The organism is Longimicrobium sp., assembly GCA_036389135.1.
In the GTDB taxonomy this organism is placed as follows: Bacteria; Gemmatimonadota; Gemmatimonadetes; order Longimicrobiales; family Longimicrobiaceae; genus Longimicrobium.
The window spans coordinates 1-44,392 of record DASVQP010000119.1 but is presented as its reverse complement, the minus strand read 5'-3'; the positions used below and the strand labels follow the sequence as shown (position 1 = coordinate 44,392).

The 44,392-nt window shown below is 67.0% G+C and carries 32 protein-coding genes, 1 pseudogene and 1 riboswitch; of the genes and pseudogenes, 20 read left to right on the top strand and 13 right to left on the bottom strand.

Features of this window, described 5'->3' with window-relative positions; translation table 11 throughout:
• Positions 1 to 408 precede the first annotated feature (408 nt).
• The 4 genes from VF584_24295 to VF584_24280 all read right to left on the bottom strand — a co-directional run bounded on the left by VF584_24295 (position 409) and on the right by VF584_24280 (position 4,628).
• Positions 409 to 1,539: an SH3 domain-containing protein gene (locus VF584_24295; GenBank protein ID HEX8213318.1), complete on the bottom strand. Its 1,131-nt coding sequence runs from the start codon at positions 1,537 to 1,539 to the stop codon at positions 409 to 411.
• A 584-nt stretch (positions 1,540 to 2,123) separates the two neighbouring features.
• Positions 2,124 to 2,837, bottom strand: a complete 714-nt coding sequence (locus tag VF584_24290; GenBank protein HEX8213317.1) for a hypothetical protein — start codon at positions 2,835 to 2,837, stop codon at positions 2,124 to 2,126.
• A gap of 405 nt (positions 2,838 to 3,242) precedes the next feature.
• Complete coding sequence (locus VF584_24285; GenBank protein ID HEX8213316.1) at positions 3,243 to 4,049, bottom strand: RES family NAD+ phosphorylase; 807 nt, start codon at positions 4,047 to 4,049, stop codon at positions 3,243 to 3,245.
• Positions 4,050 to 4,082: 33 nt separating this feature from the next.
• Complete coding sequence (locus VF584_24280; protein HEX8213315.1) at positions 4,083 to 4,628, bottom strand: hypothetical protein; 546 nt, start codon at positions 4,626 to 4,628, stop codon at positions 4,083 to 4,085.
• 444 nt (positions 4,629 to 5,072) lie between these two features.
• Here VF584_24280 and VF584_24275 point away from each other — a divergent pair, with 444 nt between their 5' ends.
• A complete protein-coding gene (locus VF584_24275) occupies positions 5,073 to 5,921 on the top strand; it encodes a hypothetical protein (GenBank protein HEX8213314.1) in 849 nt (282 codons plus the stop codon).
• Positions 5,922 to 6,158: 237 nt separating this feature from the next.
• Here the strand turns inward: VF584_24275 and VF584_24270 are convergent, their stop codons facing one another.
• Positions 6,159 to 6,665 (bottom strand): hypothetical protein, encoded by a 507-nt coding sequence (locus VF584_24270; protein ID HEX8213313.1) that lies wholly within the window; start codon positions 6,663 to 6,665, stop codon positions 6,159 to 6,161.
• 307 nt (positions 6,666 to 6,972) lie between these two features.
• Here VF584_24270 and VF584_24265 point away from each other — a divergent pair, with 307 nt between their 5' ends.
• Positions 6,973 to 9,741 (top strand): competence protein CoiA family protein, encoded by a 2,769-nt coding sequence (locus VF584_24265; protein ID HEX8213312.1) that lies wholly within the window; start codon positions 6,973 to 6,975, stop codon positions 9,739 to 9,741.
• Between the two features lie 696 nt (positions 9,742 to 10,437).
• Positions 10,438 to 10,691: pseudogene (locus tag VF584_24260) on the top strand (IS4 family transposase).
• Positions 10,692 to 10,714: 23 nt separating this feature from the next.
• On the opposite strand, the gene VF584_24255 reads toward VF584_24260, so the two are convergent.
• The 4 genes from VF584_24255 to VF584_24240 form a co-directional block, all read right to left on the bottom strand.
• A complete protein-coding gene (locus VF584_24255; GenBank protein ID HEX8213311.1) occupies positions 10,715 to 11,878 on the bottom strand; it encodes a type II secretion system F family protein in 1,164 nt (387 codons plus the stop codon).
• A gap of 7 nt (positions 11,879 to 11,885) precedes the next feature.
• On the bottom strand, positions 11,886 to 13,652 hold the full coding sequence (locus VF584_24250) for an ATPase, T2SS/T4P/T4SS family (protein HEX8213310.1): 1,767 nt from the start codon (positions 13,650 to 13,652) through the stop codon (positions 11,886 to 11,888).
• On the bottom strand, positions 13,649 to 13,813 hold the full coding sequence (locus tag VF584_24245) for a hypothetical protein (protein ID HEX8213309.1): 165 nt from the start codon (positions 13,811 to 13,813) through the stop codon (positions 13,649 to 13,651). The genes VF584_24250 and VF584_24245 overlap by 4 nt, the downstream gene beginning before the upstream one ends.
• Before the next feature lie 124 nt (positions 13,814 to 13,937).
• Positions 13,938 to 14,417, bottom strand: a complete 480-nt coding sequence (locus VF584_24240; protein HEX8213308.1) for a lytic transglycosylase domain-containing protein — start codon at positions 14,415 to 14,417, stop codon at positions 13,938 to 13,940.
• 205 nt (positions 14,418 to 14,622) lie between these two features.
• On the opposite strand from VF584_24240, the gene VF584_24235 reads away from it, so the two are divergent.
• The 9 genes from VF584_24235 to VF584_24195 all read left to right on the top strand — a co-directional run bounded on the left by VF584_24235 (position 14,623) and on the right by VF584_24195 (position 24,152).
• The gene (locus VF584_24235) at positions 14,623 to 14,976 is read left to right on the top strand and encodes a hypothetical protein (GenBank protein ID HEX8213307.1); all 354 of its coding nucleotides are present in this window, start codon (positions 14,623 to 14,625) and stop codon (positions 14,974 to 14,976) included.
• A gap of 256 nt (positions 14,977 to 15,232) precedes the next feature.
• Positions 15,233 to 16,960, top strand: a complete 1,728-nt coding sequence (locus VF584_24230; GenBank protein ID HEX8213306.1) for a hypothetical protein — start codon at positions 15,233 to 15,235, stop codon at positions 16,958 to 16,960.
• Positions 16,957 to 18,108, top strand: coding sequence for a hypothetical protein (locus tag VF584_24225; GenBank protein HEX8213305.1), 1,152 nt, complete (start codon positions 16,957 to 16,959; stop codon positions 18,106 to 18,108). The genes VF584_24230 and VF584_24225 overlap by 4 nt, the downstream gene beginning before the upstream one ends.
• Before the next feature lie 156 nt (positions 18,109 to 18,264).
• Positions 18,265 to 18,717 carry a hypothetical protein gene (locus VF584_24220; GenBank protein HEX8213304.1) on the top strand — a complete coding sequence of 151 codons (453 nt, stop codon included), beginning with the start codon at positions 18,265 to 18,267 and terminating at the stop codon, positions 18,715 to 18,717.
• Positions 18,714 to 19,577 (top strand): hypothetical protein, encoded by an 864-nt coding sequence (locus VF584_24215; protein HEX8213303.1) that lies wholly within the window; start codon positions 18,714 to 18,716, stop codon positions 19,575 to 19,577. Before VF584_24220 ends, VF584_24215 begins: the two co-directional genes overlap by 4 nt.
• Positions 19,574 to 20,827 (top strand): hypothetical protein, encoded by a 1,254-nt coding sequence (locus VF584_24210; protein ID HEX8213302.1) that lies wholly within the window; start codon positions 19,574 to 19,576, stop codon positions 20,825 to 20,827. Before VF584_24215 ends, VF584_24210 begins: the two co-directional genes overlap by 4 nt.
• 20 nt (positions 20,828 to 20,847) lie before the next feature.
• Positions 20,848 to 22,140: a hypothetical protein gene (locus tag VF584_24205; GenBank protein HEX8213301.1), complete on the top strand. Its 1,293-nt coding sequence runs from the start codon at positions 20,848 to 20,850 to the stop codon at positions 22,138 to 22,140.
• Between the two features lie 311 nt (positions 22,141 to 22,451).
• Positions 22,452 to 23,039, top strand: a complete 588-nt coding sequence (locus VF584_24200; GenBank protein ID HEX8213300.1) for a hypothetical protein — start codon at positions 22,452 to 22,454, stop codon at positions 23,037 to 23,039.
• 738 nt (positions 23,040 to 23,777) lie between these two features.
• On the top strand, positions 23,778 to 24,152 hold the full coding sequence (locus VF584_24195) for a hypothetical protein (protein ID HEX8213299.1): 375 nt from the start codon (positions 23,778 to 23,780) through the stop codon (positions 24,150 to 24,152).
• A gap of 38 nt (positions 24,153 to 24,190) precedes the next feature.
• Here VF584_24195 and VF584_24190 read toward each other — a convergent pair whose 3' ends face one another.
• Positions 24,191 to 24,325 carry a hypothetical protein gene (locus VF584_24190; GenBank protein ID HEX8213298.1) on the bottom strand — a complete coding sequence of 45 codons (135 nt, stop codon included), beginning with the start codon at positions 24,323 to 24,325 and terminating at the stop codon, positions 24,191 to 24,193.
• An 829-nt stretch (positions 24,326 to 25,154) separates the two neighbouring features.
• Here VF584_24190 and VF584_24185 point away from each other — a divergent pair.
• Together VF584_24185 and VF584_24180 are read left to right on the top strand one after the other, a co-directional pair.
• A complete protein-coding gene (locus VF584_24185) occupies positions 25,155 to 25,361 on the top strand; it encodes a hypothetical protein (GenBank protein HEX8213297.1) in 207 nt (68 codons plus the stop codon).
• Positions 25,362 to 25,618: 257 nt separating this feature from the next.
• Positions 25,619 to 29,155: a CHAT domain-containing protein gene (locus VF584_24180; protein HEX8213296.1), complete on the top strand. Its 3,537-nt coding sequence runs from the start codon at positions 25,619 to 25,621 to the stop codon at positions 29,153 to 29,155.
• A gap of 704 nt (positions 29,156 to 29,859) precedes the next feature.
• Here VF584_24180 and VF584_24175 read toward each other — a convergent pair.
• A complete protein-coding gene (locus tag VF584_24175) occupies positions 29,860 to 30,966 on the bottom strand; it encodes an ATPase, T2SS/T4P/T4SS family (protein ID HEX8213295.1) in 1,107 nt (368 codons plus the stop codon).
• A gap of 552 nt (positions 30,967 to 31,518) precedes the next feature.
• Between VF584_24175 and VF584_24170 the strand changes: the two genes are divergently transcribed.
• The 6 genes from VF584_24170 (at position 31,519) to VF584_24145 (ending at position 40,745) form a co-directional block, all read left to right on the top strand.
• On the top strand, positions 31,519 to 32,358 hold the full coding sequence (locus tag VF584_24170) for a hypothetical protein (GenBank protein HEX8213294.1): 840 nt from the start codon (positions 31,519 to 31,521) through the stop codon (positions 32,356 to 32,358).
• Complete coding sequence (locus VF584_24165; GenBank protein HEX8213293.1) at positions 32,358 to 33,086, top strand: M23 family metallopeptidase; 729 nt, start codon at positions 32,358 to 32,360, stop codon at positions 33,084 to 33,086. The genes VF584_24170 and VF584_24165 overlap by 1 nt, the downstream gene beginning before the upstream one ends.
• Positions 33,087 to 33,214: 128 nt before the next feature.
• Complete coding sequence (locus tag VF584_24160; GenBank protein HEX8213292.1) at positions 33,215 to 37,297, top strand: hypothetical protein; 4,083 nt, start codon at positions 33,215 to 33,217, stop codon at positions 37,295 to 37,297.
• On the top strand, positions 37,294 to 37,623 hold the full coding sequence (locus VF584_24155; protein HEX8213291.1) for a hypothetical protein: 330 nt from the start codon (positions 37,294 to 37,296) through the stop codon (positions 37,621 to 37,623). The genes VF584_24160 and VF584_24155 overlap by 4 nt, the downstream gene beginning before the upstream one ends.
• Before the next feature lie 319 nt (positions 37,624 to 37,942).
• On the top strand, positions 37,943 to 40,183 hold the full coding sequence (locus VF584_24150; protein HEX8213290.1) for a hypothetical protein: 2,241 nt from the start codon (positions 37,943 to 37,945) through the stop codon (positions 40,181 to 40,183).
• Between the two features lie 70 nt (positions 40,184 to 40,253).
• A complete protein-coding gene (locus VF584_24145) occupies positions 40,254 to 40,745 on the top strand; it encodes a hypothetical protein (GenBank protein HEX8213289.1) in 492 nt (163 codons plus the stop codon).
• A 132-nt stretch (positions 40,746 to 40,877) separates the two neighbouring features.
• Here VF584_24145 and VF584_24140 read toward each other — a convergent pair whose 3' ends face one another.
• Positions 40,878 to 42,698 (bottom strand): hypothetical protein, encoded by a 1,821-nt coding sequence (locus VF584_24140; protein HEX8213288.1) that lies wholly within the window; start codon positions 42,696 to 42,698, stop codon positions 40,878 to 40,880.
• A 147-nt stretch (positions 42,699 to 42,845) separates the two neighbouring features.
• Positions 42,846 to 43,532 carry a sigma-70 family RNA polymerase sigma factor gene (locus VF584_24135; GenBank protein HEX8213287.1) on the bottom strand — a complete coding sequence of 229 codons (687 nt, stop codon included), beginning with the start codon at positions 43,530 to 43,532 and terminating at the stop codon, positions 42,846 to 42,848.
• Positions 43,533 to 43,638: 106 nt separating this feature from the next.
• Positions 43,639 to 43,713: riboswitch (cyclic di-GMP riboswitch) on the bottom strand.
• Positions 43,714 to 44,392: the final 679 nt, after the last annotated feature.

Genomic DNA, 44,392 nt, shown 5'->3' with positions numbered 1-44,392 from the left:
CAACTTCTCATCCGCCGTGTGCTGCCGCCCCTTGGGCATCGTACTTTCCCCTTGCTCGTGGTCCCGGCCACTCGCCGGTCGAGGGGAAAGTGTAACTCTCAAGCGTTTGCGGAAAGTTCGATTTCCGCTGAACCAATACACGCGAGACACCATCCGTCACGCGATTCCTCGAAGGCCTGCGCGTGCGCTGAACTACAGTACCGACCTGTTCGAGCCGGGCTCAGTCTCTACACCATGTTACAGATCCTGAGCGTCAGCCTCTTTCAAAGAATCGACCTTTCACAGGTCGCATTCGCGACATGCAAATTGTCGCTCTCGGAAGCGCGTCCGCCACGAAGGCGAGGACAGGACGAGGTCTACCGCCGCCGCCGCCCACCCGCTCACCAGGAAGAGCGCGAAAAACACCGCCTATCGGTAGCGTGCGAGCTTCCCGTACACCCAACCGCTCCTGACCTCGCCAGGTACCGGCTCCGCCTGGACGCGGAGCCAGCCGCCTCTTCGCTCGTAGACGATCAGCTCGGTACCGGGCGCGAGCACCGCGCCGACCTTGGCGGCCGTGGTGCTGGGCGAATCGCGGAGCCAGGCGGACTTCATGATCCTCGCCGGCCGCGGCGGGTTCTGGGCGATCTGCAGCAGGCTGTCCAGGGTCGCTCCCTGGTCCTTCACATGCTGCCCCAGCGCAATCTCGCGCTGGCGCGCCTCCTCCTGCGCGTCCCCGTCACGCCGGCGACCCCACTCGTATCCGGAGATCTCCGCGGCGGCCGGAAGCATGAACATCAGGAGGAGGAGCGTCAGGGGCCGCCGAGCCGCCTCCGGAACGCCCAGCGAGCCGAGCAGGTCTAGGAAATACTGCTCGATGCTGCGGTTGTCGGCGCCAGCGTTGAAGCCGTCCTCTGCCTGCTCGGCCAGGTCCTCCGCGATCGCGTCTGCCCAGTCCGGAATCCGGACTCGCAGGTCATCGAAGACGGTTGGCAAAGCGAACGCCACGGCATCGAGCGCGTCGCGGATCCGGAAGCCGAAATCGGGCGTCGGCACCGCTAGGCGTTCCGTCAGGGCGCGGATGGACGTCTGGCCCATCGCAGTGGTGAGCGACGAAAACCACCGCTCCTGCGCGGCGAGGATGCCCTTGATCGGGGGATTGGGCGTTCGGGAGGCGGCTTCGCGCGCTATTTCGCTCATCGCGAGCACCGACGCGAAGCCCGAGCTGCTCACCGCCCGATCGGCGTACTCCCGGATCAGCTCTGCCCGATCCACCGTCGAGCTCAGCGCGCCACCGGCGTCGGTGTGTAGCCGCATCGCCTCCTGCCGCGTCTCGGCTTCACGGATGAGCTGGGCCACCGGGCCCTCGAAGCGCAGTTGGTCCTCCAGGATCGCCCTCGCCGTGGGCGAGGTGAGCTCGAGGCTTCGGAGCTCCTGCTGGACCCGTAGCGAGCCCTCCACCTCCCGGATGCTGATCCCGCCCGGTAGCTTTGCCATCTGCTGCCCTGCCATCTGCTGCCCCGCTGTGGTTGACACTTTCGGCGCGGTCTCCTGACCCACCGCGCCTCCTTGTGCATACGCCGCGAGCGCGGATCGGGTTCCGTCGCGCGAGCGACATCCAATTCTGTCGCGGCCGGACGTCTCTCCATCTGAACCGCAAATACCAGGACAGCAGAGGGCGCCAAGAGTCTCCCCTGGCGCCCTCTGCGCAACTGCATTTGTATCATTAGGTTACGCCCATGCGACAAATTTGGGTGTCGCGCCTGCGCAGAGGCATGGCGGCGCCTTGTAGGGACCCATTGTAGTTGTCACCTCCACCCACGCGTTCGCTGCCGATCTGGCGAGGCGAACCATCGATCGTGTACCGATTTCACCCACTGAATCTGTCACTTTGCTCAAAACCGGAGTTTAGGATTCATCTCATATCACCTTAGTCCGTCTGATTCACGCCAGGTAGCGTTCCATGGCGGGGTCACGCGAGGACCGCGGGAGCGAGTATCAATCTGTACAGGCAGCAACAAAGAGAGCGAGCCGATCGGCTACGTACCGCCGGTTGAGTTTGAGGAGGCATACGACCGCATCCGGGGCACAGACTCTCCCACCAGCACTCACGTAACGGAGTTCTCTGGGAAGCCTGACGCGGTTCATTCCTGGATAAGCTTCCAGTCAACGTTGGTCTGGGCCTGCGGTAGCCACGCGAACCCCTCTGGTGCGGCTGGTCGTGCGTAGAGCGGATCTTCGTTTTTCAGATCCTCATCACGATTTGTCTGTTTGACTACGACCCCACCCCCTATATCCAAACCACCAACGAAGTAATTGTATCGGCCAGCGGGATTCTCCACACGAACTACGTCCAGCACGAATTCCGTACCTTTCATCCGCCCACACTGGATGGGACCTCCCACATCCTCGCAATTATCGTCGTGACACACTGCCAGGACGATATGGGGTGGATTCCACCGTTCCTTCGGTGATTTGAGGTTCTGCTTCTCGACGATCTTCTCTGCAGCCCGCTGGCCCGAGCCGAAGAATTTTGGAGTCTCAAGATCAATTACCGTTTCCCGGAAACTGCCATTCAGTGCGGCGATCCGGAATGCTCGCGACCCGTTCTCGGCTTCACAGTGTCCAACAAGAATTATTTCGGCGGTGGGAAGACCGGGTGCATTCGGCCACATATTTGAGGCTTCCCAAGTCGCACGCTCCAACATGTGGGCGGCTACCTGTGCCAGTGCCTCCATCCGAAGGAGGTTTCCCTGACCCATATCCGCGACGCAGCTCATCAAGGCGATGAGGGAATCTTTTGCTACCCTGCTGACTCGTACGTCACCGACGGCACAGACTCCGTACGTTCGATACACAGGTTTGGACTCCAGATTGTACGGGTCACGAACTCTCAGGGGTGCGCATACGATTTTGACAGACGCGTCAAAAAGGTTTGGCGTAGGGTGATCCCCTGAAAGTGATCCGGGGACCGTGATGCGTGAGTCACTGGCCACTCGAATGGCTGTGTCATCTCTCCAGACCGCACAAAGTGTCATGGTGATTTTGCTGGTGGGTAGTGGGTCAGTTCGATATTCGGAGCGCCGGCGATCGCTTCACGGGAGCCAGATCGGTGAGCCACGGCATGGCTGGCACAGTCGGTTCCAAGAGAGAACGGCTCCCCAGTAGACGTTGCCCTCTCAAGCCTTTCCCACCTCGGTGTGCGTCCGATTGTAGTATTTCCTGGCGCCCCTACGCGTCGATCAGAATGAGCCGCGTCCAACCTACCCACTATCGGTGATGGAATGAGGCTCGGCTGCGACAGACAATTGTGGGTAGTGCTTTCTGACGTAACGCCGATTTCCGACCTCGGGCACATCAAACTGGATGCCGCGGACCTCGTGCACTGTATAGTTGATCACATCCGCGGCACCTAGATCGAAGAACGCGATGTTGTGCCCCTCTCCGAGCGAGCTTCGGTACGCGATCCCGTCCAGACCGTGCTCCCGGAACATCTCCGCGATGACCTGGGTGGGCGCGTACTCGGCCGAATACTCGTCGCGCTCGACTGGCCGTGCGAATGCGCGGTCGATGTCGCGCCACACCTCGATCTCACGCTCGGCCTCCGGTGGCTCCGAGAAGTAGATCATGTCCCTCCGGTCATCAGAGGTACAGTTCACAAGGGTGAGATCGCGAGCGGTCTTCAATTGGGCGATCGTGATATACGCGCCGATCCACGGCCGCACTTCCGCACCCGCCGTTACCGCATGCGTCGCTGTGTAGAGATAGGGTATCCCTCGCGGATTCACCCGGCCTTCGGATGCCCGATCTCTGAGGGGCATCATCCGGCTGGGCGGAAACGGACGCGGGCCCGGATCTTCCGCTTCCTCTTCGTCGGTCTCAGGCCAGTTGCAGCCGAGTTGCGCACGGAAAAGAAGGCTTCCCGCTTGCAGCACTTCCAGACGCGACTGACTCGTGGCCAGAACTGCTGTCAGAAAGTCCGCCTGTTCGGCATCGCGGCTAAACCTCCAGCGGCGTTTCACAGCGTGCGCGAAGTTTGAGTAGCTGCGGTACGAGGAGAAGGTGGCCATATCCTCCTAAGTGAGCAGAGGGTGTCTGAGGAGTTACTCACGTACGGCGCTATCCTCCTCTTCATCTACCCAGCGCTGCGCTTCCTCCTGATCCCGCCGGTGCTCATCGACAGCTCCGATCACCCCGTCGAGCACCAGGATCGAGCGAAGCGCGTGGGCCTTCGTACCATAGGAGAGGTCGCGCCCGCGAAGAATCGCGTTCCGCGACATCTCCGGAACCGGGTCGGTGGGACCGCAGCTGAAGCCGGTCTTCCAGACCTTCACAAAGTATTCCTTCGCAACCGCAGAGAGAGGTGTGTCGCGGAAGAACTTCTTCGCATCGTTCTGCGCGTTCGGTGATTTCCCAAGCGCATCGCCTAACACCCCCTCGACATGGGGCAAGACCGTGCAGACCGCTGCGAAGTAGCGGCCGTCCTTGTAAGAGTCGATTCCCTCTCGGATCGCAGGCATCCGAGGAGCGAGCCAGCCGAATCGGGACCACTCAGCCACGAGCTCATCCAGTGTGCCGCGGTCATAGAGCTCTAGAACGATCTCGACCGCCTCGTCTGCCGTAATTGCTCCCCCATGATACGAGCGCACGACCTCGTCCAGTGTCCGCGCCGGCAGGTGCCAAGGGCGGTGGCCAGCCCATCGCCAGCAACATCTCGCGTGTGCGCTCGCCTTTGCGGCGCCCGGCTTCTACGAGCGCGCTGATCGTGGCCAGGCGGTTCACGGTTGGCTCCAGCCCCGTTAGCTGGCCCGCCACGCGATCGGTAAGCCCGATCCCTGGGACGATGAAGTTGCCGTACTCCTTCAGGCGAGTATCTATTGCGTGCCGTAGGTGACTGAAATGGCTGGTGCTCATATGTCTGTAAACCGGAAGCTTATGGTGGCCATATCCGTACTTTCGCGTCGGGAGAGAAGAGACTGTGCCATTCGCCTGGGAGGAATCATGCCTGGACTACCGATAGTGAATTGGTTTACGCTCGTTCCGCAGCGAACCCGTCGCCGACCTCCTCACACAAAGCAACAGGCGAAGCGCACATGATGGATGAAGAGGAACTGATAGAAGCGTACATGCGCGATGCCGGCGCAGGTGTGCCCGCGGTGGGTGGTGCGGACTGGCTCGACTACCTGCTCCCGTCTCTGGACTACCAGAGCCAGCTAGTCGCTATTCAGACTCTGCTGCGGCGGCAGCAGGACGCCGACCGAACTACCAACCAAGAGATTCAGGCGATCGCGTCGGATGTACCCCAGTCACAGGGAGCGATACAGCAGCAGGCAATCGACGACTGGGTGGACCATGTGCACGCGTCTGTTTACCAGGACGCCGCACACAGCATGGCAGCGGTCGGGATGCTCGCACCGCTCATTGAGTCGGTCTTCTATCAGGCGATGACCCAGCTGGGCGAGCTATATCACGATAAACAGTTGCCGTTGCCCACGCACCAACGTTTTCACGACCCCGACCACGGGTGGAACTGCCACTACGCATGGATCGGGGGAAAGTTGAGGAAGGACCTGGTTCGAGGGATCCGAGAGATGAGTGACGCACTCGGAATCGGTAAACACCTGCCCCCAAGCTTATCTATGCGCCTAGAGGCACTTTTCGCCTATCGCAACAAGATCTTCCATCTCGGATTCGAGTGGCCCATGAAGGAGCGGCGAGCCTTCGAGAAGCGCACCAAGGCGGAATGGCCGATCGAATGGTTCGTGTGGTCGAGGACGGGAGATGATCCCTGGATCGCGTATCTCTCCGCGCAGTTCATTGATGAGACCCTTGAGGCCGTTTCGGACGTACTGACTGGGCTGGGCCGATTCGTGGGCGACCTCTTGAAGCGGGATTACGCGCCGCCCCAACGAGGAACCACATCCCCAGCATCCCTTTTGTGAACTCATGACGTTTGAGCAGGCATCTTACGAATGTCTTCGTTGAAGCTTGAGGTAGATCCGTCAGATCTTAACCCACTACCGAAGGTTCATACTCTTACACTTCGACCCGCGGACGGAAACAGAAGATTTGAGAAACACGAAGGGGCACAGCGGATTATACGCTGTGCCCCTTCAGCCCGTTTCACTACTCCACCAGGAACTCCAGAGCCCAGATCGAAGCTCGTCACAGGTCTTGGATTACCGCATGGATCGGATGACGAGCGGAACGACCTGGTTGATGACCTCTACGGAGTGGTGCACCAGTTCCCGGTCACGGAGCACGTCTGGATCCTTGTCGCCGTGGGCAAGATTGCACCTGATCTGGTAGATCACGCCCATCAAACGTGCAAGCCGCTCGGCTGGAGCGGATGCCGGGTCGTTGACGATTTGGAGGTCCTCAGTTGCAGTCTGCCGGAAGCTCGGGTCATTCGCGGACCGCCGAGTGTCCCCCGGGGGAAGATGTGAGAAGTACCGGATGCTCGCGTCGAGTTGGGGCAGAAGTGCCGCGGCATCAGCGTCGTTCACATAGCGCCTGATGCCACGCAAGACGCGGTCACGCTCAGAACCACCGCTGCCGGCGGTGTTGTAGCAGGTGTTGAAGCTGGTCCACGCTTGCTGGAACTCGCGAGCGCGGGGAACGCCGCGTTGGAAGAGACGTTCCGCGAGGGCTGCTCGGTCGCGCGTGTTGAAGGCGGGACGGGCCATAGTCGGGCTGACGCTGGAGGCTAGAGCATGTGTGGGTTAGAGGCCTAACACCTAAACTGCCACGATAGTGGCCGCGTCGAAAGCGTGCAAACACGGGGTTGCACGTGGATCTATTACCAGTACCGCTTTCTGGCCGGACCCATTACCCCAGTTCGGAACCAGGGGGCGAGCCGTTGGGTGTCGGTCCCGCAGGGTTTCGATGACGTGATCCAACGGCTGCCCACCGCCGCCGCGAGCCGAACCGGAACAGGGAACTGCGGGTACCAGATGCATCTCCTCCACCCCCGCCCGGGAGATTCACGTCCGCATGCACCGTTTCCACGCGAAGGATCCGTCTCCGGCGGTGCAGAACGCCGTGCATCCCGAGTGGGTCTTCACCCTACGTCCGGACTCCGGAGAGCTGATCCCGTCGGCCGCGGACCTTCGCCACCGCTTCCGGCGAGACGGCAAGCACCTCCTTCCCGACCTGGACGGGCCGGAGGGCCGGATTTACGAACTTGAGCCCGTGAGCCGGTGGGTCGGCGTCCCACCCGCCGCACGCCCCGAGGCGTTCTGCCCCGTCTGCTGCGCGCGCGTGGTGACGAAATGCGGCGAGGTCCTCCGCCCCCACTACGCGCACTCCAGCGATACCTCCTCATGTCCCGCCGGGGCGCCCGAGAGCGCGCTCCACCTTAACACCAAGCTGCTGATCGCCGAGGCGCTCCGCAACGCCGGGCGGCTGCGGATCCGGAAGGTATGCGCGGGCGCCCCGCGGCGGGGGCGTACGAGCCACTGCGACATCCCGGAGACCATGGACTGGCTCCACGGCTGGGACGACGTCCTCGTCGAGTACGACCTGCCCTCTGTCCGAGCGGACGTGATCCTGCTGAGGCAGGGCTGTCCGATTGGTGCGATCGAGGTGTACGTCACGCACGAGGTAGATCACGCGAAGATTGAGACGTTGCGCACGCTCGGCGTACCGTGGGTTGAGGTCCGCGCTCGTGACGTGATTCCGGAACCGGGTACTGGTTTGCCGTGGGTAGCCGGAGCTCCGCTTCTCGTTCGGAGGACTGACCGTGAGGCGCCGTTGCCGTGGCGATGCCCGTTCCACCGCGCAGAGTGGGAGCGGATGCGCCGCCAGGATGAGGCAAAGGGGACACCGTGGCGCGGACGCGCGGTGCGGCTCTCGGGCTGGACCCAAGGCGATCCGTACTACGGAGGCGGGACCCGGTGGGACAGCCGACTTGTGCCGGTGCTCGCGATGCGGAGCACTGGAACTTGGCCGGCCGACGTCTGGCTTGCGGATGCGACCTCGCAGGAGGTGCTCTCACCTCGCGTATGGTGCGACGACGAGGAGGCTGCGAAGGCGGCCGTCGATTACGCTCTGCGTCCCGAGAATCTGCTGGATGCGGGGAGCGGGGTCACGATGGAGAGCCCGATGGACTGGGCGGCACCGGGCGGATTCCTCCGCCCTCTGGAGGAGGTCCGGTACCCAGGACGTCTGCGTCCGGAACGGCCGGGGGAGTTGCCCCGCACGGCGCCCAACACGTCCGATCTGCGCTGGCCGTACGACGCCGCTGCGCACGAGGACGCGGTGTTCCACCCGATCCACGGCTGTGATGCTGACTGGTGCGACCTGCCCACCGAAGACTGGCCGGTTCGCTTCCACAGCATCCGTGGTCAGTTGTGGCTCACGACCTCGCGCAGTGGGGACGAGATCGTAGTGGACGCCTTTACCGAGTCGCTCCTGGGCTGGGTCAAGGTCGCGAGGCACGAGGCGCCGGCAGTGGACGCGCCGGGAGAGACAGATTGGTCTGCCGTGCTCACTGGGATGCACGACGTGCTCCAGGACAGGGGCGGAGACGATCTCCTCATCTATCTCCAGGGGCCGCATTCGCTCCGTGAGGCGTTCGACTATGCGGCTGAGCCCTACATGCCTGCCTCGCGCCTGTTCGGCAGGCCGACTCTGCGGCAGGAGATCACGAGTTCGCCGTCACGGGGGGAAATCCTCGCCGAACTGGATCGGGGGATCGCACGGCTCACCGCGTGGGACATGCTGGACGGCGCGTGGAAGGTGACCCGCCGCGACGGCTATTCGGAGCGGGCGGGCGACTGGATCGACCGTGTGATCGATCACAACCCTGGCTACTCCGAGTACGGGATCGCTTTCGCCGTCCCGCCCTCCGCCGACGATGTGACGGGACGCCTGCTTGAGCTGGAGCGCGACCAGCGGATGCCGAGGCATCCCTACTGGCTGTGCAGCATCGACGAAGCGGAGCGCATGCGGGAGAGAGTAGGGGTGGGCTACACGTGCCCTGTGGCGCGTGTAGCGGACGGCACCCTGCAGGTCATGGTGCAGAACGGTATGCAGGTGCCGCTTGCCGAGTTCGTCCGCTCCGTGTGCGAGTATCCAAAGGATCTGGTGGACCAGAAACCATTGCGACCCGATGCATACCGCTTCCCGCCGGGGCGGCAGCGAGTGGATGTCTTCCCCTCATGGTTCCTCGAGAATGTGGGCAAAGACGTCTCTGTCCTGCTCGTCGGCCGGAGCGCAAACACACCCATGTCCCTGCCGGTGAAACGGATCGAGGCGCTTCATCGCCTACCCGATGCCACGGTGTGGGCGGAATGCCAAATCGCACGGGCAGGGGAGATGCCGCCTGCGGAGCAGGGCCCTACGCTGTTCGCCCCGTCGGGGTACAGCCGCGCGCTGGTCTGCCTGAGCGCAGGCCGGCGCGATGAGCGCTGGGACGTGCCGCTGGTGGGGCACTTGGCTGAGGGTCGTGCGGAGTGGGAACTCACCTCCGTCCCAGAGCTCCGCGGTGGCCTGATCGACACGTGTCCGGTGCTAGAGCGCATGAGGTCCGCAGGGCGACATACCTACTTGGCTTTGAACGAGTACGGAACATTGGAGGCGGTCCGCGGTGCCCGCACCATCAAGATAAGCGACGCCGGGTGGTGCGCGGCGGACGTCATCCGGAACCCGCCGGCCGCCACGCCGGAGGTGCCTGGTTGGGACGTGCGTACGGGCTTCAGAATCTACTCACGCCTCAAGGAACTCGCGCACTGGCAAGTGATCTTCGAGAGCGACGATTGAGCCGGGAGGACGGGAGCGCAACACGGGAAAGTTGTGCCGCCGCTGGCTCTCAGGTGCAAGGCATCATAGATGTCGGATTGCAGAGCCAACAGGGCGTTAACGGTTGAAGCGATATCGGCTGCGGCAGAACCGTACGATCACCGATCTCGCGGCGAGTGCAGGTCTGAGCGCCCGGACGTGGAGCGCTCGGAGGCGGGTGATCGTCCGACTTTCCTTACGGTCACCCGAACCTTCGGGCGCTCGGCAGGCTTGATGCGCTCGAATCTTTCCTCCCTGAGCCCCTCGTGGCGCCGCTATCTGGTGGGTCTGGGCCACCCCAGGCGGCGCGCCAGTGCGGCGGGCGGGCGGCGCCATGGCTAATCGTGCCGGCCAAAATTCACGTAACGCACGTGCGGTACGCGGCGCAGCGCCTCATAGAGCGGCCCAGGTGATGCTCTGGGGACGCGAGGCGGGCGCCGTGGCAGAAGCCGCCGACCGGAAGCATCGTCTAGCGGCATGAGGCAGTCAGCACTCCTGAATGACTGCCGCCATAAGCACCCGATAGGGGGCGTCGTCAACCGCGAACTCCGCGTAACCGTAGCTGGCCCCGCCGCACTACTGTCCGGTTAACGTAAGTAGACGATTCCATAACGCAGTGCGGCGCAAGCACTTACGGCTGAATCTCGCACACGCCGATTTGAACTCGGGCTCCTTCTTCACCTGCGCATCAAGGTCTTCTACGGCCGCAGCCCAACGCCGTGCGCACGCAGATCTGGATCGTCCTGTCGACATACGTCCTCGTCGCGATTGTGCGGAAAAGGCTCGGCACCCGCCTCGATCTCTACACTTTATTACAGATTCTCAGCGTCTCTCTCTTCGAAAGAAACGCGCTAGAACAAGCCCTCGAGTCCGCGAATTACACAGGAGACCACCCCCCCTTTCATAGCCAGTTGCAGCTCTTCGACTTCTAACCGACAGCAGTGCCCTTTAGCGCCTAGTGTAGCAGGACCTTGTACAAACCCGCCATCGGCCCGTACAGCCCGATCATCATCAAAGCCACCATACCGATCACGATGAACATGACTAGCGGGATGAGCGCTTCCTGCGCCTTCTCGACCTGCGACATCACCTTCTCCTCCAGCCGCTCGGCCGCGTACGCAGCCAGCTCCGGAACCTCACCGGTCTTCTCGCCCGTCCGCAGGATCTGGATGTAGATCCGCGGGATCACGCCGGTCCTCTCCAGTGCGCCGGACACCTTCTTGGTTCCCGCCGCCACATCCTGGGCGGCCGCCGAGAGCCGTGCGGCGACGGCGCTGTTGGGAGCGGTCTGCGCGGCAAGCTGGATCGCCTCAGCTTCGTGGATCGACTTGGTGGAGAGGAGCATCGCGAAAAAGCGCATGAAGCGCGAAACCGAGCTGAGCTTCTGCAGGGGGCCGATGATGGGAATACGGAGGAGGAGGCGGTCCTTCACGTCACGGACCGCCGGCAGGGAGAGTATCTTCGGCAGAAGGAGGAGGCCGATCCCCGCTGCGAAGAACGCTCCGTCCCCCGCCGCCGATGCCACGTTGCCCAGCGCAATCAGCACCCGGGTCACGATCGGCAGCTCAACCCCCTCCCGCTCGTAGATGCCGGCGAACGTGGGCACCACCGTCTGGATCATGTACCAGCCACCCATGAACGTCGCCCCGAGCGTGAACATCGGCTGGATCATCGCGCGGGCTACCTTGCTGCGGATCTTCTCGGCCGTGACGAGACCCGTGGCGAGCGGGTCGAGCATGCGCTCCAGGGTGCCCGCGTGCTCCCCCGCGGCGATGATCTCGGTGTAGACGCGATCGAAGATGCGCGGGTGTGCGCGCATCGCCTTGTTGAGCGGCAGTCCGCGCTTGGTCGCGAGTTCAAGCGCCTCCACCGCGTCGCGGAGGGCGGGGGACTCGATGTCGGGGACGAGCGTTTCGAGTGCCTCGGGCGCATTGCTGCCTGCCTTCAGCAGCGTCGCCAGCTGGCGCGTGAAATCGGGCAGCTCCTTGCCGGGGGCCGGGCCGCGAAGGTGGGCGACCCAACGCCGGACACGGAAAACGTTCCGTCCCTCGCCATCCGGCGGAGCCGTGCTTCTCCCGGCCGCCGACCCGGGAATCGTGGTATCGTACGAAAAGCTCATGGATGCCTTAGTTGGACGTTTCCTCGATGACTTCGGCGAGTGATGTCGCGCCGTCGAGTGCGTGGAGCTGCGCCGCGTCCTGGAGCGTACGCATCCCGTCCGCGCGGGCGATCGCGAGGATGTCGGCCTGCGTCCGCCCGTCCGCGATCGCGCGCCGGATGGGCTCGGTGATCTCCAGGACCTCGAAGACGCCGATGCGCCCGCGATACCCGCGGCCCTGGCAGCCCTCGCAGGGAGCACCGGAATTGGTGACTCCTGTCCCCCGGCGGAACTCGCGGCGTGCCACTGCAGGCGGGTCGAACCCGGCCGCGACCAGCTCGCCGGCCTCGGGCACGTACGACTCCGCGCAGCGCGCGCAGACGCGCCGCAGCAGGCGCTGAGCGACGATGGCTCGCGTCGCCGCCGCGATCACGTACCTGTCCATCCCCATGTCGAGGAGACGCGTGACGGTGGATGGGGCGTCGTTCGTGTGGATGGTCGAGAGGACGAGCTTGCCGGTGAGTGCGGCCGAAAGCGCCATCCGCGCGGTCTCTTGATCGCGGACCTCGCCGACCATGATGACGTCGGGATCCTGGCGCAGAAACGCGCGGAGCATCACCGCGTAGCTGCGATCCAGCTTCGGGTCGTCGTGGGGGAGGACCTGCACCTGCTGAATCCCGGGAAGCTTGCGCTCGACGGGGTCTTCCACCGTGTAGATGTTCGTGTCCGGGCGGTTCAGCGCGGTCAGGACGGCTGCCAGGGTGGTGGACTTTCCGCTGTTCGTCGGCCCCGTCACCAGCACCAGCCCCTTCTTCGCGCGCATCGCGCGCTCCAGAAGCGCCCGCTCCCTGCCTTCGATCCCGAGCTGGCCGAGATCCGTCGGAACGTCACTGAAGTCCAGCACGCGGAGCACGAGCTTCTCCCCGTGGACGGTCGGCAGGCTGCCCACCCGGAAGGGCACCTCACGCCCGTCGACCTGCAGCGTGAGCGCGCCGTCCTGGGGCATGCGGTCGCTCGCGGAGCGCATCTCGGCCAGGTACTTGATATGGCCAGCGATATGTCCGGCAACGCGCGGATCGGTTTCCCGGCGTGCTTCAACGAGCTTCCCGTCGATGCGGTAGCGGACGCGGGTGTGGTCCTCGTAGACCTCGAAGTGCACGTCTGAAGCGCGGCGCCGGACACCGTCCCGGAGCACTTCACGGACGTACGCCGGAACCGCGGCCTCGCGGACGCGCTGCTCGACCGCATCGCTCCGACGCGCCGACAAGCTCTCCTCGTCCTCCATCACCGCCTCGATCGCCCGCCCTGCAGTCCGCGCCAGTGCCTCCCCGCCCGGATAGCATCGCTGGATGAAGTCCCACAGCGAGCGCTCGTCCGCGAGGACCGGCTGGACGTCGAGGCCGGTGTGGCCGCGGAGCCGCGCCAGGGCGTCCGTGTCGAAGGGATCCCGCATGGCGAGCTGGAGCGTATGCCCGACCTGAGTGACCGGCGCGACGCCGAGCTCACGAGCCAGGGCGGGCGGCACCAGCCCAACGATCCGCCGATCGGGGAGTTCGCGGGCGAGATCCATGGGGGGCATGCCGAATTCGCTCTCCAGCGCGGCGCGGGCCTGCGCCGGGGACACCGCGGCCGCGTCGAGGAGGTGGAAGAGGATCCCGCCGCGGGCGCCGGCGTCGGCGTCCCTCGCCGACCCTGCGGCCTGGATCTGTTCCGGCGTCACGATGCCCAGAGCGTGCAGTGCTTCGGCGACTCGATCCTGCGCGTGCGGGAAGGTCGCGGGGTCAGCCGTCGTCATCGTCCTGAGTTTTCAAGGGTGGCCGAGGCGTTCAGGCTCGGCGGAATGCGCACCGGCCAGCGGCGGCCGGGTGGGGTCATGCCGCGCACGAGGTGGGGGTTCAGGTGCTGGACGGAGGCGGTCGCCACCCCGATGGAGCGCGCAACCGAATCCAGTCTCACGCCACCGGGAATCCACACCTCGTCAAATGCGAGCACGGGATGTGGACGCGGGTTGAGCCCGAACGCACGGGGTCTCCGCGCGATCTCCGCGGCGGCGAGGTAGAGCGGGACGTATCGCTGGGTTTCACGCGGGAGGATGCGCTCGGATCTGCCAGTACAGCCGCTCGTCGCCGCGGCGCCCCCCGGCGCGCCGTCCGACCGCCCGCGCCACGCGGCCGGAGCCGGCGTTGTAGGCGGCCAGCGCGAGATGCCAGCTCCCGAACTCGGCGTGGAGATCGCGAAGGTGCTCGGCTGCCGCGACGGTGGAGCGGATCGGGTCGCGGCGCTCATCCACGTACTCGGATACCTCCAGGTCGTAGAGGCGGCCCGTCGGTGCCATGAACTGCCACATGCCGGTCGCGCCGGCGTGGCTGACCGCGCTCTCGCGGAACTCGCTCTCCACCATCACCAGATATAGCAGCTCCTCCGGGAGCCCATGCCGTCTCAGGGTCTGGCGGATCAGCTGCTCGTACCGGGTCATCCGCCCGAGCGCCTCCTCGAACCCGTCGCGATACGCGGGGTCCGAGGCGAATCGCAGGATCCCCCGCGAAATGGACGGAAGCAAAAGCGTCGAAGAGGACGGGATCGAACTGCGTCCCGCGTCCCCGCTCCATGATCTGAAATGCGGCGTTCTCCGACAGTGGGCCCCGGTACGGCCGTGCGGAGGTGAGCGCGTCGAAGACGTCGGCGATGGCGATCACGCGGGCGAACGGGTGAATCGAGTCTCCCGCCAGCCCACCCGGATAGCCGCTCCCATCCCAGCACTCGTGATGCTCACCAGCGACCCGCGCGGCCACCTGCAGCAGGGGAGTGGATGTGCCGGCAAGGAGCCGCCGCCCGATGGCCGGGTGGCGCTCGACGGTCTGCCTCTCCCTGAAGGTGAGCGGACCCGGCTTCGTGAGGATGGCGGCGCTGATTCCGAGCTTCCCGACGTCGTGGAGCGCGGCATGGATCCGCAGCTCGCCCGCGTCTTCCTGCGTCCATCCGGCAGCCAGTGCGATGGCCTCGGCGATCATGCCGACGCCGTGCATGTGGGCAATTGCTCCCGGCTCGGCCACGCGGCCGGCGCAGGTGACCAGGGGCTCGAGGAGGCGGTCGCGGGCGTCACCGGGCGACAGGTCTGACGGGGCCGTGCGCCAGCGCGAGTCGATCGCGCGGATGGCCTCTCGGATGGAGCGCCGCGCGGAGGTGATGCTCGGCGCTCCAGGGGAGTGCGGGGTATCCGTGTGCATTCGCTTCGTCGTTGCGGAGGAGGGAGCAGCTCTGCGAATGCTGATACCTCCCTGCCGGTTGGACGGTTGTCGGCCCGCCGCTGCCCTCCGCCCGAAATCGTGAACCCTTCCCGGAACGCGACGCTTCCCTCGAATGCTCGGACCCCCATTGAGCCTGCTCGATGAGCAGGTCAGGCTCGCGCTCGTTGCCGCCGCGGAGGCGCTCGCGGCTGCACCCGGTGCTCTGTATCCGCTGGTCTACGTGGGCCCCCTGGCGCGCGCCGACGCGCTGAACCGAGCGGCCGCCGAGGCGGCGGCTGCTTTCGGTATCGGCTGCGGGACGTGGACCCCCCATGCCGCCCCGCGCGGCCCAGCCCTCCTTGTTTGTGACAGCGAAGAGATCCCTGCCGCGCTGCGGGAGCTGCCCGACCAGGTGCAGCTCATCGCGTGGGGTCCGTCTGCGGCTGGGGACCTGCCGCCGGGCGTGCGGGACGCCGTCCGGGCGCCGGGCAACCTCGTGATCGAGGTGGATGCCGGCGGCCTGGCACGCGAGTCAGCGTGGCTGGGCGGCAGCGTGGACCGCGCCGCGAAAGAGGGGCGGGGGGCGCTGGTCGTCATCGCCCCGCGCGAGTCGCTTCACCTGCACGCGGACCACGCGCTCCTCCTGCTCGAGTCATCGGGCGTGAGCGCCCGCGCGGCGAGCGGTTCCGAAGACGCGGGCACGGGCGAGCAGGCACTCGTCGCGGTCTGGACGGCCAGTGCGGCGGTGGGCCCTGAGCCGTTGTCACGCATGGCTGGCGACCTTCACCAGGCGGGGCGGACCCTCGTGCTCGTTACGGACACGGGGTCGTGGGAAAGCCTGCGTGAGACCGACGTGTGGGCCGACGCTGCCGGGCCGTGCACCGTGGTCCGCGTGGGTCCGCTCGGGCCGGACGCGGCTCATGCGGGGCTTCCCTGGCCGCAGGTTACGGCGATCTGGATCGGTGCGCCCGACGCGGCCGATGCGGAGGCGATCCTCCTTCCGGATGGAACGACACTCCTGGAGGGGCTTGGCTACCTGGAGGTGCGCGGAAGGGCGGGGCGCCTCGTTGCATGGCGCCCTGACGCTCTGGCGACCGTCTCCGTGGATGCGCGTGCGGCCGGCGCAGCCGTGGTGTCCGCCGAGGTCTGCGGAGCCGGTGATGCGACGGACCGGGAGAGCGTCCTTAACGTGCTGGATCAGGTTCGGCGCTGGCCCGGCCTGCGTTTGGCCGTGGTCTGGGGTGGAACCGACGAAGCGGATACAGTGGTCGAGGAACCGGTTCAGCGTGTCGGGTTCCACCTCTCGCGGCTGGATGACGAACGCGCAGGCGCCGCGGCGCCGCCGGTCGCGCGCGCGCATCCGCGCCTCGGGCTGCACGCCGTCGCGCACAGGCTCGTCGGGCTGGGGTTGCGCGACGCCGCGCTGATCCTGCTCCGGGACGCCGAGCGCGAGTCGCGGTGGGGGGTTGATGAGGAGATGCTGCTCGGCTTCCTCGTCTCCGGTGCGGACCCGCAGGAGGCGATCACGCGACTGAGACACGCGGCTCTCCGCCTCGCGACGGGGACGGCCGCGGAGGACAGCTGGGTACGGCAGACGAATGCGACGCTGAACGCGCTCCTGTTGATGGTGCGCACCCGACAGGTGGCCGCGGACGACGCGTGGGCAACGGTCGCGTCGTGGCTCCAGGATGCCGGCACGGTGTGGGTTGCGAGCGGCCGGCATGCCGCCGTGCTCTTCGAGCTGGCCGCGCGTGCGGGCAGGGTGGCGGAGGCGCACCGATTCGCCTCCATGTTCCGAGCGATGACGGGTGGCGACGATCCGCTCAGCGCCGCCCTCACGCCCGTCCTCCACGCCGTCGTGGGAGTTCCCGCGTGAAAGTGAATCTCCGCACCCAGTGGATCCACGCGTCTGCCCTGGCCACGGTTCTCCTCTCGGCCGGCGTCCTCATCGGGTCCTACCTGTCCCCGGAACCGTCGCCGCCGCCTTCCGCCGCAGCGGCGCCCCAGCGATCCGTGAAGCCCGCGGCCGCGCCTGGTCCCCTCGCGGGTGCACCGCCGGCGGCCGCGACCTCCGCCGAGCCGCACGTTCCCGCCGCGCCGGGCTTCGAGCCATTCGACGCCGGCGTTCCGCGCCCTGAATTCGGTGGCCAGTACGCGGTGCTGCGCGGCGCGAACACGGTGGAGCGACCTGGTTCCGTGGTGCCGGACGCGGCCGTCCCGACCGCGTCGAGTGGCCCCGCTCCCGCCGCGCCCGTTCCGCCGGCGCCGCCGGAGCCTGTCGTCGCCGAGCCTCCGCGTCCGGAGTCGGGAGCCGCCGAACCGAGCGCCGTTCCTGCACGGAACCGTCCCTCGCCGGCGCAGGGAATCCCGCGCGGGATCGCGCTGCGTCAGCCGCTGCTGGCCATCGTCCGCACCGGCGGGCGAGCGGTCTTCCACGACCTCGGGAACGGCGGTGGTCCTACGCCGGCGGGCCTCGAAGGTGAGTGGGCGGTGATTGGCCGGTGTGAGCTGCGCGCGCGGGTCGATCTCGCGATGCCTTCGCGGCAGATCGGGGACCTTCGAGGGATCGGCCGCGCGGAAGGCGGCAGCCAGTGGAGCGGGGAACCGGTCGTTCCGCGCCAGGCGTGCGAAGTGGCGAGCGAGCGCTTTACACGTCCCCGCGCCGCCTCGGACGCTGACCGGGGCGCGTATGCGGCCGCGGGGGCCTCGCTGGGTTACGCGGCGAGCGACCTGCGGCAGGTTCTCGACGTTCGCGGTGGTGTTCTGCTGGCTTACGGCGGGGCGCGGGGCTCTGCGCTTGTCGCCTGCGTGGGTTCCGGGTCCCGCGTGACGGTGCAGTGGACGTACAGCGGGGAGCCGGGCGACGGCGATCTCTCCCTGGTCGGGGTATATCGGAATGGCGCCGACGTCCAGGCATGGGTGCTCCTCGGGCCGCGGGGCTCGCCGGGGGCGCTCATGATCCTCTCCAGTTCCGACCTGCGAACGTGGTCCCGAAGCGGGCCTTTCGAGCTCAACCAACCCTGATCGCGCGTGAACATGAGTAGATGGGGCATTATCGGGATCTCACTCTCCTTCGCGATCCCGGCGGGCTGTGCGCCCGTGACGGGACGTCCGACGGATCTGCCGTCTACGCCCGGCGCGTACCCGCGTGCGGATCGGGTGGGCGGGCGGCCGCAAGCGGTGCTTTCAGCCCGGCGTGAGCCTGGTTGGCGGCCGGCCCGCGACGCGGCCGGCACCCTGGGGGTCGACGCACCGATCGGCAACGTGCTGGCCGCCCTCCCGGCGATCGGGCACCCGGTCCCGATGCGGTCCCTTTCCTGGCCGCGTCCCGTGCAGCTGTCCGACGTCGGCGACGCCGGGTTCACCGTCAGCGGTGAATGGATCGAGGTGGCGGTGCTCGTGTCGGAGCTGCGGTGCGGGGTGAGGGCCGAAGCCGTGCGCGCGCGGGTCGTGGCCGAGGTGTCAGAGACGGGCGAGCACGTCCGGGTGGAATCGCGCTTCGAGTGGGAGGGCACTACGGAGTGCGAAGTCTCCGATCTCGGGATGCACCGTCTGCAGCGCGCGGCGATGGACGTGTACCTCTGGGTGCGCCGGCTTGCCCGCGAAGGCACGGTGGTCCCGGGGGCGGCATGACGTTCCTCGGTGCGGTGGCCCTTCTGGCGGCGGTCACCCTCGGTACGCTGACGGGTGGCTCACTCGAACTCCTGGCGCGCCGGCTGCCCGACCCCGGCGCGCCGCGCCTGGCCGGTGTCACGATCCGGCTCCGCAGACACGGCGCAACTGCCGGCGCGATGGTCGGAGGGTTGATCCCATTCGCGGCCTGGATCTTCACCCCGACACCCGCCGCCGCAGGCGCGGCGTGCGTGGTCGGGTGGCTCCTCCTTGGCATCGCGATCTATGACGAGCGGACGCTCCAGATCCCGCACGTTCTCTGGATCGGCGGAATCGCCGCGGGACTGGCGCTCGGGTGGTGCCAGGCGGGATGGGGCGGCATGGCGGGTCGCGCGCTGACCGCGCTCGGCCTCGCCGGAGGGCTCCGTGCGGCGGCGGCGCTTGCCGGTGCAGTCAAGCGGAGGGCGCCGGTCGGCGCGGCGGACTACGGTGTGATCGGATTCGTCGGTGCGCTGCCCGGCGGGACGCTAGGCATCGACGTGGTCCTCGTCGCGGGCGTGATCGCGCTCGCATACCTCTCGCCGCAACCGCGTGCTTTCGGGGCGCGCCTCCTCCATGGATGCGTGACCGCGGCTGGGGCGGCCCTGGCGGCGTTCGGTGGGCCGGCCGGCGCCGGCGTCGCCGCGCTCGGGCTTGTGCTCCTTCGCCCGCCCGCGCGAGCTCGCGGCGAGTCTTTGCCGGATGCGGCGGCGCCGTTCGGTGCGTGCCTGGCGCTGGCCGCCATCATCGTCATCCTCGGGGGTGCGACCCCCACCCTCCAGGGCACATCAGCCCTTCGGAACGACCTCGTTCTCACCCACCTCCTCTCGGACAACCGATGATCTCTCGTGCTCACTTCGCCGCGGCGGCGGTCGCACTCCTCGGGACCGCGCCGCTCTCGGCGCAACAGCCGCTTTCGCTCGGGACGGCCGCTGCCGTGGGCGACGCGGCCGTGACGGAATCACGCCGCGCCGACGCCGTGCAGTGGAACCCCGCACTCGTGGGGATCTACGACGGGCCGCTCTCGTCGTACTCGCTCGTTTCGGTGGACGTGGGTGCGCTGCCAGCGGCATCCTGGCTCACCTCCGCCTCGGCCCTCGGGTTCGACGGCTGGGGGATGGCCCGCCTGCCGCGCCGGGCGGCGCCCCGCGGCGGCGCCGGGTTCGGCGACGCGCGCATCCGCTGGTTCGCGACGCAGCACCGCGACCTGGCGGTGACCCTTTCGTCGGGAGAGATCGTGGGCGCCGACGTTCCCGCCGGCATCGGCGAGCCGCTGGGCGGGTCCCCGGTTCGCGCGCCGGGTACCGCGGACTCGGCCATGCGGTCTACCTACTCGGTGCTGGCGGTGACCCGCGGATCTCATGTCGGTCGGATGCCCGTGCTGGGGAGCGTATGGCTGGGAGCCACCGCCAAGGGGTGGCTGGCCCACTCCTACGCCCGCGGCGGTTTTCGCGGCGACGCGCCGGGCGAGGACGTCTTCCGGGAGACGCGCATCGAGAACGTCCCCGGGTACGGGGTGGACGTGGGTGTTCTCGCGCAGCCGGTCGCGAGGGTACGCGTCGGCGTGTCGGCCTCGAATGTGGTGTCCGGGGCGTTCCGGCCGAAGAATGGTCCGCGGGTCCGCGATGTCGCTGTTCTTCAAGGCGCCACCGGTGGCTATGAGGTGGTCGAGTCGAACGGTGCGTACCTCGGACAGGGAGATGAGGACACCGAGGAAGGCCGGCTCGCGGCTGCCCTCTGGGAGTCGGTCGGTTTCCCGGCCGTCGTGCGTGCGGGCGGGAGCGTCGAGACCGACGCCGGATCGTTTTCGGCGGCGTGGCGAGCAACGGTGCGGGACGGCGGGCTCGATCCGGAGTGGCAGGCGGCGCCCTTCACGCTCGCGTTCACCGGCAGCGCGTCCATGCCGGTCCGTGCGTCGTACGCCTGGGGCAGCGATGCGAAAGCGATCGGGCTGGGAGTCCGGCTGGGCACCTGTGAGCGCCAGTGGGTCGCCAGCGTAGTCCGGCGGACCGGCCCGTGGGGAGCGAGCTTCGGGTTCTCGGCCTCGTTGTCGGTCGGTTCCACGGCCGGCTGCGATCTCTTTCGCTCCTGACCCACCACGCCGAGGACGAGATGACCATGACGGGCGGCGACGGCGGACGGTCCCCCGATGAGCAGATCCGGACGCTTCGGGAGGACTCGCCGCGATGGCACCTGGAGGCGGCGGAGGAGGAGATCGACGCGGGACGCCTGGACGTTGCCCGTGCGGCCCTGGCGCGCGCGCGGGAGACGCTGAGCCCTGGGCCGGACACCGATGAGGCCGCCTTCGTAGCGGTGAGGCTCGCCGCCGCGTCCGTCGACCTCAAAACGGCGACGGCAGAGGTCGTCGGCCTGGTGGAGCGACGGGACCCGGCGGACCCGGTCTGGAACCGGCGTCTGAGGCGTATCATCGAGGGGGCGCCGCGTGTCTTCTCGCGTTCCATGCGCGCGGGGCTGCTGGACCTTCTGCCCCCCGTCCCCGGAGACGCGCCGTCCACAGCCGGGAGCGCGGGGATCGTCGCCAGCCCGACACTGCCCGACCTGCCAGGCGAGGACGAGTGGGGTGACGCCGCGCCTGTGGCCCCCGCTGCGGCGGCAGACTCCGGCGGCGATGTCATTGCGCGCCCGATCCTCCCCGAACTACCCGGCGAAGACGATTGGGGCGAAGCCGACGCTGGCGTCGAGGCGGACATCGGCGACGGCGGCGTGGGCGAACCCGCCGGCTCTCACCGCGCTTCCGGCGAAGCGCTGCCGCCGGTCCCGACGGTCAGCCCGTTCGAGCGCGCGAGGGGGACGCGGGTGGCGCACGCTGCCGAAGAGCCGCTGCAGGTGGCAGACCGCGGCGTGGAGCGGGGCGGGGACGACGTCGTCGTGCTGTTGGACCTGACGCTCGACGGCCCCGCGGCGCCCGCGGGGTTTTCAGGCCGGGTGACGATCGCGGCCGAGGACGCGGATCTCACGGACCCCGACGCGCTTCGCGACCGGCTGGTGGAGGAGATGCTGGCGAGCGTGTCCGATGAGGAGGGACAGTTGCTCTTCGAGACCGCGACGACGTTCCTGATCAACCGTGATTTCGAGACTGCGGAGGTCATGTTCTCCGCCGCGATGCAGCTCCCCGAGCTGCGGGTTCCCGCGTGTGAGGGCGTGATGCAGAGCCTGGTCGGAGCCGGGCGCTTCGTGGAGGCGGTGGCCACAGGCGCACGCGCGACACGGATTTTCGCCCGGGAAGGAGATTCGCTGTTGGGGATCGTGTACCTTCAGGGCATTGCGGCTCAGGCGGTGGACGACGATGCGCTGGCGCGCTCGTGTTTCGCCCGGGTCGCGGCCAGTGGCCATGCCGCGCACTTCCCCGATCTGCAGGACCGCCAGGCAGCCGTAGGATGCTGAAGGATCGTGAGGCGACGGCGCAGCCGCTCGTTGAGCGACTGGTATCCGATGCCGAGACACAGGCTGCGGCGGGACGTGTCCGTGAGGCGCTGGTCCTCCTTCGCTGGGCGTCCAGGATCAGTCCGGACGGCGTGCTCCCGGTGGTGCTGCTCGCGTTCCACCGCCTACGTGCGGCTCGTCCGCGCGCTGCTGCCGTGCCGAACATCCCGGCGCCGCCGCGCGGCGCGCCGGTGGACGTGAATCCCAGCGCCGATGGTCTGCCCTCGGACGCACTTGGATTTCCGGTGCCTCGGTTTCCGACTGCCCGGCCTGTGATCGACGCCGAGGGGTTCGTGCCTGCCCCGCGGGCACTTGCCGTCCGCCGCGTTGCCCCAGCCGAACCGACGTTCCGTCCCACGCCGACGCCGAGGCGGGCGGCACTGGCGCCCGTCCTGGTGGTCGCCGCCGCCGCCGCGCTGGTGCTCGCGCCGCAGGGGGAGATGCTGATGGCCCGGTTCCGCTCGTTCAAGCGACCGGCGGAGCCTGGCGCTGTCGCTCTTCGAAGCGGCGACCCCGGGCGGGCGCTGTCGGAAACGGCCGCCGTCGGGCGTACTGCCCCGGTGCTTCTCCTGCGCGGCGGGGCGTACCTCGCCCTCGGCGACACCGCCGCCGCGCTCGCTTCCCTGGACTCGGCCGCGGCGAACCCGGCGGCAAGCGCCGACGAATCCCGCCAGGCCGCGGAGCTCCTTGGGCGATTGCCGGGTGGTGAGCACTCGGCCGCGGATGCGTACCTGCGCGCATTCGAGGCGGGGCTGGCGAGGGAGCACTGGGGCGCCGCCGCGGAAGCCCTGGAGCGGGCCGGACGCTCGCAGCAGGCACGGCGACTCCGGGACCTATCGGAGCACCGCGGGGCGCCATAGCTCCGACGGTCACCTTCGCTCTTCCGACGGATTACCGGAGAATGCGGGTTACGTTCGCGGAAATCGAGGCACTGTGCGGAATCTCCGCATAGGGGACCATAGCTGGGTCAACCTCCGTCGCCTTTAAAGCTGCCGGCGTGTGCCCCTGGCTCCCTTCCAGGGGCTCAAAGACGGTCTTAACGGCGGTCTTCGACGGCGCACGCGCACCCTCTCTGCCAAGTTCAGGTGAGACAGTTATCGTTCTCGAATTACTGAGCAAGAGGGCAGAGAGAGAAACGAGCTGGATAACAGACTGAACGGAACCGGGGGCACCGGGTTGCAGCGAGCAGTAGGCGAGCGGAGCGAAGTGGCCCCCGTTACGGCCGCGGCCCGGATACCCCCGATCCCGAACTGTCGAGCGGCCGAAGCGGCGGCGGCTTCGCGGCCGAGTACAAGCTGCGAATTGTGCAGGCGGCCGACGCCTGCTCCAGGCCGGGCGAGATCGGCGCGCTGCTGCGCCGCGAGGGGGCGGCTCCTGGACCTTCGCGACCATGCTTCGTGCGCGCTGGAGCAGCTCGATGAGCGCTCGCTAGCCGAAACTGTCGGCGCGGCGAACCCGACACCATTCCTCTTAGATGGGATTGTCGGCGTCCGCCCGCCGTGGCCGCGCACCGTTGCCGGGGCGCGTGCCCGCGCCCTAGAATTACGCCGCCAGGACCGGTCTGTGCACCACTCGTCTCCCCACCATGTAGAGGAACGATGAAAGAAGTTTTGATTTACTGCGAAGGCTCTTCCAGTCGCGAGATGATGATGGCGCTGGGTCCGTTCCTGGCGGGAAGCGCCACGCTGGAACTCCGTCCCCGGTCTATGCGGGTACGCTCGCCTGTGATCGACCCTAACGTCCTCGCCGGGATCATCCAGGCCAGCGCCGAGGTCCTGGCCGTGTTCATCGCGGGTTTGATCGCGTACTGCAGCCGCCCGCGCGACGAAGCACCTAGGCCCGGTCGGTCGATCCGGATCTCCGGAGAAGACGGGGTCACCATTGATGTCCCGCTCGACGCCGACCCCGAGCGAGTCGCGGCGGCGGTCGAACTGGTGCGGCGAAGCGAACGTCCCCGCATCCTCCTGCCCTGAGCCGCCGGGCGTCACACGCCCGTGTAGCAGAAGCCCGCTCAGTAGTACGCGTCCTGAAAGTCCTCCTCGCCCTCAATCACGTCCTCGAACCTGGGAAGGGAGGAACCGGTTGGCTCGCCGCCCCATCGGGCCGCATAGTACGCCCGCGGTTCCTCGCGGTCGGCGCGGCGCATCCACCGCTGGGTGCGGGCTGCCTAGTTCAGCATGCGGAGCGCACGCTCGCGCTGCAAGGCCGCCCCCAGTCCCGGGTCGCGGTCGCGCGGATGCAGTTAGAGCGCACGCTCGCGGAGGGCGAGCCGCTCTCGTTCTGCGGCCGGCCGCGGTTCGCCGGCCATCTGGCGGAGGTTGCGGTGGAGCTCACGCTCGGGTGTGGATGCGCGAGCGCCGAAACCGTCCGCCGCAGTCGGTTCCGGACTCCGCTCAACCAAGTCGGAGGGCGTGCGACATCGTCCAGGCGCATGAACCGGTTGATCCGCCCCGAGTTCCACGCGGTTCCTGGCCAAGTCTCCATAGGGGATGAGCAGGAACGCAGGGGCGGAACCATGACGAATGATGACGAATACGAAAATCCAAGCGCGAGAACGCAAGATCTATCGGGAAACCCTCAGTCTGTCCGGGAATGCACGATAATCGCCCGGGGCTCCCGGTGCAAGCAGGATCTGACGCTAACCAATCGGCGCGACGACTTCCTTGATTCCTTCCAAGCCAGATCGCTCGATGGTAGAACCGGCACGATATGCTGGCGTTCATAAACTCGCTGCGGCGATCCAATGACGGACCCGAGGGAAAGGCTCTCCCTAGTCCTAGTTTGCGCACGTGCGTTGAGGAGGGGCTCATTCTCGCGGCGATGGGCGAGCGACCTGGAACTGCATCGCGCATTTCGGGAGCATGCACTACGCGAGATAGCCCGTCCCCGCGAGGTTCAACAAACCTTGCGCTTGCGACGGCCCCTCCTCATAAATAGACTGGAGTCTGACTGCACCTTGTTACCGGAGAACGTCCATGGCCGACATCTTTAGCCTGCTCGCACGCACTCTGAATAATCTCTTTGGCGGCGGCGGCGAGAACGAGCGCCTGTGCAGCTACTGCCGTCGCCCGCTTACCGGGCTCGTCTACAATGGCATGCACCAGCGTTGCGCGGAAGACCTCGGGATCACGACCACCGTGGAATCGCGCAGCGCTGCAGGATCCCAGTTCAGCCGCCGCTGACTCGAGCCCGCTCTCCCGGCCCGCAGTGGAACGGGAGTCAGCCCTCGCTCGCGGTTGGGGTGTCCAACGATAGCTTCCGTTGAGCCACCGTGCAGCGGCGGTCGTCGGGCGCGATGTACGGGCGGCGACATCTCGGCAGATGCCACGCGCCAGAGCGTCGCCATACGCCTCTTTTCTGGTCCACCGACTGCGCGACCAACGTCATACCTGGACCCAGCCTGCCCCCTTTCTCGATCATTACTCCGGAACACGTGACGATGCACGCTGAAACCGCCCGGATCATCCAGGAGATCGCGGACTTGGCGGACTTCAGCTTGGAAGAGCAGAAGACGGGCTTGGCGGAGATCCTCGGACGCTATCCACAATTGGATGTGTCGGCTCTTCTCTCCGGTTTACAAGCGACAGGTATCGAACTCTTGGGCAACAAAGCTCTCTCATTAAAGGGAGCGTTCCTCCTCGTCGTCCGGGCGCAGATTGAGCGAGCGGTAGAGAGGGCCCCGACCGAAGCACACTTCGAACTCCTCGCCCGGGTGTTCCCTCCTTTCTTTCGAGTTCGTGGTACCAAATCTTTCGTGTCAGCAGCACAGGTGCTTTGCGACGCGTTAAATGAGCGGAAGGATTTGTTAAATGAGGCATTTCCACACGCAATTGACATTCACATAAAAACGTTGTACGGGATCGAGCCGTGCCCAACGCCGCCGAGCCGGAAAACGGTACTCAGTTCCTTCGGCGTTGCCGTGATAAGATGGTGGCTCAAAGACTCAGAATATGCCGGCAAATGCAGGGTGCTTATGCTGTTTGCACAAACACTGCTAGGTTTTCGTCATGGGAACTACCGCTTCGTGGTGGAAGCAGCGCTCGTTGCAATCCAAGCAGCCATTCAGGTACTCCCGCGCTGGCCTGAATCCCTGGTCTTCAAACTGAGAGGGAGCGCGTACGGGGTTTTAGGGCGGGTATACATGGAGAGATTTCAGGATGGGCAGAATGAGTACGCGCGCGACGCCAACATTGAGCTTGCCGTGTCCGCGTTTCAGGAGTCCATCGCGTCGTTCGCCAGAGTCGCACTCCGGCTCGTTGAGGAGGCCCATGCCCATACAAGTCTCGCTGCCGCCCTCATGGAGCGAACGCTCGGAGATCTGGGTCAGCATATCGAAGATGCCATAGTAGAGGTGAACCTGGCCCTCGGTTTCCTGGATAACGGAGGATGGCGAAAGGAGCATCCGCAGGAATGGGCATACGCGAAGATGATCCGTGGGCTCCTTCTCCTGCGACGCCTGCGCGGAGACCGCCAAGAAGATCATGCCCACGCTCTTGCGGATCTTTCCGCAGCGTTCGAAGAATGGAGTCGGCTCGATCTTTCGGCTTGGGCGGCCGTGACCATGGGTGCAATCGCCGACGTTTTCTCGTCAAGGTCATTTATTGATCAGGATAAAAATGATCTGAAGGATGCGATAAATGCCTACTGGGACGCGACTGAATATGCGATAGCCGCCTCAGATCCTATCCTCGTCGGCATTCACTATCATAAGCTGGCCGAGGCCTGTTTCGAACACGCGCGCCGCCTCGGCGGAGACTCCGAGATGGAAGCCGTCGGCTTCATGTCGTTGAGGCGTGCAGCGGATATCCTGAAAGACAGCGGACTTCGTTATTACCAGGAGTTGATTCGGCTGGACCGTGCCCAGGCACTTCTGGAGTTCGTGGACACCGAATCGATGCCGACATTCTCCCCGATCTACGAAATTGCGAATCTGCTAGATCTGAATCTGAGGCTGGAGGGCAGTGGGCCGGGTTCGTTTTTCGTTCGATCGGCATATCCGCGGGAATGGGCACTCCTGAGAGTAGCCCAGGGCCAGACGTTGATCCGTAGAAACGGGGCCGGTCCCTTTGCTTCGAGTACCGATCTAGATGCTGGCTTTCGAGCGCTGCGCGAGGCGCTTACCGAGTTGACCCCTTTTGTGGACCCATATCAGGCAGGCAGAATCGGGCGCGTGCTTGGGCACGAAGCCAGTAAACACGCCCGTTGGGAGGACGCGTCGTACGGGTTCAGCCAGGTCGTCGATGCCGTCGAGCAGCAGCGACGGCAGGCGACCGACAATGCTCGGCGTGATGAGATCGTCACGTCCGCTCGCGACGCCTACACGAACCTCGTTCAAGCGTATCTTCAGGGCGGACTTCCAGCCGAGGCGCTCGCCACCGCCGAACGCGCTAAGGCGAGGGGGCTGGCCGACCTCCTTGCCAGCCGGGATACCCATCCAGATGACCGCGTCCCGTCGGAACTCGCGGAGAAACTAAACCAGCTTCGCCGCAAAGCTGAAGTGGAACGTCGCAGGGCTGAAAGAGCGAAGGAGACTACCCCCGCAACCCTGCCGTTCCGCTTTTCGCTGTCGCCCGACGAAAGAAGTCCTGATCCGCCTGGAGGGGATGGGGCCTTTGGCGTTAGGTCGTTTATAGCTGCGGTCGAGTCATCCAGACGAGAGCGCATAGCTTCCGAGGAACAATTGCGGACCGGCCAGCCGGCAGTGCCCGATGTGTTGGAGACGATCAGTGCAGAGATCCGCGATGTGATCGATCAGATCGCAGCAATCGACCCCGCGTTCGCCTTGACGCAAGCGGAATCCACACCCCTCACGTCTGACGAGATCCGAGCCCTCCTCCCTGACGAGCATACCGTCCTGTTAAGCCTCTACTTCGCCCCAGACGTACATTATGCCTTTATTCAAACGACCGATGCACCCTCCCCGGTCGTCATTGAATTCGGGAAGGGGTTGGAAAGCCACGTACAGCATTATCTGGAACACTATGACCAAGACAAGCAACTGAGCGATGCCGAGTTCTGGAGACAACAGCTCTCCGGCCGGCTTCGCACGTTTGCCGAGGACATTGATCTGCCTCGCATCCTCGAAGCGATGCCCGAGCATGCTGATCGCTTGATCATTCTGCCTCATCGCTTTACGCACCTCCTCCCGCTCCACGCTTTGCCTCTTCCGAGCCGCGACGGTCGCTGCCTGCTGGATCGATTTCCGAGAGGGGTCGTGACTGCTCCATCGGCTGCGCTGCTCCATCTGACGGGACAATTATCTCGAACGGCTGTCGATTCGCTCGTGGCCCTACAGAACCCGACTGGCGACTTGCCGTTTACGGCTGCGGAGGTGACGGTTGTCGCAACGTTTTTCCCCAAGGCCACGATTCTCACTCACGAAAGGGCTACCCTCGGCACCTTCACCGGATCTGACGGACTTCTCGGCGCCCATGTCCTCCATTTCGCGTGCCACGGGACGTTCGACCGGGGCGCCCCTCTGAACTCCGCACTCTTACTCGCTGATCACGAGCGGCTTACGCTCGCCGATATATTCTGGCTTAACCTTTCGACCTGCCGGCTCGTCGTGCTATCTGCCTGCGAGACAGGGTTGACGGATTCAGCGCGTGACACCGAGGAGTTCATCGGACTCCCCAGTGGATTTCTCTTCGCGGGCAGTTCCGCAGTGGTAAGTAGCCTCTGGGTCGTCGACGACCTTTCCGCCGCTTTGCTCTCCATTCGTTTCTACTCACTCCTGAAAAGCTTCAGCACGCCTGCGGCGCCATTCGCCGTCGCCGAGGCTCTGGGGCAGGCGCAGCGGTGGCTGCGCGACGCGACGCGGGCCGAGGTCCGCTCACTCATCGAGCACTTGCTGGACGATGAGAGCTTATTGTGCGCCGCGATGAGCGACATTTTGCGGGAGTTGTCTGGCCCGGACGACGAGCGGCCCTTCGCCACACCTGATCACTGGGCTCCTTTCGTCGCCTTGGGCAAATGACATCTGACCGCAACCGCCTACGCCGCGCATGGCACGAGCCAGGGTGCCTGCTGCTTTCATCACCTCCGGCGCGAGCGCCTCGGACGCACGGGCCGGGTACTGTGGCGAGCGATCTCTAGCACACCGAAGAGGAGGTCGCGGCCATCTTCGCGGCCCGGCACTACGAAGACGTCGATCCCCGGATCGCGCTGGCGGTCGAACTCGGAGCGAGGCGCGGCTGGGTCAGGTTCGTCACCTGAGACGCACCTACAATTGTCCAGTGACACCAAGTTTTAACCAGTCGGGGGACACGAAGATTTACGCAGCTGCCTCCTCGGGAATTCGGGTTTCTTCAGGGGAGCCCTCTACCAGAACCGGGCGGTGCTGGCGCCTCTGGTGGCCCTCTGGGGAATGCCCGGTTCCACCTGGCTGCTCCGCGAGGACGAAGAGTTCTTTGCGCCTGCCCCCCCCCCCGCTCACAGGCGAGCGGGACGCGGCCCCGTCCGCGGTGGGAGCTATCCGGGCGCGGCTCGCGGCAGCCGCCGTGGACAGCGACACGGAGGTGGTGGACGCGACCAGAGCGGGTGGAAGACCCCACCAGATCTGTGACTGCACCTTAAGCCTGTCCGCCACCCGGTCGCGACCCGCGGACGGGTGGCGGGCGGCGATCCGCGCGATCTTGAAGCAGCTTGCGGTGATCGCCGGTGAAACCGGTTGGGCTGGGGTCAGTAGGATCCTGCCATTGCGGCGCGCAGCTCGCTCCGCAACTGGTCGGGGTCATTCGAGTGCATGAACGCATCTTCCTCCCGCACCTCCCCCCGCACGACCAGCTCCGCGAGCGACCGCTCCAGCGTGACCATCCCGGATGCGCGGTCGTTCATGTCGCTCCGGAGCGAGACGAGGTTCCCGTCACGGATCTTGTTCACCGTGGACGTGGTGCGGTGAAGCACCTCGAAGGCAGGAAGGCGGCCCTCGCCGTCGGCCCGTGGGACCAATGCCTGCGCGATCACCGCGCGGAACACGCCCGCGAGCTGGCGGCGAGTCGCGTCTTCTCGCGCGGCCTCGGGGAGCCCCAGCAGGCGCCCGAGCCCGCTCGCCACGGAGGACCCGTGCCCGGTCGAGAACACCAGGTGCCCCGTTTCGGCGAGACCGAGCACCTGGGCGAGCGTCGCCGGATCTCGTATCTCGCCAACGCCGATGACGTCGGGATCCTGGCGGAGCCCGGATCTGGTCGCCGCGGCGAACGACAGCGTATGCGTGCCGACCTCCCGCTGCGAGACCACGCATCCGCGGTCGCGGGGATAGGCGAACTCGATGGGCTCCTCGATCGTGAGGATCACGCCGGCCCGGCGACTGTTCACCTCGTTGACGAGCGCCGCCATCGTGGTCGACTTCCCGGCGCCGGTCGGCCCGATCAGCAGGATCAATCCGTTGGGCTGATCCACCAGCGCCTGTACAGACGGCGGCAGCCCGACGTCGTCCATCGACGTCGGCGGAGCGGGTACGCGGCGGAACACCGCGGCCGGGCCGTCAAGGTCGAAATAGGCGTTGACGCGGAACCTTCCGATTCCCGCACCGGCGTCGTAGGAGTAGTCGACCTCGCGCTCGGATTCCCAGCGTGCGTGCAGGTGAGCCGGCATGGTGGCCAGGATCACGACTCGCAGCTGATCCGGCGAGATCTCGCACACGTGGTTCGCCTCGTCCCGTTTCACGCGGACGATGCGTCCGTGCGTCCGGATGGTGGGTAGCGCACCCGAGTTCAGGTGCAGGTCGGAGCCGTCGGCGCCAACGAGCGCTTCGAGGTATGCGTTTACTGGGTTGTTCGCGGACATCGTTCCGATCTTGGAGGCAAGGGAGGCGGCAGGCGGGCGTCGTCCGGGGGAAGACACCCGGGGTACCAGCCCATGTACCGCTTACCCGCGCGGACGGTTCGCGCACAAGCCTCCCATCGCGCCCCAGAGATGCCCCTCCACACGTTCACCAGGAAGATCCGGCCCGCCGCGGCCGTGTGCGTGCTCGTCCTCACCGGCTGCGCCGGTCGGGGCGGACCGTTCCGTCCCGCAGAGGCCCCGTACCTCGCACCAGGGCCGCTCCCCAACCCGGATGCCGGGTCGGTCCGCGCCTCGCCGGCGCTGCCGTCCGGTCCCACCGGGCGTGCCGCGTCGCCGGCATCATCCGCTGTTCCGGGAGTGCCTGCGGGCCTGACCGCGGGCCAGGGAACCTCGCGCCTGCCTGGCGCGGGGATGCCGGGCATCGGTCCCGTCCACGGTCTGGTTGTGCCGGTGTCTCTCGGGCCGCGGATTCCGTTGCGCGACGATGTCGCGCTCACGCGAGAGTTCTTCGGCTCGGAACCGGGTGGATCGGTTCCCACCCTGGTCGAGCAGATGCAAACGATCTCGGGTGGGCTCTTCCGCCCGAGCTTCGAGGTGCTTCCCTCCCTGGTCGACTCCCGCCAGAGCGTTTTGCCGGGCAACCCGTCCCCGCGCGACCTCATGGAGTTCGCGCAGGCAGTGCTGCGGACGGCCGCCGAGCGAAACGACCTTTCGCGGTGGGACAACGATGGCCCCGACGGGATCCCGAGCTCGCGCGACGATGACGGACGCCTCGACTTCGTGGTGCTGGTGGTGGAATCGGAGGACGCCTTCCCGAGCGTCACGCTCCGCCAGGATTTTCCGCTCGCCACCCCGGCGGGGCAGGTGAACAGCGGACCCGTGCACATCCTCTCCCTCCCGCGGAGCGAAGTAGCCGATTCCCGGCCGGCGATCGGCCTGTGGCTGGACGGCCTCGGCCTGGATCCCGGGGAGCGGTTCTTCCCGTCCACGTTCTCCCGGGGAATCTCGTCGGTTGCGCGCGTGCGCCTCGGCTGGCTCCCGGTGCAGCCGGTGCTCGCGCCGGGACTGGCGGCGGTGGAGGACGGGAAGGCGCTGCTTTTCCCGCTGCAGGACGTCGGGCAGGGAGCAGGCTTCTGGCTCGTTGAGCGCGCTGGCGACGTGCTGTACGTCTCGCGGGTGGCGCGGAAGTCCGACGGTCACTTCTTTGCGACCGAAGCGCACGCCCTCCGCAGCGGGCAGGGGCAGGTGCTCCCGCTCACGCGCCAGTTCGGCGACCGCGGCCCCCGCGCGGTGGTCCAGTGGGCGGAGGGCGCCGATGCGCCGCGCGCGGAGCTGGTCAGCGTGCCCGTACGCGCACCTGATCCCGTTCCGCTGCGCCGGCCCGGCGCCTGATGATGACGTCGCGCGCAGTGGCGGCCGCGACGGCCGCCGCGGTGGCCCTGGTGACCACGGCGGGCGTGTCGTTCGCGCGGTCCGAGCCCACCGGCGGGTCCGGAGCGGGGGCGGCGGAGATCGCCGCCGCCCGCTCGCATGCGGACAGCCTTTCTCTCCGGCTGCGCCGGATCGAGGTGGCGCTCGGACTGGCCGCGCGTGCCGACTCTGGAACGGCGGGTTTCCACGCGCGGTACGCGAACCTGCGCTCGCGCGAGGCGGAGGTCGCGCGCAGGGCCGCTGCGTGGCTCCGGTTCGTTCCCGCCACCGAGCCGGTGACCGGAGGCGTCGTCACCAGCTCCTTCAGCCCGGGCCGGTACCATCCCATCAAGCTGAGGATCATCCCCCACGTTGGGCTCGACATCGCCGCCCTCCATGGTTCGCCGGTCAGAGCCACGGCCGACGGGACCGTCCATGCGACGGTGAACCACCCGACCTACGGGCTGACGGTGGACGTGGAGCACGGCGGATCGGGCTTCCTGACCCGGTACGCGCATCTCTCCGCCATCCGCGTGAAGCCTGGAGCCAGGGTGCACCGGGGAGACATCATCGGAGATGTCGGCAGCACGGGGCTGAGCACCGGGCCGCACACGCACTACGAGGTGTTCTTAAGGGGCTGGCGACGGGACCCGATCGACTTCCTGCCACCGGGCCGGGTGGCCGCGGACGCCCTCCTGGGGGTGGACTGATGCGCCGGGCACGCTGCGACTCCAGGACCTCTCCCGCGGTCCGCACCCATACGGGTTGCGGACCGCGGCGCATTTCGGGGTGCCCCGTGCGCCCCGTGCATCCCACCCACGTATCGGAAAGGACGGCCATGCGCATTGTTCCCAGCGGGCGCGCCGGATACTCGCTCATCCAGATGATCGGCGCGGTCGTGATCGGCGGGATCCTTCTCGGCATCGTCACGCCGGCGGTCGCGCACGCGCTCCGCGTGCGCCAGGCGGAAGCCGTGTTGGAGCACGACCTTCACAACGCGGCGAATCTGTACGAGATGGCGTACCTCGATCAGCGCCGGTACCCGGACCACTCCGCACTGCAGCCCCACCTCTCGCCCGGCATCGCGGTTGACTCGCAATCGGTGAGCGGCGAGCGCGTCTACCTCCGCCTGCGTCACGTTCCGACGGGCCAGCTCTGCGTGCTCGACTACTCCCGTTCGTCCCCGGTCGCGAGGAACCGGGCTGATTGCTACGGTGGGGGCCAGGCTCGCGACACCGCTCTCGCGCTGACGCCGGAGCCGCCGGGAGCTCCAGGCGCGGACACCTTCGGGATCACTCCGCCGACTCCTCCCGACACGACGGGGAATGAGTTCGCCTTGCGGAGCCCCAGTGTCGACAACCCCGACGCGCAGACCGGCGCGCCGGGCTCGACGTTGACGCAGACCTTCACGGTGACGAACCGGAGCCCCGTCGTTCGCACCTTCCGTTTCGAGGTGGGCAGCAGCAGCCCGGGTACGGTGGCGACGCCGCCGAATCCTCCGGACCTCACGTTGGCTCCGGAGACGCCGACCGCAGTGCGGGTGACCTATACCGTGGCCCGTGACGCGGTGGCGGATGCCTCGTCGGTGATCCCGCTCCGCGCCGTCGATCTCGGGGACGAGAGGTGGAGTGCGACCGGGAGCTTCGCGTTTTCGACCGCGCTGGCTCTCGCCGCGCCGGGCGTCGAAGTCAATGGAGCCCGCACCCGCATGGAGACGGCCGGCGCTCCGTTCGACGTGTCGTGGCTGGTTACCAACCGCTCGAACGCCGCGAGAGTCCTCGTCCTCTCGCTTGCTCGCGCGGAGCCCGCGCACGTGGAGGTGGTGTCGCTCACGATGCAGGGGCCGGTGCCGTTCGGGCCGGGTGAGGCGCGGATGGTTACCGCGCGCCTTCGCCTCGCGGCCGCCTCGGACGGCGGGACGCGGAGCACCGCCACCCTGCAGGCCGAAGATGCAGAAGCCCCGTCCTACAACGCCGCCGCGGGCCTGGGCGTGGAAACGGCGACGGTGCTCGCCAATCCAACGGTCGGTGCACCGGCGGCGCGGTCCGCCGATCCCGGGACCCCGTTCACGCTCTCGTGGGCGGTGCGGAACGAGAGCAACACCTCCCGGTCCTTCCAGATCACCGCCTCGGCAGGCGATCCCGCCCATGTGGAAGTGCTGGGTTCTTCCGGCACCGGCGTGCAAACCATCGGTCGCGGACAGGAGCTTCCGGTGACGGTCACATACCGCGTGAAGAGCGGGTCGGCCGCCGGCCGCGGGAGCGACGTGCGGCTTCACGCTGCCGACCGCGCATCGGCCGTGCACGAGGCATCGGCATCGGTCGCGATCGGCACGAACACCGTGCTGGCGGCACCCGCGATCACGCCCCCGGCAGCGCACTCAGGCAAGCCCGGCGAGGAGTTCGAGGTGACGTGGATGGTCCGCAACGCGAGCAACGCCGACCGCGTGCTGCGGCTCGATGCGACCGCTGCCGGACCCGAGCTCAGCGTCGTCTCGTCCGCTGGCGCCGGCGAGGTGACGTTCGCGGCATTCCAGACGCGCGCGGTCACGGCCCGGTTCCGTGTGCGCGACGACTCGCCGGCCGGCGCTCGCGCCGCACCCGCGCTGTCGGCGACCGACAAGGCGGCGCCCCCGTACTCCGCGCAGGCGAGCTTCGACTTCACGACGGCAGCCGACGTCCGTCCGCCCACGTTGACCGGACCGGCTGCCCGCTCGGCCGATCCCGGCACGGTCACCGTCGGAGTGTTCCGGCTCGTGAACAGGAGCAATCTCACCCGAGCGTTCTCGCTGGTCGCGACGTCCACAGACGCCTCCGTCGTGGGCGATCCTGCCGACCCCGCGCAGGTGAGCGTGGGCGCGTTCGGAAGCGTGGACGTCCGGGTGGATGCCGTCGTTCCCGGATCCGCGCTCGGCTACACCCAGGCAGGGGTGGCGCTGACCGCGGTCGACGCCGGCGCGGGCGCGAACAGCGATGCCGCGCAGTTCGCGGTCACGGTGAACGCTGTCTACCGCGCCCCCTCCGTCACGTGGAAGGCGAGCCGCCTCCTGCGGCCGGGCGAGGCGGCGGTCGACTCCGCCACGGTGGTCAACCGCAGCAACGTGCCCGCGGAGCTGTGCTTCACCGTGGAAACCCAGCCGGGGAACGTGAACGATGGGCTGGTCACGGGACCGGATGTCGCGGCGCCTCCATGCCGGACGGCCGGCGCCGCCGGGACGTCGTCATCCGCAGTCCGGGTCCCGGTCTCGTACTCGGCGTCAACGGATGCTCTGGCCGGCTGGACGAATGTCCTCGCCCTCACGGCATACCAGACCGGTGCGGGATCCCTCTCCGCCTCCGCGCAGCTGACGGTGGAAGCGGACCTCGTGGTCGCGAGCCCGGAGTGGGTCCGGCTTCCGGCGTCGCCCCTCTTCTGGGATGTGGGTGACGAGCGTGTGCTGGGCTACACGCTTCGGAACCGGAGCAACGCGACTCGCAGCTTTTGCGTCGCGATCACCTCGCTCGACGCCACGAAGCTCGCCTCGGTTGGCGCCAGCCCGATCTGCGGTGTTCGGGTTGCAGCGAGGGACACGGTCCGGGTGCCGCACTCCCTTCGCGCAGCCGGCGCGGGGACGGGTCTGCGGGTGGAGGCGGTGGCCTACGACGAAGAGGCTGCTGTGAACCGGGTGGACGGAGGCTTCTACAACGTCATCCGGGAGACGCGTCCGACGGCCGTGTGGGACGCGCCGAGCCCGGTCTACGTCCGCAAGTGGGCAACCTTCGACGGAAGCCGGTCGTGGAGCCCCGTGGGATCGCCGATCGTCCGGTACGAGTGGACCTGGGGGCTGTTCATGCACCAGTGGGACGCTTCGCAGAGTCGGTTCGTCTACACGGGCGCGTGGGAGACCGCGCGCGATGAGGTCGGCACGCCGACCGTAGAGCGCGCGTACGACCTGCAGGGCACGTTCTTCGTGTGCCTCACCGCCGTGGACGCGGCGGGTCGGTCGAGTGAACCGAACTGCCAGCCGATCACGACGTTGCGCCCGACCGCCGCGCGGCTGGCGTGGCGGTACCGTGGGTGGTGGACGGACCAGGACTGGTGCCTGGACGTCTGGTGGGACAACCAGTGTGATGCGGAGCACGGGAACGCTCGCTGGGAGATCGATCTACGGCCCTCGGTGGGCGATGTACCGATCAAGGCTGCCTATGCCGTGATCCGGGTAAAGCTGCACAACACCGACGATCCGGACCGGCCAGCGACGGTGACGTACTCAGGGAACGGCGGCACGACCCCGGAATGGGGGAGCTACACGTTCGGGAGCAATTTCCCCAGCGCCGTCGCCAGAGCACAGGACGGCCGGTGGCGCGTGCTCACGACCACCGGCACGTCCGCCCACGGCTGGCCTTCGAGCCCGAATCTGGCGAACCACCCGCTGGTGCTGAACATCAACCTGGCGAAGGCGACGGGCGTATTCGACGGCGGGCCGCACTGGGTGCCGGACGATGCCTGGATCACGCTGTACGTCCAGGACGCACGTGATCGGTGGACGTCCGTATCGGGCTATCGGAACCACGACAAGGGCCAGTGGAGAGCGGCCTACGACACGACAGTCACGGGTGATGCCGGCCCGACGGCCACGGTGTCGGTCACCGCGACCGGCGAGGGGACGTACGTCGCCGCGGGCGCCGGTGACAGCCCCAGCGGCAGGATCGTCGATTCGTGGTGGGAGATCACGTCCGAGGATCTGATCGAGGGCGGCGCGACGAGCTGGACCACGCGGGGAGCGTCTGTGGACCTGCAGCCATCGCCGTGCGAGCGGGTGACCGCGACGTGGGTGGTGAAGGACGATCAGGGGAAGGTCGGGCGGGGCTCCGACAGCGTGAGCGGGGCCGGCGGCAGCAACTGCTTCGATCCCGGCAGGGGCGGGGAGGTTCTGAAATGAACCAGCACAAGAGTCGGATGCGGAGAGCGATCGCGGTGGTGGCGATCCTCACGGCGGTAGCGTGCCGATCAGACGAGGGGGTGGGACGTGAGGAGAGGACCGCGCGGGTGGGTGAGCTGCTTTACCTGCAGAACCTAATCGCAGATCCCACCGTCAGTGCGAAGATGATGGCGTATTCGACTGCCGTAGACGGCCGGGGGGTGCCGGCGGACTCGGTGCTTTCCGAGCTGCACGCGTGGCTCGAGGCCTGGGCTGCCGCGCACCCGGAAGCTGTCGCGCGAGCGCGGCTGATGCCGCGAACTTCCCTGCCGGACATGGCGAAGTGAGAACGCACTTCGTTGTTGATGCCCCCCAGGCACTTCCGCCTGGGGGGCTTCTTTTCTAGAAGGTTGAAATTCAGCTGTAGCTTCATTGCGAAGGTGTCCTGCCCGGAGAACCGGAAGTCGCAGACAGGGTCGATCCGGCCCCGGCTCTCCGGCGCGAACCGTGCTTCACGTCCCGGCCGCGCAGACGGAGCCGAGTACACCAGCAGAGCTAGGACCGACCACAGTGGCAGGACGTAGAGGCAAGGAGAAGAAGCGCGGGCGCGCAAAGCCGAAGCGGAAACGCTCACCTCCTGAGCGCGGGCTTCCCACACAGCCAGGGATGCCCCCGCTCACGGAGTTCGTGCAGGGAAGGCCGCGGCTCGCGGGACGCACTTCCGACGAAAGGCAGCAGCACCTGCGAGATCTGGGGGAGCGTTTTGCACGGGAGTACAATGCACTGCTGCCGCAGCTTACGGCAACGGTCGCAGGAGCCCATCCACTCCACCTGCTGGCTCTCGCCGGAATGGCCTCGGGGTTCACGCAGAGCCGGCCCGGCGCCGACCGGGCACCCGGCGTGATGCTGCAGGCGTTCTCCGAGGTCATTCAGGCGTTCGCGCTGCGAACCCCCCAGAACGACAGCCAGCGGATCCTCTCATCCCTTGAGATCAAGGAGATTCAGGACCTGGCTGCGGGCGTTAGTGGCGCCTTCCACATGCGGCGGCTGCGGGATCTGGCTGAAGTATCCGGGATCGAGGACTCGCGGCGACTGTTCGTCCGCGAGCAAGCGCGCGCGTCCACTCAGATCACCCGCAATTGGGCGTACCCAGACCAGATGGTCCGGATCTCCCGCGAGCTCTTTGGTCCGCTGGACGACGACTTCCGCGCGCTCTGGGGCACCTCGGCCACTGACCTGATCGATATGCTCCAACAGGTAATCCGGACCATCGAAACGAGGCTCAACGCCACGTACGCGCGGCTACGACCCGCATTCCAGGCGCGCTCGGTCAAGGAGATGTGCACGCGGTACTACGCGGCGTTCCCGGATTTGTCCGATTCCCCGGAGGCGCTTGCCGCCGTGCTGCGGCTCCTGCCACTTGCCCAGGCCCGACTGGCGCTCCTAGACCACGCCGCTCTGCGGTTCCCGGACATCTTCATCCTGACGCTGGACGACTGGATGGACGCGTGCCGTGAGGGCACGTCAAGGGCAGACTTGCAACGGGTCGCCAATGCGTGGTCCCTGGGCTTTGGCGAACTTTCCGCCGCGGACGCGGAGCACGTCTTTCTCGGAAACCCGGTATGGCAGCGACCCCTCATCCGCCCGAACGAGGACGTCTTCTTTCTCCCCAACCCTGCGCTCCTCTACAGCTTCCTGCTCGACATGCTCAAAGGCCTCTTGGCCGGGCAGAAGCCGCTGTTGAAGCGATACGAGGAGAGACGAGCGGGCTACCTAGAGGACGCTTCGGCAAAGCTGTTCACCACCGCGTTTCCCGAAGGCCGGTGGTGGCGTGCCTCCACGTGGAAGGATGAGGACGGAATACAGTGGGAGAACGACCTGCTGATGGTAGTAGACCGGGTGGCGCTCATCGTGGAGGACAAGTCTGGTCAGCTACGGCCGACCTCGCGCCGTGGCGGGGACAAGAGCCTTGAAGACGACATCGTGAAGCTCAGGGCGGCCCCCGCTGCACAAGCGGCGCGCTTCGCAACGCTCCTGAAGGATTCGGGCGGCACGCTGCGCCTCGGGACGAGAGACGGAAAGGTGAACGAGATCGACGTTTCGGAAGTACGTCTGTTCGTCCCCGTCAGCATCGTATTCGATCAGCTGGGGCCGATCGCAACTCAGTGGAATACTCTCCGAGCGGCGGGAATCGTGGCCGAGGATGCTCCCTTCGCGCCGACGATCAGCCTGGGCGAACTGGAGGTTATCTTCCAGACATTGGTACGTCCGTCGGAAAAACTGCACTACCTAATCCGCCGGACGGAGTTCGAGCAGCGCGTCAATTTCTACGGCGACGAAATGGACCTGCTCGCTTTTTACCTGGAGACGGGCTTCAACATTGGAAACTCGGAGTTCGACCCTGCATTCCTCCTCCAGATCGGAGGTCATTCAACCGACACCGTTGACGCCTACTATGGCCGCTGGGCTTCGGGAGGCGCGAAGGACCGTCCCCGGCGCAGGATGTCGGCGTGGTGGAGCGATCTCGTGGACTATATCGAAGCGCACCGTCCACCCATGTGGTCCTTGCTCGCCATCGAGCTGCTTCGCGCGTCCGAAGAAGAACAGCTGACCCTCGAGCGCGGCTTGAGGATCGCCCGCAACAAGGTTCGCAAAGGCCAGGTGCCGGCAGGAACCGACCCGTTCGTCATCCTGAAGAGTGACCCGCAGCACGGGCGAGCACCCATTGCATGCGTCGCCTATCGCGAGGCGGAGGCGGCTGATCGCCACCAGTTGATGGGCCGCGCGGCCGCATCGGCCAGGGTGAACGCGAGAGCGGACCACGCCGTAGTGATTGCTGTCAACGCTGACGAACCGAAGCATCCATGCAATGGGATCGCGTACATGGTCCCGCGCAAACCTCCTTGATGCCCGCGTCGCTACGGTGCGGGCCAGCGCGCGCGGGCCCGCCTCGACAATTCCCCTCCAAGCCATGACCTTGTCTGACGAGCTGCCGGTCGATGAGATCCTCAGACGTTTCGATGTGGCCGTCGCGCGGCTATTTCGCGATGATCAGTATCTCCTCATCCATGATGTATCGGAGCGTGCGGTTACTCACAAGCTCGGCGAGTACCTGCAGCGCCTCTTCCCACATTGGCACGTGGACTGTGAGTACAACCGCAACAGACACGAGCCGAAAAGGGTTCATCTACCGGATCCCGGTGATCAGGAGGCCGAGCGATATGTCTCGATCTACCCCGACATCATCGTTCATCAGCGGGGAGCCAACGATCGCAATCTGCTCATCGTGGAAGCCAAGAAGGCTCGCGACGGAAGGGGGGACGGGGAGGCGCGGGATCGGACGAAGCTTGTCGCATATGCGCGGGAACTCGACTACACGGTGGGAGTCTTCATCGTCTTTCCGACGGGGGAGGGCTGCGATGCTCCGTGCCAGCGCAGCTACTACCACAACGGCCAGTGGAGCGGATAGGGGGGATGCGCCGTGGTTGCGCACCTTGCGGTCGCGCGATCCATCGCCGTGATGGCCCGGCCGCGGCGGGCAGGTAGGTGACGGTCGCGGTTGTGCGCTTCGGCGGCGGCCCGGGGAGCCGAGTCCGGGGCCTTACCGAAGGCGAGTCACACGCACCACCTTGGGCACGCTCGTGACGTTGGTGATGGTCACGGAGACGCCGAGTTCGCCAGCTGCGAAGAGATACAACGCGGCGTAGCTCCCGCGCGCCACCGCGACCGGGTACGTCGCGTTCACGGTGCGGGAGACCTGAAACGGGGGCTCGCGGTCCTGGGGCACCCACGTGCGGAGCTGCGGCAGGCCGCGTGCGGCGGCCACGTCCGGCGCGACCAGGTCGTCGGTCGCTTCCGCGAGGCTCCAGCGGTCGAGCGCGGTCGTGGCGTCCAGCCCCACCAGGCTGGCCAGGGAAGGGAAGTCGTAGCTCGGCAGGGCGAGGGCCTGCTGGTAGAACCGAGTCCGGTTGGTCCCGAGCGGCGCATCGCCCCACTGCTCGCGCAGGAACATGAGGAGCCTGGTGCCGTGGTCGTACGCGCCCCGCCCGCCGCCCCACGGGCTCAGGTCGGGGCGCTCGCCGTACCCGGTCCCGTAGAAATCGGCGTACGGCACCCCTGTCGTCAATCGGTCGTGGCGCGCGCCGGTCGCCTGGCCGGACGCCAGTCTGGCGGCGGTTTCCTGTACCATCTGCGCCCAGCTCTCGCCGATCGCTCCCCAGCCCGGCGCCCCGCGCCCGAAGACGTTCCCCCATCGCCGTACCGCGATCACGTCGTCCGCGTGATGGCCGTACTCGTGGATCAGGTACCCCGCCAGCACTTCCACCTGGCCTTCCGTGGTGGGCGGAGAGTCCGGCCCGAGCGTCGTCGCCACCTCAGAGAAGTGCGGGCACATCGACTGCGGGAGCCCCGCCTGGTCGACCGTGGGCTGCGCCACGCCGGTCCTGAAGATGTGCCACCATCGACCGCCCGCGCCCCGTATGGGCTCGAACGCCGGGTCGAAGACCTCGCGAACCGCAGGTAGCGTCCAGCGCTCCACAATATCCGCCAAGCGGGTCAGACGGGAGCGGGTGGCTTCGCTATTCCACGTGCCCGGGTAGGCGGTCCTCGCGTCGTAGGCGATGACGGTGCGGCCGGACGCGGACTGCGCGGCGACCACGGCGTTGAACGTGGGAACCTGCGAGCGGGGCTCATCGCAGACGTTGCCGTTCGCATACCACTGCGGGCTGCGGAAGTCGACCCATGCGACGGTGTCGCCCGGTGATGCGGTTGCGTACCGCGGGTCGAACGAAGCGGGGTTCGTCTGGTACCAGTCGTCCCCGAGAGTAATGGCGAGCAGCGGCTGCTGCTGCGACGTGGCGGACATCGCCGACGCGGCGCGTCCGGTCGAGAGGTTGCCTGACGGAGCTCCGGCGCTCGTCCACGTGTGCACCGTGAATAGCGGTACCACGCCCGGCGCCTCGGTGATGGACGGGTTGAGCGCGGTGATGACGAAGCTCTGGTCGCCTGCGGGGAACTCCAGGCAAGCGGCCAGGTCGCTGGCGCCGAGGATGCGCGACTCGCCCGGGTGCATGCGCAGCACCGAAGGCACGGTCAGCCGTCCGCCGTACGACGCGGTTCCGGAGGCGATCTGAACCGCCCTGCCATCCACCTCGCACGGTCTTTTCGCCGGCATGGCGAACCGGATCTCGGCGGCCGTCCGAAGCGTCGCTACGACGCCGTGGCCGTCCACGGTGATGCTGGAGGGCAGCAGGTCGAGGTTGATCCCCGTGACGATCCCTTCGCCGCCTGCCACCAGCGTCGCACCGGTGATCTGCGGGGCGTGGGCGGGCGGGCCGCCGTCCGTGGGTTGGCGGTCGCAGGATCCGCAGAACGGAATCGACGACGCGGCGAGGAGCACGCGTGCGAATCTCAGAGCGGTCATTCCTCCCTCTCGCAAATGGGGACGCCAAAGCGCGGCGAGGAAACCCATCCTCGCCGCGTTACATCGGCGGTGTCCGATCATAGCTTGTCGCCCACCCACTTTTCTCCCCCCGGGGTTCGCCCCGCCAGTAGCGGGGCTACGCTGCCGTTACGCCGCGATTAGGCCCGGAAATCTTGCGCCCAGGAGCGTGCGAAGGTCTTCGATCGCGTGGTGGGTGCGGCTTTTCGCCGTGCCGACCGGGATTCCCAGGCGCTTTGCCGCCTCGGTGTGGGTGAGCCCTTCGATGAAGTGGAGTACGGCGGGAAGCCGGTACCGCTCTTCCACCTGCTCCAACGCTTCACTCAGAATCCCCCGTAGCTCGCTCTGCTCCGCCGCTCGGTCGGGTAGCGGCTCCGTGTCGACGGGATCCATGCTCCACGAAGGCTCGGCTTCGGGGTCGACCCCCATGTCGGTGAAGCTCGTCACCCGGCTGCGCTGAGCGCCGCGCGCGGCGTTGATCGCGATCCGCTCGGCGATGGTCTTGCTCCACGTGGAGAACTTTTGCGCCGGGTCGAACGACGTGCGGTTGCGAATGATCCGGATGAAGACCTCCTGCGTCAGGTCCTCAGCCCGCGAGTGGGTCGCGGGATTGCGCAGGAAGAACCGCATGATCTTGGGCTGGTAGCGGTTCACGACCTCGCGCAGTGCGCGGTCGGAGTCCGTTTCAGCATACAGCCTGAACAGTTCCTCGTCGCTCTCCGGGAGCGGGGTGAGCGCGGGAGCGGGCGGGAGCTTGGCGCGCGGCGGTTGCGGGGCGGCCGCCTGGGGGCTTGCACTGGTGTCGGCGGCCTGCATGGGGCCGCCGTCACGCGCCTCCGCGCGTGTCGGTCTTGTGGCCACTGTACTACGCTCCTCGGATTCGGAGGGTGCAGCCGGCCCGTCTGCGGGCCGGCTCCCACTCTTCGGCAACTGGGCTGTCTCGGGGAGACCCCTGGTTTTGCGGACCGGCCTCGCGGCCGGGGTGCTCTTCGGGAGTGGAGATGGATGAAGACGGACCGGCGGCCGGCGGTCCGCGGGGATCACGCAGTTCCCCGCGTGCCTGCGGCGGTTGGGGGCGAGTCGGGCCGATGGTGCTCCAGCGGTGGCCCGCTTGGTGTGGTCCCCAAGTGTGCATCGTGCCCGGGGCGCCCCTGGTGCTTGATACCATCACCTCACCCAAACGGTTTTCACGGTCGGCGTGTCGCGCCACTCGCCGTGGAGATGAGTCGAAACACCGGAGCCACCGTCACGGTGGTCCGTTGCCACCACCCGCCGGAGCGCGCACCGAGTTGGGTCACGATGATCCTCACGATTTGCATGCGCGGAGGCAGAAAAGGCTCGGACTCGCTTCGGGAGCGCACTTGAATATCGACGTTTGTGGTGTGAAGGGGGTAGTCCGTGCGACTTGTCGGGAAATGGAGCAACCGTAGCCGGGAGTCCTCGGCTGGCCTGACCAGAGTGGACAGAGTGCCCGCGCGCACCGAGGAAAACTGCGACGACGACGCCCCTCCCCGTGCGGACTGGCGCGTTCGGTTTCCCCGTGCTAGGTGGCGTGATCCGTGTGCCTAAGGTAGCTTCTCCCTGCGCCCCCTTGGCGCTTTGGAGGGACCACCCACACGAGAGGGTTTAGACCATGCGTACCAAGCTCTTCGCGTCGCTCCTCGCCATCTGCGCGG

Coding starts and splice junctions, on each gene's coding strand:
- VF584_24285 (HEX8213316.1), bottom strand. CDS start 4,049: ATGGCCACCTTCTCCTCGTACCGCAGCTACTCAAACTTCGCGCACGCT.
- VF584_24275 (HEX8213314.1), top strand. CDS start 5,073: ATGATGGATGAAGAGGAACTGATAGAAGCGTACATGCGCGATGCCGGC.
- VF584_24270 (HEX8213313.1), bottom strand. CDS start 6,665: ATGGCCCGTCCCGCCTTCAACACGCGCGACCGAGCAGCCCTCGCGGAA.
- VF584_24265 (HEX8213312.1), top strand. CDS start 6,973: ATGCACCGTTTCCACGCGAAGGATCCGTCTCCGGCGGTGCAGAACGCC.
- VF584_24255 (HEX8213311.1), bottom strand. CDS start 11,878: ATGAGCTTTTCGTACGATACCACGATTCCCGGGTCGGCGGCCGGGAGA.
- VF584_24250 (HEX8213310.1), bottom strand. CDS start 13,652: ATGACGACGGCTGACCCCGCGACCTTCCCGCACGCGCAGGATCGAGTC.
- VF584_24235 (HEX8213307.1), top strand. CDS start 14,623: ATGCTCACCAGCGACCCGCGCGGCCACCTGCAGCAGGGGAGTGGATGT.
- VF584_24215 (HEX8213303.1), top strand. CDS start 18,714: ATGACGTTCCTCGGTGCGGTGGCCCTTCTGGCGGCGGTCACCCTCGGT.
- VF584_24210 (HEX8213302.1), top strand. CDS start 19,574: ATGATCTCTCGTGCTCACTTCGCCGCGGCGGCGGTCGCACTCCTCGGG.
- VF584_24205 (HEX8213301.1), top strand. CDS start 20,848: ATGACCATGACGGGCGGCGACGGCGGACGGTCCCCCGATGAGCAGATC.
- VF584_24195 (HEX8213299.1), top strand. CDS start 23,778: ATGAAAGAAGTTTTGATTTACTGCGAAGGCTCTTCCAGTCGCGAGATG.
- VF584_24190 (HEX8213298.1), bottom strand. CDS start 24,325: ATGCGCCGCGCCGACCGCGAGGAACCGCGGGCGTACTATGCGGCCCGA.
- VF584_24185 (HEX8213297.1), top strand. CDS start 25,155: ATGGCCGACATCTTTAGCCTGCTCGCACGCACTCTGAATAATCTCTTT.
- VF584_24180 (HEX8213296.1), top strand. CDS start 25,619: ATGCACGCTGAAACCGCCCGGATCATCCAGGAGATCGCGGACTTGGCG.
- VF584_24175 (HEX8213295.1), bottom strand. CDS start 30,966: ATGTCCGCGAACAACCCAGTAAACGCATACCTCGAAGCGCTCGTTGGC.
- VF584_24170 (HEX8213294.1), top strand. CDS start 31,519: ATGCAAACGATCTCGGGTGGGCTCTTCCGCCCGAGCTTCGAGGTGCTT.
- VF584_24165 (HEX8213293.1), top strand. CDS start 32,358: ATGATGACGTCGCGCGCAGTGGCGGCCGCGACGGCCGCCGCGGTGGCC.
- VF584_24160 (HEX8213292.1), top strand. CDS start 33,215: ATGCGCATTGTTCCCAGCGGGCGCGCCGGATACTCGCTCATCCAGATG.
- VF584_24155 (HEX8213291.1), top strand. CDS start 37,294: ATGAACCAGCACAAGAGTCGGATGCGGAGAGCGATCGCGGTGGTGGCG.
- VF584_24150 (HEX8213290.1), top strand. CDS start 37,943: ATGCCCCCGCTCACGGAGTTCGTGCAGGGAAGGCCGCGGCTCGCGGGA.
- VF584_24140 (HEX8213288.1), bottom strand. CDS start 42,698: ATGACCGCTCTGAGATTCGCACGCGTGCTCCTCGCCGCGTCGTCGATT.
- VF584_24135 (HEX8213287.1), bottom strand. CDS start 43,532: ATGCAGGCCGCCGACACCAGTGCAAGCCCCCAGGCGGCCGCCCCGCAA.